The 57,281-nt window shown below is 65.6% G+C and carries 50 protein-coding genes (2 of these 50 only partly in view); 6 read left to right on the forward strand and 44 right to left on the reverse strand.

Annotation, left to right across the window (positions count from 1 at the left end):
* Together PSEWESI4_RS02090 and PSEWESI4_RS02095 are read right to left on the reverse strand one after the other, a co-directional pair.
* On the reverse strand, positions 1–894 hold the beginning of the coding sequence (locus PSEWESI4_RS02090; protein ID WP_058142532.1) for a ParB/RepB/Spo0J family partition protein. It extends 1,152 nt beyond the left edge of the window; only the first 894 of its 2,046 coding nucleotides appear in the window; its start codon is at positions 892–894; its stop codon lies beyond the left edge, outside the window.
* Positions 895–973: 79 nt separating this feature from the next.
* A complete protein-coding gene (locus PSEWESI4_RS02095) occupies positions 974–1,804 on the reverse strand; it encodes a DUF932 domain-containing protein (RefSeq protein ID WP_047337395.1) in 831 nt (276 codons plus the stop codon).
* 592 nt (positions 1,805–2,396) lie between these two features.
* Between PSEWESI4_RS02095 and PSEWESI4_RS02100 the strand changes: the two genes are divergently transcribed.
* Positions 2,397–3,206, forward strand: a complete 810-nt coding sequence (locus tag PSEWESI4_RS02100; RefSeq protein WP_047337394.1) for a hypothetical protein — start codon at positions 2,397–2,399, stop codon at positions 3,204–3,206.
* A 70-nt stretch (positions 3,207–3,276) separates the two neighbouring features.
* Here PSEWESI4_RS02100 and radC read toward each other — a convergent pair whose 3' ends face one another.
* Positions 3,277–3,783, reverse strand: coding sequence for a RadC family protein (radC, locus tag PSEWESI4_RS02105; protein ID WP_047337393.1), 507 nt, complete (start codon positions 3,781–3,783; stop codon positions 3,277–3,279).
* Between the two features lie 358 nt (positions 3,784–4,141).
* Between radC and PSEWESI4_RS02110 the strand changes: the two genes are divergently transcribed.
* A complete protein-coding gene (locus PSEWESI4_RS02110) occupies positions 4,142–6,790 on the forward strand; it encodes an AAA family ATPase (RefSeq protein WP_047337392.1) in 2,649 nt (882 codons plus the stop codon).
* Here PSEWESI4_RS02110 and PSEWESI4_RS02115 read toward each other — a convergent pair.
* The 34 genes from PSEWESI4_RS02115 to PSEWESI4_RS02280 form a co-directional block, all read right to left on the reverse strand.
* Positions 6,753–7,463 (reverse strand): hypothetical protein, encoded by a 711-nt coding sequence (locus PSEWESI4_RS02115; protein WP_047337391.1) that lies wholly within the window; start codon positions 7,461–7,463, stop codon positions 6,753–6,755. The two genes, PSEWESI4_RS02110 and PSEWESI4_RS02115, sit on opposite strands and share 38 nt — an antisense overlap.
* A 7-nt stretch (positions 7,464–7,470) precedes the next feature.
* Positions 7,471–8,754 carry a hypothetical protein gene (locus tag PSEWESI4_RS02120; protein WP_058142533.1) on the reverse strand — a complete coding sequence of 428 codons (1,284 nt, stop codon included), beginning with the start codon at positions 8,752–8,754 and terminating at the stop codon, positions 7,471–7,473.
* Between the two features lie 13 nt (positions 8,755–8,767).
* A complete protein-coding gene (locus PSEWESI4_RS02125; protein ID WP_058142534.1) occupies positions 8,768–9,586 on the reverse strand; it encodes a TIGR02391 family protein in 819 nt (272 codons plus the stop codon).
* A 22-nt stretch (positions 9,587–9,608) separates the two neighbouring features.
* A complete protein-coding gene (locus PSEWESI4_RS02130; RefSeq protein WP_047337388.1) occupies positions 9,609–9,911 on the reverse strand; it encodes a helix-turn-helix domain-containing protein in 303 nt (100 codons plus the stop codon).
* The gene (locus tag PSEWESI4_RS02135; RefSeq protein WP_047337387.1) at positions 9,895–10,278 is read right to left on the reverse strand and encodes a type II toxin-antitoxin system RelE/ParE family toxin; all 384 of its coding nucleotides are present in this window, start codon (positions 10,276–10,278) and stop codon (positions 9,895–9,897) included. The genes PSEWESI4_RS02130 and PSEWESI4_RS02135 overlap by 17 nt, the downstream gene beginning before the upstream one ends.
* 139 nt (positions 10,279–10,417) lie before the next feature.
* Positions 10,418–11,617: a tyrosine-type recombinase/integrase gene (locus PSEWESI4_RS02140; RefSeq protein WP_047337386.1), complete on the reverse strand. Its 1,200-nt coding sequence runs from the start codon at positions 11,615–11,617 to the stop codon at positions 10,418–10,420.
* A gap of 221 nt (positions 11,618–11,838) precedes the next feature.
* On the reverse strand, positions 11,839–13,242 hold the full coding sequence (locus PSEWESI4_RS02145; RefSeq protein ID WP_187669529.1) for an amidase: 1,404 nt from the start codon (positions 13,240–13,242) through the stop codon (positions 11,839–11,841).
* The gene (locus PSEWESI4_RS02150) at positions 13,239–14,102 is read right to left on the reverse strand and encodes an alpha/beta fold hydrolase (protein WP_187669530.1); all 864 of its coding nucleotides are present in this window, start codon (positions 14,100–14,102) and stop codon (positions 13,239–13,241) included. Before PSEWESI4_RS02150 ends, PSEWESI4_RS02145 begins: the two co-directional genes overlap by 4 nt.
* A 53-nt stretch (positions 14,103–14,155) precedes the next feature.
* Complete coding sequence (locus PSEWESI4_RS02155) at positions 14,156–15,493, reverse strand: Rieske 2Fe-2S domain-containing protein (protein ID WP_187669531.1); 1,338 nt, start codon at positions 15,491–15,493, stop codon at positions 14,156–14,158.
* 159 nt (positions 15,494–15,652) lie between these two features.
* Positions 15,653–16,654, reverse strand: coding sequence for an AraC family transcriptional regulator (locus PSEWESI4_RS02160; RefSeq protein ID WP_187669532.1), 1,002 nt, complete (start codon positions 16,652–16,654; stop codon positions 15,653–15,655).
* Positions 16,655–17,034: 380 nt separating this feature from the next.
* Entirely contained in the window at positions 17,035–17,583 is a 549-nt protein-coding gene (locus tag PSEWESI4_RS02165; RefSeq protein ID WP_187669533.1) for a cupin domain-containing protein, read from the reverse strand.
* A 59-nt stretch (positions 17,584–17,642) separates the two neighbouring features.
* Positions 17,643–18,749, reverse strand: a complete 1,107-nt coding sequence (locus tag PSEWESI4_RS02170) for an alcohol dehydrogenase catalytic domain-containing protein (protein WP_187669534.1) — start codon at positions 18,747–18,749, stop codon at positions 17,643–17,645.
* A 131-nt stretch (positions 18,750–18,880) separates the two neighbouring features.
* A complete protein-coding gene (locus PSEWESI4_RS02175; RefSeq protein ID WP_187669535.1) occupies positions 18,881–20,149 on the reverse strand; it encodes a DUF1329 domain-containing protein in 1,269 nt (422 codons plus the stop codon).
* 20 nt (positions 20,150–20,169) lie between these two features.
* A complete protein-coding gene (locus tag PSEWESI4_RS02180) occupies positions 20,170–21,777 on the reverse strand; it encodes a DUF1302 family protein (RefSeq protein WP_187669536.1) in 1,608 nt (535 codons plus the stop codon).
* A 63-nt stretch (positions 21,778–21,840) separates the two neighbouring features.
* Positions 21,841–24,213 (reverse strand): efflux RND transporter permease subunit, encoded by a 2,373-nt coding sequence (locus PSEWESI4_RS02185; RefSeq protein ID WP_187669537.1) that lies wholly within the window; start codon positions 24,211–24,213, stop codon positions 21,841–21,843.
* A 35-nt stretch (positions 24,214–24,248) separates the two neighbouring features.
* Positions 24,249–25,298 (reverse strand): WD40/YVTN/BNR-like repeat-containing protein, encoded by a 1,050-nt coding sequence (locus PSEWESI4_RS02190; RefSeq protein WP_187669538.1) that lies wholly within the window; start codon positions 25,296–25,298, stop codon positions 24,249–24,251.
* A 162-nt stretch (positions 25,299–25,460) separates the two neighbouring features.
* The gene (locus PSEWESI4_RS25530) at positions 25,461–27,437 is read right to left on the reverse strand and encodes a methyl-accepting chemotaxis protein (protein ID WP_187669539.1); all 1,977 of its coding nucleotides are present in this window, start codon (positions 27,435–27,437) and stop codon (positions 25,461–25,463) included.
* An 86-nt stretch (positions 27,438–27,523) separates the two neighbouring features.
* Complete coding sequence (dmpG, locus tag PSEWESI4_RS02200) at positions 27,524–28,543, reverse strand: 4-hydroxy-2-oxovalerate aldolase (RefSeq protein ID WP_187669540.1); 1,020 nt, start codon at positions 28,541–28,543, stop codon at positions 27,524–27,526.
* Positions 28,540–29,472, reverse strand: coding sequence for an acetaldehyde dehydrogenase (acetylating) (locus tag PSEWESI4_RS02205; RefSeq protein WP_187669541.1), 933 nt, complete (start codon positions 29,470–29,472; stop codon positions 28,540–28,542). Before PSEWESI4_RS02205 ends, dmpG begins: the two co-directional genes overlap by 4 nt.
* Before the next feature lie 118 nt (positions 29,473–29,590).
* Positions 29,591–30,385, reverse strand: coding sequence for a 2-keto-4-pentenoate hydratase (gene mhpD, locus PSEWESI4_RS02210; RefSeq protein ID WP_187669542.1), 795 nt, complete (start codon positions 30,383–30,385; stop codon positions 29,591–29,593).
* Between the two features lie 8 nt (positions 30,386–30,393).
* Entirely contained in the window at positions 30,394–31,257 is an 864-nt protein-coding gene (locus PSEWESI4_RS02215) for an alpha/beta fold hydrolase (RefSeq protein ID WP_187669543.1), read from the reverse strand.
* A gap of 20 nt (positions 31,258–31,277) precedes the next feature.
* On the reverse strand, positions 31,278–32,222 hold the full coding sequence (locus tag PSEWESI4_RS02220; RefSeq protein WP_187669544.1) for a 3-carboxyethylcatechol 2,3-dioxygenase: 945 nt from the start codon (positions 32,220–32,222) through the stop codon (positions 31,278–31,280).
* Positions 32,223–32,499: 277 nt separating this feature from the next.
* Positions 32,500–33,303, reverse strand: coding sequence for an enoyl-CoA hydratase-related protein (locus tag PSEWESI4_RS02225; RefSeq protein ID WP_187669545.1), 804 nt, complete (start codon positions 33,301–33,303; stop codon positions 32,500–32,502).
* Positions 33,300–34,184 (reverse strand): enoyl-CoA hydratase, encoded by an 885-nt coding sequence (locus PSEWESI4_RS02230; protein ID WP_187669546.1) that lies wholly within the window; start codon positions 34,182–34,184, stop codon positions 33,300–33,302. The genes PSEWESI4_RS02225 and PSEWESI4_RS02230 overlap by 4 nt, the downstream gene beginning before the upstream one ends.
* Before the next feature lie 70 nt (positions 34,185–34,254).
* Positions 34,255–35,082, reverse strand: coding sequence for an SDR family NAD(P)-dependent oxidoreductase (locus PSEWESI4_RS02235; protein ID WP_187669547.1), 828 nt, complete (start codon positions 35,080–35,082; stop codon positions 34,255–34,257).
* A gap of 35 nt (positions 35,083–35,117) precedes the next feature.
* Positions 35,118–36,485 carry a DUF1329 domain-containing protein gene (locus tag PSEWESI4_RS02240; RefSeq protein WP_187669548.1) on the reverse strand — a complete coding sequence of 456 codons (1,368 nt, stop codon included), beginning with the start codon at positions 36,483–36,485 and terminating at the stop codon, positions 35,118–35,120.
* 26 nt (positions 36,486–36,511) lie between these two features.
* The gene (locus PSEWESI4_RS02245) at positions 36,512–38,431 is read right to left on the reverse strand and encodes a DUF1302 domain-containing protein (protein WP_187669549.1); all 1,920 of its coding nucleotides are present in this window, start codon (positions 38,429–38,431) and stop codon (positions 36,512–36,514) included.
* A gap of 129 nt (positions 38,432–38,560) precedes the next feature.
* Entirely contained in the window at positions 38,561–40,129 is a 1,569-nt protein-coding gene (locus PSEWESI4_RS02250; RefSeq protein ID WP_187669550.1) for a long-chain-fatty-acid--CoA ligase, read from the reverse strand.
* A gap of 109 nt (positions 40,130–40,238) precedes the next feature.
* A complete protein-coding gene (locus PSEWESI4_RS02255; protein WP_187669551.1) occupies positions 40,239–41,381 on the reverse strand; it encodes an acyl-CoA dehydrogenase family protein in 1,143 nt (380 codons plus the stop codon).
* A gap of 22 nt (positions 41,382–41,403) precedes the next feature.
* Positions 41,404–42,234 carry an SDR family NAD(P)-dependent oxidoreductase gene (locus PSEWESI4_RS02260; RefSeq protein WP_187669552.1) on the reverse strand — a complete coding sequence of 277 codons (831 nt, stop codon included), beginning with the start codon at positions 42,232–42,234 and terminating at the stop codon, positions 41,404–41,406.
* Positions 42,235–42,260: 26 nt separating this feature from the next.
* Entirely contained in the window at positions 42,261–42,677 is a 417-nt protein-coding gene (locus PSEWESI4_RS02265) for a MaoC family dehydratase (RefSeq protein ID WP_187669553.1), read from the reverse strand.
* Between the two features lie 10 nt (positions 42,678–42,687).
* Positions 42,688–43,125, reverse strand: a complete 438-nt coding sequence (locus PSEWESI4_RS02270) for a MaoC family dehydratase N-terminal domain-containing protein (protein ID WP_187669554.1) — start codon at positions 43,123–43,125, stop codon at positions 42,688–42,690.
* Positions 43,126–43,184: 59 nt separating this feature from the next.
* Complete coding sequence (locus tag PSEWESI4_RS02275; protein ID WP_187669555.1) at positions 43,185–44,369, reverse strand: lipid-transfer protein; 1,185 nt, start codon at positions 44,367–44,369, stop codon at positions 43,185–43,187.
* A gap of 254 nt (positions 44,370–44,623) precedes the next feature.
* The gene (locus tag PSEWESI4_RS02280) at positions 44,624–45,754 is read right to left on the reverse strand and encodes a CaiB/BaiF CoA transferase family protein (protein WP_187669556.1); all 1,131 of its coding nucleotides are present in this window, start codon (positions 45,752–45,754) and stop codon (positions 44,624–44,626) included.
* 212 nt (positions 45,755–45,966) lie between these two features.
* On the opposite strand from PSEWESI4_RS02280, the gene PSEWESI4_RS02285 reads away from it, so the two are divergent.
* Entirely contained in the window at positions 45,967–48,639 is a 2,673-nt protein-coding gene (locus PSEWESI4_RS02285) for a LuxR C-terminal-related transcriptional regulator (RefSeq protein WP_187669557.1), read from the forward strand.
* A gap of 112 nt (positions 48,640–48,751) precedes the next feature.
* Here the strand turns inward: PSEWESI4_RS02285 and PSEWESI4_RS02290 are convergent, their stop codons facing one another.
* The gene (locus PSEWESI4_RS02290; RefSeq protein ID WP_187669558.1) at positions 48,752–49,312 is read right to left on the reverse strand and encodes a TetR/AcrR family transcriptional regulator; all 561 of its coding nucleotides are present in this window, start codon (positions 49,310–49,312) and stop codon (positions 48,752–48,754) included.
* Between the two features lie 172 nt (positions 49,313–49,484).
* On the opposite strand from PSEWESI4_RS02290, the gene PSEWESI4_RS02295 reads away from it, so the two are divergent.
* From PSEWESI4_RS02295 to PSEWESI4_RS02305, 3 genes are read left to right on the forward strand one after another with little or no spacing between them, the layout of a single operon-like run.
* A complete protein-coding gene (locus PSEWESI4_RS02295) occupies positions 49,485–50,282 on the forward strand; it encodes a crotonase/enoyl-CoA hydratase family protein (RefSeq protein ID WP_187669559.1) in 798 nt (265 codons plus the stop codon).
* Between the two features lie 6 nt (positions 50,283–50,288).
* Complete coding sequence (locus PSEWESI4_RS02300) at positions 50,289–51,188, forward strand: alpha/beta hydrolase family protein (protein WP_187669560.1); 900 nt, start codon at positions 50,289–50,291, stop codon at positions 51,186–51,188.
* A 37-nt stretch (positions 51,189–51,225) separates the two neighbouring features.
* Entirely contained in the window at positions 51,226–52,056 is an 831-nt protein-coding gene (locus tag PSEWESI4_RS02305; RefSeq protein ID WP_187669561.1) for an enoyl-CoA hydratase/isomerase family protein, read from the forward strand.
* Positions 52,057–52,083: 27 nt separating this feature from the next.
* On the opposite strand, the gene PSEWESI4_RS02310 is transcribed toward PSEWESI4_RS02305, so the two are convergent.
* The 6 genes from PSEWESI4_RS02310 to PSEWESI4_RS02335 form a co-directional block, all read right to left on the reverse strand.
* The gene (locus tag PSEWESI4_RS02310) at positions 52,084–52,758 is read right to left on the reverse strand and encodes a type 1 glutamine amidotransferase domain-containing protein (protein WP_187669562.1); all 675 of its coding nucleotides are present in this window, start codon (positions 52,756–52,758) and stop codon (positions 52,084–52,086) included.
* Positions 52,759–52,782: 24 nt separating this feature from the next.
* On the reverse strand, positions 52,783–53,820 hold the full coding sequence (locus PSEWESI4_RS02315) for an NADP-dependent oxidoreductase (RefSeq protein ID WP_187669563.1): 1,038 nt from the start codon (positions 53,818–53,820) through the stop codon (positions 52,783–52,785).
* A gap of 301 nt (positions 53,821–54,121) precedes the next feature.
* Positions 54,122–54,706 (reverse strand): TetR/AcrR family transcriptional regulator, encoded by a 585-nt coding sequence (locus PSEWESI4_RS02320; protein WP_187669618.1) that lies wholly within the window; start codon positions 54,704–54,706, stop codon positions 54,122–54,124.
* Between the two features lie 149 nt (positions 54,707–54,855).
* Entirely contained in the window at positions 54,856–55,206 is a 351-nt protein-coding gene (locus PSEWESI4_RS02325; RefSeq protein WP_187669564.1) for a hypothetical protein, read from the reverse strand.
* A gap of 74 nt (positions 55,207–55,280) precedes the next feature.
* Positions 55,281–56,840 (reverse strand): GMC family oxidoreductase, encoded by a 1,560-nt coding sequence (locus tag PSEWESI4_RS02330; protein WP_187669565.1) that lies wholly within the window; start codon positions 56,838–56,840, stop codon positions 55,281–55,283.
* A 66-nt stretch (positions 56,841–56,906) separates the two neighbouring features.
* Positions 56,907–57,281: the 3' portion of an alpha/beta hydrolase gene (locus PSEWESI4_RS02335; protein WP_187669566.1), read on the reverse strand. The gene runs 399 nt beyond the window's last position; 375 of the gene's 774 nt are visible here — the last part of the coding sequence; its start codon lies beyond the right edge, outside the window; it ends in the stop codon at positions 56,907–56,909.

Raw genomic sequence — 57,281 nt, forward strand, 5'->3', positions numbered from 1 at the left:
GCTCGGCGTGGCATCCACCCATGCCCAGCCTTCGGCCTTCACCTCGGCGGCAATACCGGCCAGCTTGTCTTGCGCCAGCTTCTCCAGTAGCGCGGCATCGGTCAGATACACACCTGCATCATCATCCGCGAACAGGTCGCGGCGGATGCCGCCGCCTGCAGCTTCGTAGGCATCCAGCCCTACAAAGCGAACCAGTGGATGCCGATAGGCGTCAATCTCACGCTCGGTAAGGCGGTCGCGCAATTGGGACGGGTGCCGCTGCCACGTCGGCGCATCGTAGAAGGCGGTTTCCTGCGCGGCGTGATCGTCGGTGATGGCAAGGGCCATCAACTGGTCGAGCGTGACGGCATCGGCGCGATAGTCGGCCATCAGACGCGGCGATACGTTCGCCAGCTTCAAGCGGCGCTGCACCACCAACGGCGTAACGCTGAAATCCGCTGCAATGTCCTCGATGGGCCGGCCTTCGGCCACCAGCGCGGCAAAGGCTTCAAACTGGTCTGCCGGGTGCATGGCTTCGCGCTGCACGTTCTCGGTGAGGCTGGCCGTGCGGGCGGTGCCATCGGCCACCAGCAAGCAAGGCACTTCCCATTCTTTGCTGATGCGGTGCTTCTTCGCCAGCAGCTTCAACGCGGCAAGACGACGGCCACCGGCGACGACTTCATAAGGTTCGTCGTCAGCGGTCGCGGTGACGATGAGGTTTTGCAGCAGGCCGACACGTTGGATGCTCGCGGCCAGCTCGGGGATGGACATGCGCGGGGTCTTGCGCACGTTGCGACCAGTCGGGCGCGACACCAGCCGCGACAGCGGAACCAGAATCAGGTTCTTGGTCGGGTCGACAGTTTCCAGCGCGGGGACTTGGATGGCGCGGGCTTCGCTTTGGGGGATGGCGTTCATGGTGATAACTCCTTGCGGTGAGGAATGCAGCAGCGAAAGAAGCGGCAAGGGCTGCTGCCTGCCCCTGCCGCGTGGGGATTCAGACTTTCAACTGGCGCAGGCCATCGGCCAGCATCCAGAGGGCGCGGTTCAGGCGCACATCGGAGTCAATGCCCTGCACCGGGCGGGTTTTCTGGCGGCGACCATTGGCGCTGCGGCCATGCAATCCGCCTTTGGTCAGGTTTTCTTGGGTGCGATTGAACACGCTCCACAAGTCCGGGCGGCGGTCGTCGAACCGGCGCGGCATCAGGATTTGCGATTCGGTGATGGGCGCGGGCTTGTTGCCGGTGGGGTCGTACTTGAGGGCCAGCGCGGCGCGGGCGAACACTTCGGCTTCGCCTTCATCCAGCGTGATCGCGCGCATGGCATCGCGGGATTCCTTCACCCGCTCGAAGCCCTGCAAGACTTCGTAAGCGCCTTCGATGACGGAACCGGCCACGTCGCCTTTGTGCGGCACGCGCACATCCGCCACGGTGTCGCCGCACACAAGGCCATTGCTGCACACGAACCGGAACATCCCGGCCAGCATCTGATAGCTGCTGGTGCCGTCGTGCGAGTTCAGCAGGATGATTTCATTGGCTTCCGCGCCGTTGATCTGGCTGGCGTGGCGCAAGCGCAGCATGTGCTTGGTGTGTTCGCGCTTGCCTTCGTCGCGCACGCGGGTTTGGCACGCCATGAACGGCTGAAAACCCTCTTTGCGCAGTTCGGCCAGCACGGCGGCGGTGGGAATATAGGCGTACCGCTGCGAACGGCTTTCGTGCGGGGCCTCCGCGAAGATGGACGGGGCCACGCGGTGAATCTGGTCATCGGTCAGCGGGTAGTCGCTGCGCAGCGACGGCGAACGGGAAGCAAAACGGGATGCGAGTTGCATGGTCTTTCTCCTGACGAAAAGGGTTTGCTGTTCAAACCGCACACCGGATTCCTAGATTCGGAGCCCAGCCTTTCGGCTGTTCTGTGCGGTCGGCACGAGGAACCCGGTTGGCCCTGTTGCCACCGTCTTTCCTGAGTTCATCGCCCGCGACGGTCAGGAGCACGCGGACGGGAGCCGTCAAGGAAACAAGCGCAGGGTTGGTGCGGCCCGCAGGCGCAGCCGAGGACACGGCCCTGCGCGCCTTGACGGCACACGGACGCGGGCTACAGTCGCGGACAAGGTGATGAGGTCAGGGAAGACGGCTGTACATGGCAACGGCCCCCCTCGTGTGCTGAACCGCACGCAAGCGAAGCGCGCAGGCCCGGATCGAGGAATCCGGGCCGGAGGCGTCAGCGATGGAAGCCCGAAGGGGGCGAGACTCGTGCAGCGAGGCTCGATGCGCAGCACGACAGCGCGACCGGCCGTTTCCTGGCCGGGGACGCCCGGATCGCATGAGGTACCTGAAAGTCAGCCGATAGACGAAGACTCGGGTACCGACAAGCCCGCCTTGGTTAAATACGCTGCAAAGCGTCTTCAACATCAGGAACGGAACATGAGTTCACCGCAGACGACAAGCCCGCAGCAAGCCTGCGAAGCCATCCTCATCGAAGGAAAGCGCTACAACATCGAGCACGGCATCCTGCCCAGCGAGAATGCCGTCGCCGACCGTCTGCTCGCCCGCGGCGTCGAGCTGAGGGAGGCCTACGGCGAGTTGTACGAAAAACTGCAGCCGCGTCCGCCGGCACTCAAGGTTTTCCTGGACCTTCTGCTGAGCACGGCAGCGTTCTGGAGCCCGGAGAAGATCGCCGAGGCGCGCGTCGCCCGCGACGAACTGGCCGGCGTCAACCGGCAGATCGCACGGAAGGCCGAGGAACTGGCGGAGCTGCTGGAGCGCCGCACCGAGTTGAACAACACCTCCGGCTTCAGCAGCGAAACGCACTATCACGTCTGCGACGTGATCGAAGCGGCATCCGAGCACAACTACTTGTTCAACTCCTGGGTCAAGGATCGCCTGGATGCCCTTCGCGGCCAGTTCGATCTGAAATACTGGCCATCGCTGGATCAGTTCCTGCGAGAACTGGCTGCCGATGCGGAGAACGCCGGCATGGAAGCCACAGATCCTTTGACTGCGGCGGCCACCGTGGCGTCGCGCCCGTCACGGGCCGACTTCTTCAAGGCCCTGTTCGCCGCCATCGAGGAAAACAGCGCACGAAACTACGGGCTGCTACCCACGGGCTTCAAGCTTACCGACGGCACCCTGGCCTCGTTGGCGAACTGCGCATTGGATCTTGGGCCAGACGAGCTGGCGGACAGCACCTATGTGAAGCGGCTTCGCCAGCGCGAACGCAACGGCGGCAAGTGACGACGTGCCGTCGCCAGCAAAACGCAATCTCCCCTGATGCGCAGCAAAAAGGGGGCCGAAGCCCCCTTCGTCACAGCCAGCCGAGTTCGGCGAATGCCGTCGTCTGGTCGCCTGCAACGATGATGTGATCCAGCGTGCGCACCTCAACCAGTGTCAGCGCCTCCTTGAGCCGCTGGGTCAGTGCCCGATCGGCCGCGCTCGGCTCGGGATTCCCGCTCGGGTGGTTGTGCGCCAAGATCACCGCCGCCGCATTGTGCTGCAGCGCTTCCTTGACCACCTCGCGCGGATACACCGATGCCTGGTCTATGGTGCCGCGGAACATCTCGACGTACTCGATCAGCCGATGGCGCGTGTCGAGGAACAGGATTGCGAAGACCTCGTGCTCGAAGCCTGCGAGCTTGGTGCGCAGGTACTCCTTGACCGTCGCCGGCGAACTAAACTCGGTACCGCGCTGCATCTTCTGGTCGATGACCCGACGCGCGGCATCCAGGATCTGGTCGGCCGACGCCGGCCGATAGCGGCCACGGCCGTCACGCACCAGCAGCGAGGCATCGGAAGAGAGGGAAAACTGCGACATGATCGTGCTCCGGTTGCTCGGGCGGAATTGCCCGGAACCGGCGCCAGCACGGCGCAGCGCAAGCAGTCAGGGGGCGAAGCCGGCCGCCAGGACGCCAGCGCGCAACGCGCGCGCCGCCCTTGACGGCGAGAACGCCGTGGTACGGTGAAGGGAAACAGCAAGACCGCTCCATGCCATACACGCCCCCCGGCAAGTGGAGCGCGCAGGCCCACCAGGGCCGGAGGCGTTAGGGATCAAAGCCGGATGGCCACAACTCGATACGAGGCGCGGGGCGTGACCCCCAAGCCCAACGGCGAAACGCAGAGACGCACAAAATGAAAAAATCGGGTAAAACTTGCAACAAAGACTGGAGGGGGCTATGTCGATACTGCAAGAAATTCTGGCTTGGACTCAGGGATTGCCAGCTTGGCAAAGCGATGCCGTCGCACGCCTGCTGGCGAAGCAGACATTGACGATGGATGACAACGAAGATCTATTCGCGCTGCTTAAGCTGGCACATGGAATTCCCGATCCGAAGGGCCGTCAGCCTAAACCCCTAACGGCCGACCAGATTCCTGCGCCCGTTGCGGTGGCGACGCACATCGAGCTGGTCGCAATGAAGAACATGAGAAACGTCAATGCGATTGCAGAGAATCAGCGCTTGCCTTTCAATGCAACAGGTATGACCGTCATCTACGGAGATAACGGTTCTGGCAAATCAGGATATTCGAGGGTGCTCAAGCGCGCCTGCCGCGCTCGCGACCGAACTGAAGCGATCCATCCCAATGCCCACCTCCCCGCTGGTCAAGCCGGCGTCCCAGAGGCGACCTTTGAAATCTTGGTGGACGGTGTTGCGAAGGACGTGCAATGGACGCATGGCAAGGTAGCTCCCCCTGAATTGTCGTCATTGGCAGTCTTCGACACGCGCTGTGCACGCGCCTATCTGGACAGTGAAGACGATTTCTCTTACGTACCTTACGGGCTCGATGTATTTGAGGCGTTGGCGAAAGTCTGCAAGCAGTTGAAGGCTATGGTCGAAGCTGAGCAGATGCAGTCCGCTGCCGACCTTACTGCATTTTCCCCGTTGCAGGGCGATACTCTGGTCGGCAAGCTGATTTCCTCACTGTCCGCAAAGACAACTCAGGCCCAGATCGACGCGCTAGCCAACTTGACCGCAGAAGAATTGGCGCAGCACGCCGAATTGGAAAAGAGCCTGCAAGAGAACAATCCGAAGGATAAGGCAGCTCAACTGCGCTTGCAGGCTCGCCGTGTCACAACCATCGCGACAAGCGCGACCAGCAAAGGCGCGCTGGTAGACCATCCCGTCGTCGAAAAGCTGCGCAGTTTGGCGGACAGCTATCGCACAGCGCAGGCAGCAGCCGCGCTTGCTGCCAAAGAATTCAAGGAAGGCGAAGATCTTCTGCCGGGCACCGGGGGAGAGGTTTGGCGCGAGCTGTTCGACGCCGCTCGCAAGTTTTCCGTCGAGTCACATCCGGACAAGGCGTTTCCCGACCTAGGCACAGATGCACCTTGTCCGCTATGCCAGCAGCCCTTGGCCGAAGGCGCTACTCGCTTGCTGCGTTTTGAGGCATTCATCCAGCAAGAAGCCGAGAAGACTTCACAGACACGTCGGGCCGCACTGTATGCAGAGTACAAGCCTTTCATCGCGCAGAACCTGACGTTGAATCTCGACGATGTGACCTATGGAGAGATTGAAGCGTTGGACCCGAAGTTGGCAGCGGACGTCAAGGCATTCGAGCCGCTGCTGGCAGCCCGCCAAGAGGCTATCAAGGCGGCTGTGCTCTCACACCAGTGGGAAGGCGTTGCTCAAGCCCTAGAAAATCCCGCGCCGCGACTTCAAGCGCTGGCCGACAAGCTGAACACTGCGGCAGAAACATTGGAAAAGGCCTCAGACGAGAAGGCCCGCGCTACCCTCCAGAAGCAGTTCATGGAGCTGAATGCACGGGTCAAGCTGCGAGAGGTCAGAGACGCGGTGGTCACGGCCGTGGGCAAGCTCAGCCATCAAGCGAAACTTGCGCAGTGCCTATCCGCTGTTAAGACCAATGCCATCTCGCTGAAGGCATCGGACATGGCCGAGAAGGTTGTTTCCAAGGAACTCGCCGAAGCGCTGAATCGCGAGTTCAAGGCATTGGGGGTTGGTGCGTTGAGCGTATCACTGCAGAGCCGCGCCGACAGAGGCAAGGCGTTGCACAAGCTGAAATTGGAACTTCCTCAAAGTCGAAGCCCCGGTGACATTCTGAGCGAGGGCGAACAGCGCGCCGTGGCGATCGGCTCCTTCTTGGCTGAAGTCGGGTTGAGCGGTGGCAAAGGCGGCATCGTCTTTGACGATCCTGTGTCATCGCTCGACCATCGCAGGCGAGAGCGCGTAGCAAAGCGCCTGGCCACCGAAGCCGCGTATCGTCAAGTTGTAGTGTTCACCCATGACATCTACTTCTTATGTCTCTTGGTGGAGGAGGCCAAAACTGCCGGCGTGGCGATTTCGACTCAAAGCCTGATTCGCCGCGCTGAGGGGTTTGGCGTCGCCGATCCAGAACTCCCGTTTGAAGGGAAGAATGCAAGTAAGCGGATCGGCGCGCTAAAGGCCCAACAGCAGTCCATCGCCAAGCTGCACAAGGATGGTGAGGAGCAAGAACACCGAAAGCAAACAATCGATGCCTATTTTCGTTTACGCATGGCGTGGGAGCGTGCTGTCGAAGAAGTCTTGCTGCGTGAAGTGATCCTCCGATTCCGTAAGGGCGTGGAAACGCAAAGGCTCGCTGGCGTCGTGGTCGATGACGACGACTATGCCCAAGTCAATGCAGGCATGACGAAATGCTCGAACTATGCACATGACAAGGCGCTGATGGGTGGAATCGCAGTCCCCGATCCCGATGAGCTTCTCGCCGACATCACAGCGCTGGAAATGTGGCGGGCGCAGATTGAGAAGCGCGGTGTGGAGACGGCTAAGAAGCGCAAGGCTGCTCCAACCGTTAGTGGGGCGCCCGCAGTGGCCGCAACACCTGGGTGAGTGGAGTTTCACGAAATTCCCACATGTGCGAATCGTCATGGATAAAGATGGTATCGAACACTGAAAAAGCGCCCATTTCAGCAAGAAGCGGGGCCAAATACGATGCCGCTTTGGAGCAGTTGATGGCTGGCAGCGGCCAGTTGTCATACACGATCAACCAGTTGGCGGGGTATCGAACGAAGCCGTCGGCCGTCGCCTTCGGCATCTTTTCTTTGACGTAGTGGGCCATCGCGGCGGCCCATTCGCGCTCCGGCGAATCGCCACACCACCCTGGGCCTGACTCGTCGGCCTCGATCTCACGGCGGAGTTCACCGGCCGTCTTTCTGGGTTCCCCAGGCAACACATGGGGAGTGAAGTAGACGTCCGGCCCCAAGCCCTCCTTTTCACGGAGAAAGTCAGCGCGGGCGATGTTCTCCGGCACAGCTTCAGTGTGCTCGATTCCCACATCGGCCCGGAACATCGCCAAAAGGAAATCCGGCTTGTCAGAATGGGTCAAGGTCAGCGGGAACGAGAGCTGTTCAACCGGTAGCGTCGCAAGCAGATGCGCGATGCAATAGCGCTCTGCATGGTGGTTCCGGCGCCCCTCCGACCGCGGGGGAACATCGATGTCCAACTCGGCTAGCCTGTCCTTTAGCTCCGCTGGAGTATTTGCCCGCAGGATGATTTCCGACATGGGATGGTCATGCCTCCTGGTTGGTTGCTGCGTGATTGCGATGCAGGTCCGACACCACTGCGATCAACCTGTTGATCGGTTCGGCCAGCCGCTTCGGCAATACGCGGTGCTGGGTATGAGTTTTCAGGTCGGCGATCCAGCGATGCGCAACCCACACATCTTCTTCGGGGTGGTTGTTGTTCACGCCATTGCAATACTTGTAGCCAACGAGCGCATCTGTGTGCGACAGCAGGATGCGCGCCATCGTCATGTGGAAGCGATGGGCCTGGATATCCGCTGGACCTTTGGGGCGCGGCACGGTCAACCGTAGGCATCGCTGGCTGTTGAACTCACTCCAGTCGGGGCCAACGACCTGTCCCGCGCGTTCCAGCATTTTGCGCGACTGTTCGTTCTTGCCATTGACCAGAGCAACGGCGACCGTACCTTTCGGGTACTCCAGCTTTTCGGCGAGCAAGTTCATCCAGCGCACCAGCTTATTCAGTGTCTCATCGTCGGCAAACACAAGGAACTGATGGCGTTGCTCGTCGTCCAGAAACGCCGGCAATTGCGCGTAGAGGGGGTACAGCAGGTCGTGGATATAGATGTAGGTCTGCCGGCGTCCTTGCTCGTGGCTCCGCGTGGTTGCGGTCAGTACCCGCTGTGCCCACTCAGGCGTAAGTTCGTCCAGCGTCATCTCGGTGATGTCGATGGAAATCAGCGGAAATCCGAGCGACTTCCCGATCAGCGCCTTGCGCCCGTCGAAGGCGTGGCCGAGTTCGATTTCAACGCCGCCCAGCACCATCGGCTCGACCTGGACCGGCGGCCCGAGCACAGCCACGTCGAGCCGGAATTTGCTGCCAAACGGCGTCTCCAGGGGATGCTCGGTTGCCACCCGGTCGGCGCCGAGCAACAAGTTGCCTTCCAGCGGATAATCCGACGCATCCGCATCCTTGAACGCCCACGGCATCGCAAGCCCGGCATTCAAGCGTCGGGAGAGTTCGGCCGCGACACGTTCTTTCGCCCGCCGGTGTTCGGGGCTTTCCTGCACGGCGCGCCACCGACTGGCTTCTTCATCGTCGAAGTGTGCTTTGGGGTTGAAGGTGTGCTGGGCAGGAAGCACCCGAAAATGGGATCGCCGACGCAGCTTTCCGCTTTCAAAGGAGGGGCTGACCCATGTCACCATCTGTCGTGATGCGTCTGGAGATACCAGGGGCCACAGTTTGCGCGCATGCTCCCGGCTGCGAACGTCGCGGGCGGCGATCGTGGTCTGAAAAATCCCTTTTCGAGAGAAGACAACGATCGCCTCGTCCATTCTTGGCCTTCCCTTATGGCGATACGGTCGCTAATTTCGTGGTGTCATCCAACTTGCGGTGAATCAGCGATACCAGCGTCAGGATGTCCAGTGCATCCTGTTCGGACATGGGCCAATTCGTCTTGGGTGCATGGGCCAGCGGATTGCGCACGGCGCCAAACAGGCCGATCAGAAGATTGGCAAAGCCTTTCTGCTCGCTCTTCTCGGACTCTGTGGTGAGCGGCCCCAAGGCCAGAACGGGCTGCTGGCCTGAGAATGCCTTGTTCACCAGCTCAGCGCCATCGCCGCTCAGGCCCGAAAGCAGGCGAATCCGCTCCGCAACGCCTTTCGTTGCCTCGAACACGGCATGGAAATAGTTTTCGTCCAGCAACTCCGCGCGGCAGTAGTTCAGCACTTCCGCGTGGACGACACGGCTTTCCAGAGCAGCCCTGAGTCGCCCCGCTCGGGCCCGCGCGGCATCGAGCGTCGTGGTCTTATCGGCGTGCGCGACCTTGCCATCTTCGCGCACGTAGAAACCGGAGAAGGCAAGCACGACGTTGAGTTCGTCGCGCCGCCAAGCGAACGTCGCAGGTTCGCGGGCGTAGTTCACAGGGTTCATCGCGCGATTGATGAACATGATGAGATGGTTACCGACCTGGTGCTGATTCTGTACGCCGGCCAGCGCATTGAACAATCGCTTCCACTTGGTCATGCCAGGCGACGTGTCGGCAACCTCGATTTCGTGCAGCAGGCGTTCTATCTGTGTGCCACTCAGGCCGCGCTCGGTATCGGCGAGCACGCGGCAAGCGGCTTCAAGATGCTGTGAGCTGAAAGGAGGAATTCGCGTCGCCACTGCCTGTCTCCGTTGTCAGGCATCAGATGATGGCCTGCAAGCCCTTATCGGCAATGATGTTCAGCAGTTTGAGTGCAGGTCCTGTGGGATGGGTCTCGCCTTGCTCCCACTTTCGCACGGTCGAAGCCGTGGTGTGCAAGTGAAGCGCGAACACCGGCTGGCTGAACTTCAAGGTTTCGCGCAGGCGTTTGATGTCGGCCGCGCCGAACTCCCGCACGGGAGGCGGGCAAATCGCGTCGAACTCGCGCATCGTCACCTTGCTGATCGCTCCCGCTTCATGAAGCGCAGCCAGGTCACCTCGCAGGGATTCAATGATCTTGCTCACAATGCACCTCCAATAACAGACCGGACTGCAACGCCATCGACAAGGCTTCGGCAGACAGTTCCATGAACACCTTGCCGGCGAATTGCAGTGCCTTCTTCTCGTCCTGTGTGACGTTCGCCTTATCGCTCTTGGAAAACCCGTGCAGGAACACATAGCGGCTACCTATCCTGGCTGACAGCAGCGTGCGGTAGCCGCCGCTCTTACCGCCACCGGGGCGAGCCACCCGCTTCTTGTAGAGGGAGCCGCCCAAGTCCGCATCGATCAGACCGTTTTCCATCTCCTGAACCGCTTTGCACAAGGCAGCATCGGGCAGCTTCTCACTCGCCTGCCACCGCGCGAAGTCCCTGCGCTTGAGGATGCTCGTCATGTCGACCTCCAAACTATACCCGTAACGGGCATGTTTTTCAAACCTTCGCCGTGAAGCCGCCCTGGAAGGGGGGGCCTGCCCGATTCTCGTGACACCAACACGACAATCGGAACAGGCAAGGCGGGGTGCTGGCCGCTGCTCATGCAGTGGCTTCCGCCGGGCGCGAGGCACCCGTGATCGCCAGCCGCCGGCTTGCCACCAGCTCGGCCGCGTCGCGCACCGGCTTGTCCTCGGTGTGGACGTAGTGCATGAACATCGCCACGGTCTTGTGACCCGTCAGCCTCATCCCCACCTTGGTCGGCACGCCCGAATTGGCAATGTCCGTCGTGGCGCGGTGGCGGATGCCGTGCGTGCCGACATGCGGCACGCCGGTAGCCTTGAGCACGCGCTTCCAACCTCCATAGTGCTCGCCAAAGGTCAGGTGTCGGGTCGGATCATTGGGTGACGGCAGGACATAGGGGCAACCCTCCCGGCGCGGCGCAGTCGAAAGCAGCCGATAGGCTTCCTCGCTCATAGGCTTGGAAACGCCTCCGGTCTTGCTGTCGGGCCAGACGACGCGGCGCTTCTCCAAATCTACCCAATCCCATTCCAACGGGCAGATTTCGGAGCGGCGAGCAGCGAATTCGAATTGCAGGCGGATCGCCAGCGGGATGACGTAATTCTCCAGCCCTTCCGCCTCCAAATGCTCCAAGTGACGGAAGATCCGTACCAGCTCATCGTCCACGATGAGCCGGGTTTCCTTGCCCGGCGGGTACATCGGGACGTGACGGCATGGATTCGTGCCGTCCGGGCGCAGGCCCCATACTTCGGCCAGATTGAACATCTTGCGCAGCACGCCGAAGGTGCGGTTGGCCTCGGCCGGCTTGTAGGCCAGCTTCTTCATCAACGCGGCCACGTCCGGGCGCTTCACGTCCTGCACCTTCATCCGGCCCATGATGGGGATGATGCAGCGGTCGATGACCCCCTGGTAGCCTCGCTGCGTGCTGGGCTTATTGCGCTGCCTGGAGTAGTCCTCCATGAAGGTGTGGCAAAACTCCTTCATGGTCGGAGCCTTACGGGCAGCGTTCTTGGCCGCGCTGGGGTCGCCGCCCTTGCGCACCTCGGCCAGCCACTCCTGAGCCATCGTGCGTGCCTGATCGACTGTCAGCTCGCCGTACTGCCCCAGGGCGGGTTTGCGGCGTTCGCCGGCGTTCGTGCGGTACTGGAGCATGAATACCTTGCGGCCAGCAGGGGTGATCTTGCATAGGAAGCCGGGCACCACGGTATCCCGGAGCTCGATGGCCTTGGATTGAGGTTGTGCCGAGTCGACTACGGACTTGGTGAGCTTGATTTTCGCCATGATGACTCCTCGGAAAGCCCGGTTTCCAAGAGCCGCATGGGAGCCACGCGAGGGGAAGCCGGGTCAAATTTCGGAAAGCACCGGCATATGTTGAACTCGCCTAAGTGGTTGATAAACCTGCTGTATCTAGCCCTGGCGTAGTCCAGCGAATTGCGATGCTGGAGTCATCGTGAAACAAAAAAAAACCCGTGCCAGAACGGCACGGGCCAACAAAGGAGTCGTTACAGACCCGGGGGATGCACGCGGTGCCAGGTGCTGACCTTTTGCAGCGCCATGCCGGCGCGGCACAGCAGCGCCTCGGCCCCTTTGCCGGCGATGAACTGGCAGCCGAGTGGCAGGCCGTCGCCGGTGAAGCCGCAGGGCAGGCTCAGGCAGGGATGGCCGCTGACATTGAACGGCGCGGTGAACTGGATCAGCCGGCGGTTGGCTTCCGGGTCCTGGGCCAGGTTCGCCAGTTGCGCGTGGGTCGGCGCGGCGTAGGGCTGAACCGGTGCGAGCAGCAGGTCGACCTCGTTGAGCACGCAGTCCAGTTCGCCGCTGAAACGCTGCGCGTCGAGCAGGATGCGCTGGTAGTCCATGCCGCTCATCTCGCGCCCGCCGTCGATCAGCCGGCTGAGTGCCGGGCCGTATTCGGCGGCGCGCCGTGGATAGGTCTCGGCGTGCGCCACGGCGGTCTGCACGCCGCAGTGGCGTTCCCAGTTGCCGCTCACCGCGCGGGTATCCGGCATGCGCACTCGCAACAGGCTGCCGCCGCCATCGCGGATGATCGCCATGACCAGTTGCAGCGCTTCCTGGATCACCGGGTCGACGCCGTCGCTCAGCCAGGCCTCGTCGATGCCGACGCGCAGGCCACGGAACGAGTCGTCGATGCCGGGCACCTCCAGGCACACGCTGGGCAGCGAGGTCGGGTCCCTGGGGTCGTGGCCGGCAATGGTCGACAGCAGGAACAACGCATCGCGCGCGCTGCGGGTGATCGGTCCGACATGGTCGAGGCTGGCGGCCAGTTCGAACGTGCCATGGCGGCTGACCCGCCCCCAGGTCGGCTTGAGTCCGGTGAGCCCGTTGGCGGCACAGGGGAAGCGGATCGAGCCGCCGGTGTCGCTGCCCAGCGAGGCGTAGCAGAGGCCGGCCGCGGTGGCCACGCCACAGCCACTGGACGAAGCACCGGCCCAGTGGTCGGCGCCCCAGGGGTTTACCGGGGCGACGATATCCGGGTGGTGGATCGCGAACGCGCCCTCGGTCATCTGCAACTTGCCGAGCAACACGCTGCCGGCTTCGCGCAGGCGGGCGACCACGGTGGCATCTTCCCGTGGGATGAAGTCGCGGTGGATCGGCATGCCTGCCGCGGTGGGCACTCCGGCGGTATGGAACAGGTCCTTCACCGCCAGCGGGATGCCGTGCAGCGGACTGCGGCATTCGCCGCGCGCCAGCTCGCGCTCGGCCTGGCGCGCCTGCTCCAGGGCCAGTTCCGGGGTGATCCGGGCGTAGCTGTGCAGCCTGCCGTCAAGCTGGTCGATGCGCGCCAACTGCGCCTCGGTGACCTCCACTGGCGAGAGCCTGCCGGTACGGATCAGCCGCGACAGCTCGTACATCTCCAGGTAGTGCAGATCGCTGCTGGTACTCATGGGTAGCCCTCGAGAAAATTGATGGCGAGCGTGTTGAATTCGCCCGGGCATTCACTCTGCAGATGGTGCGCGGCGTTGCCGATCACGTGCAGGCGCGCGTCGGCGAACTGGTTGACCATCAACATCGGCACATCGATGCCGCCGAACCAGTCGTGCAGGCCCCAGAGGATCAGGCTCGGCGCCTTCACCTCGGCGAACAGCGGCACCAGGCTCTCCCACTCGCCGAACGCGCCGGGCCGTTCGAGCAAGGCACGGAAGCCGGGATTGCAGCTCGCCTCGTAGCGCAGGCGCAGGGACTCTTCGTCGATAGCGCGGTCGTCGTGCAGCTCGTAGCGGCAGATCAGCGCGCGCATCTTGTCCAGGCTCGGCCCGCCGTCGGCGAGGAAGTAGTCGCTCATCAGCGTGGCGGCATGCTTGCTGAACAGCGGCAGCGGCTGCATCACGCCACGCGCCACCGGCTGCGAGCCGATCAGCACCATCCGCCCTACCCGCTCGGGATGCGCGGCGGCGAAGCGGATCGCCACGCAGCCGCCGAACGACTGGTTGACCAGGTGCGCGCGGGCGATGCCCAGCGCATCGAGGAAGCCGAGCAGCTTGCGCGCGTGCCAACTGAACACCGGGCCGTCGACCGCCACCATGTCGGAGCCGCCGAACTGCGGGAAGTCGAGGAAATAGCAGCGCTGCCGCGCGGCGAAGACGGCGGCGCTGCGGTGGAAGTTGCTCCAGGCGCTGCTGCCGGGACCACCGCCGTGGGTGAAGATCACCGGCGGGCGATCATCCGGGCCGTCGACCTCGCGGTAATGCAGGCGCACCCCGTCGACCGTGACGAAACGGCCATGGGAAACGAGTGACTCACTCATCGGGAAATATCCTCGCCGAGGGCGGTCCGGCGTGCGCCGGACCGCTGCCGGGATCAGTCTTCTTCGATCTGGCGGACCTTGTAGCCCGGACGATGACCGTCGGCGGTGTCCTTGAAGATCAGGCTGGTGTGCTTGACCGCGCCGGCCACGCCACGGCCGGGCTTGGCGATGCCGCGATTCCAGCGCGAAGCCATCTTGCGCCAGGTGATCGGCGAGATGTCGGTGGCCACCAACTGCTCGTCGTCCCAGCCGGTGCCGTCGTAGTAGAAGTTCTGCATGGCCTCGCGGGCATACAGGTCGCAGTCGTTGAAGCCGTGCAGGCACAGCGGCTTGTACACACGGTCGTAGCGATACTGATGCTTCTCGCGCTCTTCCGGGGTGTCGCAGACACGCACGATGATTTCCCAGTACTCGTGGGTATCGTCGGTGATCGGCACATACCATTCGTACTGGGCCATGTGCTCGCCCGGCCAGTTCTCGACCATCAGTACCCCGGGCAGGACCACCGAGGTGCGGTAATAGCGCCCCTTGAGGCCTTCCACCTTGAGGTCGAGTTCCTTGTTCTCCATGATCGGCGCCCACTTGTCGGTGAACAGCCACTGCACCAGGCCCTTCGGGCCACCCTCGTCCTCGACCACGGCAATGCAGTCGTCGCTGGTCGGCAGCAGGCCGAGTGGCAATACCCACTCCATGGCATGGACGATGGTGTTGTCCTTGTGCACCAGGATGTGCGCGTTGTCGAAACCGTTCTCGCAGGCGATCCGCCAGTTGCCATAGCCGGTGCGGTGCATGCCCAGGGGCATGGCGTTGTCATCCAGCACGCTCGGCGAGGCGGGCCACAGCGGATGGGGGAATTCCTCGCTGCGCTCGGGGAAGCGGAACGGCAGGTCGTGGGCCAGCGGGGGCACGTCCTCGTCGGGGAAATCGTCTTCGCGGACGAAGACGAAGATCATGCCGTTGACCTCATGCACCGGGTAGGTGGTGATGCCGGTGGTGCCGATCAGCTTGTCTTCCGGGTTGGCGACGATGGTCACCAGCTTGCCGCTCTCCAGGTCGAAGGTGAAGCCGTGGTACCAGCAGGAAATGGTGCTCTTGGTGAAGCACATCGGCTTCTCCGAGAGCCGCACGCCACGGTGCAGGCACTGGTCCTTGAGGGCGAACACCTTGCCGTTGACACGCCGCAGCACGATCGGCACGCCGCAGATCTGGATACCCTCGACCTGGTCCTCGGCCAGCTCGTTACTGAACAGCGCCGGGTACCAGTGGTTGATGAAGCCCCAGGCGGCATCCTTGTACGGTTGGTACTGGCTCTGGGTCTTGGCGTTGTTGGCACGGGCATCGCTGATGCCGGTTTTCACCACACGACGGCGGATGATGGGTTGCTCGGACATGAGAAGGCTCCCGGTAGGCTGACAGGACAATGGCACCGTGGGGCGGTGCGCTTGAGGGTCATCCTAGGAAGCTGGAGCGGGGCTGACGCTCCCCTGACTGAGCGGCTTATCCCACTAGCGCAGAAAGTGCGCGGCAGGGACATCCATGTCCGCGAGCCCTCAGCGGGCAAGGGTCTCCGACGGGCTTTCGCCGAACCGGCGCTTGTAGTCGGTGGTGAAATGGCCGAGGTGGCTGAAGCCCCAGCGGAAGGCCACGGCAGTCACCGTGGTGCTGCCCGGACTCTGCCGTTGCAGTTCTTCCTGCACATGACGCAGGCGGATTTCCTTGAGGTAGAGCATCGGCGAAGTGTTGCGGAAACGGCGGAAGCCGGTGAACAGCGAGCGGCTGCTGACCCCGGCGTGCTCGGCCATCTCGACGATGGAGATCGGCTCGTGGGCGTGTTCCTCGATGAAGCGCTCCACGCGCTTGACGAAGGACGGCGCGATGGACGAGCGCTGGTCGCTGCACAGTTCCTCGCTATAGGTGTTCGGCTGGCAGGACAGCAGCATGTTGACCAGCGTGCTTTCGAACTGCGCGGCGAGCAGCGGCGGCAGCTCGTCGTCGACCGACAGGCTGTCGTAGAGCCAGCCGACCATGCGCATCCAGCGATGGCCTTCCGGAGTGTCCAGCGGCATCGCCGCCTGGAACTCGATGTCCTTGCGCAGGGTACGGCCGAGATGCTGCTGGCAGTGCCGTTCGAGCAGGCTGCGATCGACACGGATGATCAGTTTCTCCGTGCTGTCGCAATGATGGATGGTGATCGGCGACTGGGGACTGAGCACCGTGCCCAGGCTGGGCGTGGAGTGCACCTGCTGGTTGCCGCAGGTGACCATCTCCTGGCCACGGATCGGCATCTGGATCAGGGCGAAGGAATCGAGCACGCCGGGATCGATGGTGACGTCGCCGCCATAGCTCATCCGTCCGATACCGACCCCGCCGATGCGCCGGTAATAGATGCGCGTGTTCACCGCGCCCTTGGTGTCCAGGCTGCGCAGGCGGTTTGCGCAGAAGATGCGTTCGCCCCATTGGCGCGCTTCTTCCAGATCATGGGTACGACACAGTTCGAAGCGGGACAGGACGACCTCGGGCGGCGTTGCCGCCGAAAAAACCAGATTTTCCATTGCGCTTATCCTCTGCCCTGAATGCCACGGGACAGACAGTCTTGTTGATGCAAGGCACGCGAACCCAGTTATGGTTATGTTGGCTAATCACGGTCTTCGCGCATGTGTTGCGAGTCATCGGGCCAAGGGTGGCATGGCCCGCCATTCGGGCCTGGCATGCGGATGACTCGCCGGTTGCGGGGCGATGGCCGGCTCTGCGAGTAACACTCTTGGCGGCCGCGGTCCCGCATCTGGAAAGAGGCAAGAAGCATGCCCTGTTGCGGTCCTCCCCGACCGGTGGCGCCAGCAGGATGCCATCACCCGGCCACGCCGCCACGCATCCCCGGAAATGACCGGGAATGGCCGGAATCTGCCGCTTTTCCAGCATGTTCGCCCGGGGTTCAGTCCCCTCGCGGCGGCCGCTGCGCCCCGATCAGCACGAACAACAGCCGCGCCGGGGTGTTACCGCGGTTGCGCCAGGCGTGGCGTGTTCCCATCTGCACCACGATGTCACCCTGGCGCAGCATGCTGGTGCGCCCGTCATCCAGTTCCAGGGTGATTTCGCCGTCGAGCACCACGCCGTAGTCGATGGTGTCGGTGCGATGGAAACCGGGGGCTTCGGCCTCGAAGCGCTCACCAAGGCCGGGCAGGCGCTGGCAGAGTTCCTCGGCGGCGGCGAGCGGGTCGAAATCCGCGCCGCCGGCCAGGTCGTCCGGTGGGAAGGTAACCAGCAGCGCGCTGCTGCCGCCCGGCGCCGGGATCACTGATTCCGCCTGGGCCGGGTCGCCGGGATGATCGACGATCCGCGCCTGCGGCGGGGTCCGCCAGACCAGGGCGGCGGAGAAGCCGGGTGAGTGGATGAACTCCTCGCAGCCGGGCAGCGGCCCGTGGCTGATGATGGTCGAGGCACCGGCACTGTCGTGGCCGGTCACGGTGCGTATTGTTGTCATTGTCAGTCGCATCCCGAAGGCAGGCCGGCCCGGCCGCACATGACGACCGGACCTGGCGATCAGCCGTGAACGATGTGGAAGTTGGTGAAACCGTTGGCCTGGGTCTGGATGTCGTCGAGCGCTTCGTTGAGTTGCTCCAGCGCATAGCGACGCTCTTCCAGCAGCGACAGGTCGACGGTACCGGCTTCGATCATGCTGGCCATCTCGTCACCCTCGGCGGTGGTGAACCACAGCGAGCCGATGTACTGCAATTGCGCGCACATGAACGGGTGCGGGTCGATGGGGATCGGCCCGGCCACGCCACCGATCTGGATGATCCGCCCGCCCCGGGCCACCGCTTGCATGGCCTCCACCGAAAGCGCCGCCGGGGCCTTCGCACCCAGGGTGTCGAGCATCACATCGACGCCGCCGGGAACCAGGTCGAGTACCTGCTGGCGAAGATCGCCGCCGCCGATGCGCACCGCCTCGATGCGTTCCGGCGCCAGTCGCTTGAGCCTGGCCAGCGCGCCCTCGTCGCGCGCGGCGACCAGGATGCGGGCGGCACCGAAGGCGAGGGCGAGCAGCGCGGCGCCAACGCCCAGGGTTCCCGAGGCACCAAGGATCAGGATGCTCTGGCCGGGCCGCAGCGCCGACTTGCGGATCGCCGAATAGGCGGTGCCGAGGTAACCGAAACGGGTCGCCTGGGCGAAGCTCAGGCGTTGCGGCAGGCGCACCAGGTTGGTCGCGGGCGCGGTCATGTACTGGCCGTAGCCGGCATAGGGGTACTGCCGGAACACCTGTTGCGAGCCCGGACCGAAGCCGAAGTAGCCCAGGAAGGTGTAGGCATCGCAACGCGGCGCCTCGCCCTGACGGCAGTAGCGGCACTCGCCGCAGCCGACGCCGGGATTGACGTAGACGCGGTCGCCAGGCTTGAACGAACGCACCTTGCCGCCCACCGCGACGACGGTGCCGGCACTGTCCAGGCCGAAGATCGCCGGCAGCGCCGGCAACGGCAGGAAGGGATACCACTCGGGGAAATGGGTGGTGACGTTCTTCAGGTTGGGGATGATCCCGCTGGCCTCGACCTTGACCAGCACATCGTGCTCGCCAGGGGTGGGCAGCGGGACGTCGTCAAAGGTGAAGCGACCGCCGATTTCATGCAGGCGCGCGGCTTTCATCATCGACATGGCAAGGCTCTCCTCCGGTTCGGCTGTCGCGGGGCGGCGCCGACCGTTGTGTTTGCTATCGTGTCCGCCGGGGCTGGCCACGGCGGATGGAGCGACGGCCCGGGCGACGCGAGCCGCCGGGCACGGCGAAACTAGCGACCGGCCTTCTGCAGGGCTTGCAGGGAGAAATCGCTGGCCTTGGCGGCGAAGTTGGTCTTCCAGGTCGCCATGTCGATCAGCGACAGGGTCGCGTGGTTGCGCTGGAAGTCGATCACCGCGCTACCCGCGGTGCGCATGTCGCCGTCCTGCGCGTTGTAGTGGGTGTGGAACTCCATGAACTTCCAGAACTCGCCCTTGCGGTTGTAGGCCTCGGCGTAGTGGATGCGCGGGAAGCGGGTCTCCACGTAGAGCACCTTCTTGCTGTAGGGGTGGGTCGACGGCGTGATCGCCTCGACCACGTAGACTTCGCGCGGCTCGAAGTTGTCGTTGTTGATGTTCCAGTACGGCGGCTGGTTCTCCAGGCCCGGGTACTTCTCCTCGAAGCTCTTGCCCTGGGTATTCCACAGGTCCGTGCGGGCGTTGGCCGCGGCCAGCACCCAGCGCTTGCCGAGCAACTTGTATTCGGGATACCAGCAGGGCCGCGCGTTGAAGCCCTCCAGGTCGTCCTGCAACTGGTCGGAAGAACCCACGGGGTCCATCCAGGCCCCGCCGGACAGGCGGCGCACGCGACGTACCGCCGGGATGTAGGCCCACACGTCGTTGACCTTCTCGGCGTCGTACATGACGGTGTAGGTGCCGAGCCCTTTCATGTCCGAGGGCGACTTGAAGTAGAGCAACTGCCGGCCACGCTCGCTGCCGTCACCCTCCACCGGGCTGTCGCCGGTCAGGCGGCCCTTCATGGTGTAGCGGGTGAACTCGGCGACCGGTTCGGCGTGCACGCCGCGCTGGCCGTCGATCAGCAACTGGGTGAAGTTCGGCACCTGGGAAACGTCGCCGACCAACTGGCCGAGATGGAAGTTCCAGACGATTTTCGCCCCCGCCTGCGGGTCCTTCTCGTCGATATCGGGGAACGGTGCGCCGGCGCCCCAGCCATCGATCCGGCAGGCTTCCTGGTTGATCGAGGTCTTGCCGGCGTTGGCCTGGGTGGCCTTGACCCAGCGCGGGTCGAGCTCGACGTTCTTCGACTTGGCCAGCGGCAGTTTCCAACCGCTGTTGCGGATGCGCCATTCCATCTTCTCGGTGAGCAGGCTGGCGATGGTGTGGCCTTCGAAGGTGTCGTTCTTGATCTGGTCGAGGTTGGCGGCGGAAATCACCGTGCCGGCCGGCAGCTCGGCGGCGAGTGCGAAAGTCGGCAGGCTGCCGGCCGCCGCGATGAGGCCAGCGGCCAGGGACTGGCGCAGGGCGAAACGGGATACGGTCATGGCGTGGTCTCCGGTGTGGCTCAGAACAGGTAGGTCAGGCTGGTGTACAACTGGTCGCGGTTGTGGAAGTAGCCGAACAGCGTGGTGCCGTCGCAGGTGGCGGCATTGCCGGGGGTGCACTTGTCGGCATCGCGCGAATCGTCGTCCCAGAAGGCGTCGTACTCGATCTTCCAGCGCCACTTGCTGGACAGCTCGAAAGTCACCGAGGGCACCGCGAAGCCGCCGCCGTTGCTCAGGTCGGCGCCGACCACCAGGTTCGGACGGATACGCCCGCTGTTGTAGCTGAGGTCGAAGATGGCGGTGGCCAGCACCGAGTGCTCCTTGACCTTGCCGCCCCAGCCGACGCTGTAGAGCAACTGGTCGTCCTCGTCGAAGTTCTGCACCCACTTGTCGAACAACTGCACCGAGAAGAACATCGGCTTTTCCGTGCCCAGCAAGCTCTGGGTGGCGGCGATGTTCTTGTCCATGCGCAGCATCATCGCCAGCACGTCCTTGCGGGTGAAACCGTCGAAACCGGGCGCGACGATCTGGCTGATCAGGGTCGGTGTCGACAGCTCGATCTGGTACGGCGCGTCCTTGATGTAGGCGAGCTCGGTGCTGAACACCGCGTCGGCCCATTCGGAGTAGCGGCTGGCGGTGAAGCCGAAGATATCGACGATCGGGTAGATCACCTCGCCGGCGACGCCACGGGTCTGGTCGGTGCCACGGGTCACCGCGCCGGACGGCGTATCCGGCTGGCCGACGATCGCCAGGTTGTCCGAGGCGTTGAGGATCGGCGAGTTGTAGAAGGTCTTCAGGTACGACAGCGAGTAGTTGGTGTCGCCGTACAGGCCGCTCCAGCGCAGGCCGCCGGTCACGTCGCGGTAGTCGCCTTCGTCGTTCTCGAAGTTGTACGGGTCGATGTTGCGGAAATCGACGCCGGCATAGGGCTGGCTCGACCAGCGGCCGCCGTAGATGTCGATCTCGGTGCCGATGTCCGCCTTGCGATCCAGCCCCGGACGCACGAAGACCTCCAGGCCGCCATCCAGCTCGGGCACGTCGACGTTCATCTTGATGATGTTGTTGGTCTTGCGCAGTTCCTCGTTGGCCGGTTCGAGGAAGCTGCGCCAGGTGTTGTCGAAGCCATGCACCAGGTCGTTGGCGGCGAAGAAGTCGGTCTCGCCCCAGGCGATCTGCTGCTTGCCGATGCGGAACGAGGTGCGCTCGCCGACCGGGAAGTCGATGTACAGCTCGCGGATCTCTTCCTTGTTGTAGAGATCCATGATGTCGCCCTTGCCGTCGGCCTCATGGTAGTTGTTCGCGCCCATGTCCTCGAGATGCTCGAGGAAGCCGGTCTTCACCTCGCGCGAGGCGCGCAGCTTGGCCACCACCGAGATGCTGTCGGTGGCCTGCCACTCCAGGTTGAGCCGCGCGGTGCTGCGCGCCATCGAGAGCTTGCCCTTGTCGTCGTAGCCTGGCGTGTCTTCCCAGTTCTTGGCGTTCCAGGACAGCTCTTCGCGCAGGTAGCCGTCGATCTTGAGGCTGTCGTCGGCCAGCAGCGGCGTGGCCAGGGTGCCGAGGGCGATGGCCAGGGCGAGCTTGTCGAACGGGGCGCGCTTGGACGCGCCCTGGATGCGGTGCTTGTACATGTTGTCTCCCCAGGAGGTGATGGCAGCGAGAAACCGTTTGCGTTGTTGTTGTAGGAACCCGTTTCAGGCCGGCTGGCAGGAGCCGGGGGGGGTCTCGGCGAGCGCTTCCGGGCGCTCGCCGAAGATGAAGCGCGGGCGGAACACGTAGACCAGCGATGGCATGACGAACAGCGCGGAGAACGCCGAGACGCTCAGCCAGATGGCCATCAGCAGCCCCATCTCGGCCTGGAAGCGCAACGACGACAGCCACCACAGCAGGGTGGCGAGGATCAGCACGCTGGCGGTGACGATCACCCCCATGCCGGCCGAATGCAGGGACTGGCGGATGGCATGCTCGGGCGTGCTGCCGGCGGCGATCTCTTCCTTGATGCGGTCGACGATGTAGAACGCGTAGTCCACGCCCAGGCCGATGCCGAGCGCCGCCACCGGCACGGTGTTGATGTTCATGCCGATGCCCTTCCAGGTCATGAAGGCGAAGGTCAGCATGTTGGAAATGATCACCGGCACCATGAACACCATGCCGGCCATCGAGGAGCGGTAGACCACCGTGCAGATCACCGCGAGCACCAGCAGGGCCAGGGCGATCGCCTCGATCTGGCTGGACAGGATGATCTCGTTGACCGCCGCCATCACCCCGATCACGCCCCCGGCGAGTTGCCAGTGGCCTTCGGCGAGCGGATGGCTGGCGATGAACTCCTTGATCCGCGCCACGGCGGTACGAATGGTCTCGCCCTGGCGGTCGCGGAACATCAGGGTCACCGAGCCGTTGGCGTACTGGTCGTCGGCGAAGCGCGAGATGTCGCCCGGCTCGGACACCGAGTCGAGCATCGCCACCAGGCTGCCGTTGATCGTGCTGCTGTCGCCCAGCTCCAGGTAGCGCGGGTTGCCTTCGCGCAGGCTGCTGTTCACGTGCGGCAGCACGTCGGCGATGGAGAGCGAGCCGCCGACTTCCGGCTGCGCCTCGATGAAGCGCTGGAAGGCGTTCATCGCGTGAAGCGCCTCGTTGCCCTTGACCAGGCCCGGCCGGCTGTCGTCGCCAAGCACCACGAACATCCTGTCGACCCCCTCGAAGCGCGCGTTGATCGCCGCCGAGTCGAGGTTGTACGGCGAGTTCGGCCAGAGGATCGGCGAGCCGGGGTTGGCGTCGCCGATCTTCAGGTTCAGCGAGTACAGGCCCGCGGCGATCACCACCAGCAGGCTGCCGCCAAGCACCGCGAAACGCGCCCGCGACAGGCTGATCCACACGCACAGGTCGAGCACCTTGCGCAGCGCCGGCAGGCAGTTGATCGGGTGCGCGGAGCCGTGCGGCTTGCGGATGAACGACAGCAGCACCGGGGTGAGGATCACCGCGCTGACGGTCAGCGTCGACACCCAGACCACCGCCAGCACGGTCAGCTTCTGCAACATCGGGATGGGACTGAGGGCGACCACCGCCATGCACGCGGCGTCGGCGATCACGCCGAGCATACCGGGACGGAACAGGTCGGCCAGGGCGACGCGCGCGGCGATCCTGGAAGTGTCGGCAGCGGGTGGCAGCAGTTCCAGTTCGTCGTCGAAACGGTTGACGATCTGCACCGAGTGCGACACCGCCCGCGAGGTGATCAGCATCGCCACCACGATCACCAGCGGCTCGAAGTTGATCCCCAGCAGACGGCAGATGCCCAGCGCCCAGAGCGCGCTGACCGCGCCGGCGAGCAGCGGCAGGCTGACGCCGCGCCAGGTGCGCAGCAGGACGAACAGCATGACCAGGGTCACCAGCAGCGCGGCGATCACCAGTTGCAGGGTTTCCGGCAGGTAGTGGCTGACCCAGCCATAGAGGATCGGGTCGCCGACCACGCGGATCTTCACGCTGCCGTCATCGACCGTGGCGATCAGCGCGCGCACTTCGCTGAACACCTTGGCGTAGTCGACCTGCTGGTCGATGAAATCGACGCTGATCAGGGTCGCCTGCAAGTCCTTGGACACGTACGGGCCATACACCAGCGGGTTGCGCAGCACCGCCTGCCGGAGCTCGCTCATCGCCTCGGCATCGGCCGGCAGGTCGGGCCACATCAACGGACGGCTTTCGATGCCGGCGGTGGATGCGCGCACCTCCTTGAGCTTCTTGGAGGCCAGCGAGGTGATCTGGTACGGGTTGACCGCCGAGACCTCGCGCAGGCCCAGGGTGACGCTACGCACCTTGTCGAGCACGGCGGCCTGGAAGATGTCGCCCTGCTCCACTTCGAACATGATGGTGACCATGTTCGAGCCGCCGAACGTGTCCTTGAACTTCTCGTGGGTCTGCACGTATTCGTGGCGCGACGGCAGCATGTCCTCGAAGACCGTACGCACCTCGATGTGCAGGGCGAACCAGCCCAGGACCAGGGTAAGGAGGAACAGGCTACCGGCTACCAGGCCGCGCCGACGGATACAGAGTTCGGCTATGCGTTCGATCATGTTGTCGTCTCGAATGAAAAGGGCCAGGACGGGGTTCAGGGTTGCAGCGGGGACCACTGCCGGCCGTTCCAGCGGCCGAGGTCGGCGCCGGCCAGCCAGAGGTCGTCGCCGACCGCCAGGGCGCGGGTGTGCCAGGACAGGTTGCGTTCATCCAGGGTGCCGCTCTGCCAGTCGCCGGCGGCGCGGCCGGCGCTCGCCCAGCGCCCCAGGGCGCCGCTGGCGAACCAACGGCCCTGGGCCGGATTCCACAGCACGTCGAACAGGTGATCGTGGATACCGAGGTCGATGCTCTCCCACTGCAGGCCGCCATCCCGGGTGACCAGCAGGGTGCCCTCCAGGCCTACGGCGACGCCGTGGTCGGCATCGCGGAAGCTCACCGACATCAGCGAGCCGGGAACCGGGGCCTCCAGCTCCTGCCAGTTAAGGCCGAAGTCGTCGCTGTGCAGCACGCGGCCGAACTCGCCGACCACCACCAGGCGGCCGCCGTCGAGGATCGCCACGTCGTTCCAGGCCACGTCTTCCTCGTCGCGCAGGCGCCGCCAGGTCTGGCCGTAGTCGCGGCTGAGCAGCAACGCGCCCATCTCACCGGTGGCGATGGCCACTCCGCCGGCGGCGACGCGCACGCGGTTGAGCTTGTTGGCGACTTCCGAGCGCGGTACCCCGCTCGCTGCGTGCCAGTGGCGACCGCCATCCCGGCTGGCAAGCACGATGCCGTCGTTGCCCACCGCCACGGCGTGGCTGGCGTCCCACACGGCGATATCCTGCAGGGTCAGCCTGGTCGGCGTGGCCAGGCGACGGATGTCGCCATCCGCGCCGATGGCGAGGATCTTGCCGTTCGAACCGCTGGCCCAGACCTCGCCGGACGGGGCCAGCGCCAGGCCGTAGAAGTGGTCGCGCCGTTCGAGCAGCGGCGGGGTCACCGTGCTGCCGACCGGCTGCGGCTTGATGAACAGGCCGGCCCACAGCAGGCCAGCGATGATCGACCACGGCAGGACCGTCATCAGGGTACGCAGGGCACGCTGGCCGAGCGCTGCGCGCGCTACCGGATGGGCCGTGGATTGATCGAATTGCATGAGTTTTGACATGGGTCGAATCCGCCAGGTTGGTGTCGTCGTTGGCTGACGACTGAGGCAGTTCGACTCTAGGATTCGCCCGCAGGCCGGACTATCCCGGCACTGCATGGCTTGTCCCCTGGGCGCAGATTTGATGCCGTGCACTGCAAGGCCGGGCATCGCGCCGGTCGGCGGTCACACCCGGAAGCGGCTCACCAGGCCACTCAGGCGCCCCGCCAGGGCCTGCAGGTCATGGCTGCGCCGCTGCACCTGGCCGCTGCTCTGCGAGGTACGCTCGGCACTGTCGGCGATGGTCACCAGGCTGCGCGACAACTGCTCGCTGGTCGCCGCCTGCTGTTCGGTGGCGGTGGCGATCATCTGGCTCATGTCGCGCACCTGGCCGATCATCCGGGTGATGCGGTCGAGCGCCATGCTGGCTTCCCGGGCCCTGGCGACATTCGCCTGGGAGGTATCGCGGCTCTGCTCGACCATGCCGACCACGGTGCGCGTGCGCTCCTGGATGGTGACGATGCTCTTGCGCACCTCCTCGGTCGAGCTGTGCGTACGCCGCGCCAGCGCGCGCACCTCGTCGGCGACCACCGCGAAACCGCGCCCCTGCTCGCCGGCCCGCGCCGACTCGATGGCCGCGTTGAGTGCCAGCAGGTTGGTCTGGTCGGCGATCTCGCGGATCACCGCCACCACCACGCCGATGGCCTGGCTGGCATCGTCCAGTTGCCCGGCCAACGCGGCGATCTCGCCGAGCAGTTGCGCATCCTCGGCAATCGCACCGCTCAGGCGCACCACGGTCGCCTGTCCCTGGGCGACGGCCAGATCGCCTTCGCGGGTCACCTGGGCGGCCTGGCCGGCATTGCCCGCCACCTCCTCGACGGTCGCCGCCATCTGCTGCATCGCCGCGGCCAGTTGGCCAACCTCGTCGCGCTGGGCGTCGACCCCGGCGCCAGAAGCCTGGCTTTCCTGCTGCAACTCCTCCGAGGTGCGCTGCAAGGTCTGGCTGGTGCCCTGGATCTCCAGCACCAGGTCGGCCAGGGTACTGAGGAAACGATTGAACTCGCTGGCCAGGGTCGCCAGTTCGTCGCGGCCGTTGACCGGCAGCCGTGAACACAGGTCGGCGTCGCCCGAGGCCAGTTGGCGTATCGCCTGGACCACCGCCTGGAGCGGTCGCGACATCGCCTGGCCGAGCAGGAGGATGGTGCCGGCGAGCAGCGACATCGCCACGCTGCCGAGCGCCAGCAGCTTGATCGCCAGGCTTTTCACCCCGCCGAGCACCGCCTCGCTGGGCACGGCGGCGCCGAACGACCAGGGCGTTCCGGTTTCGCCGATGACCACCGGCACGGCGAGCATGAAGACTTCCGCCTGCATCGCCGGCGAGAAGAAGCGGATCGTCAGGCTCTGGCCGTTGCGCACCGCATCGATCATCGGTTGCAGGTAGTCGCCGAGGAAATCCGCCTCGGTTTCCGCTTCCTTGCGGCCGATGCGGCTGGGATCCGGATGGGCGACCAGGGTGGTGTCGTGGGCGGTCAGCGCGGCCACGCCGACGTCCAGCGGGCGCAACCGCGCTACCCGCGCCTGGAGCTGGTCGGCATCCAGGGCCAGGCCCAGACTGCCGACCAGTCGACCGTTGTGGCGCACCGGCACCTGTATCGCGACGATCCGATGGGCCGTCGCGGCGCCCGGCAGGAACTGCGGCGGCGTCACGCTCTCGCGCTCGGCCGGCGTGCTGCCGAGCGCGCCACGCAACGCCTGGCTCTGCTCGGCAGGAGCCGCCTGTAGCGCACGCTCGCTGCGCAGCCACATCAGGGTCTGGCTGTCGGCGTTGCCGGGCAGCCACCAGGCCGCCGTGGCTTGCGGGCTGTTGTGCAACAGCGACTCGAGTTGCTGGTCGGCGATCCGGCTGTCCGCCAGCTCACCGTCGACCACCTCGCGGCCGAGCATGTCGGCGGTGATCCGCGCGGCATGCAGGGCACCATCGAAGTAGGCGGCGATTTCCGCGGCCTGCTGCTTGACGATGGCCTGCATCGCCACCTCCGCCAGCGCCTCGGTGGAAACCCGGCTCGACTGGTAGACCAGCAGAACCGTGGCCAGGTAGACCAGCAAGGTCAGTGGCAAGATGGTCAACAGCAGTTTGTTCTTCAGGGACAGCTTGGCCAGCATGGCGAACTCCTGTCGCGGCAGCCGGCGGCACATCCCTGCCCCGCGTGTGTGATGATTCGGCCGGCGCGCCGGCCGGACGAGTCAACTCACCGCGCCCGCGCCTTGAGCAGGTCGAGGGCGACGTCGACGATCATGTCTTCCTGGCCGCCGACCATCCGCCGCTGGCCCAGCTCGACGAGGATGTCCAGGGTCTTCAGGCCGTACTTGTCGGCGGCCACTTCGGCATGGCGCAGGAAGCTGGAGTAGACCCCGGCATAACCCAGGCCGAGGGTCTCGCGGTCCACGCGCACCGGACGGTCCTGCAACGGGCGGACAATGTCGTCGGCGGCATCCATCAGCGTGTAGAGGTCGGTGCCGTGGTTCCAGCCGAGGCGCTCGGCGGCGGCGATGAACACTTCCAGCGGCGCATTGCCGGCCCCGGCGCCCATCCCGGCGAGGCTGGCGTCGATGCGGTCGCAGCCTTCCTCCACCGCGACGATGGAGTTGGCCACACCGAGCGACAGGTTGTGGTGGGCGTGCATGCCGGTCTGGGTTTCCGGCTTGAGGGTGGCCTTGAACGCGCGCATGCGGTCGCGGATGTCGTGCATGTTCATGGCGCCGCCGGAGTCGGCCATGTAGATGCACTGGGCGCCGTAGCTTTCCATCAGCTTGCCCTGCCGAGCGAGCTCTTCCGCCGGGATCATATGGCTCATCATCAGGAAGCCGACGGTGTCCATGCCCAGCTCGCGGGCGTACTCGATGTGCTGCTTCGACACATCCGCCTCGGTGCAATGGGTGGCCACGCGAACCACGCGGGCGCCAGCGTCATAGGCGGCCTTGAGGTCATGCACGGTGCCGATGCCGGGCAGCAGCAAGGTGGCGATTTTCGCGTGGCTGATCACCTCGGCCACCGCCTCGATGTACTCGAGGTCGGAGTGGCGGCCGAAGCCGTAGTTGAAGCTCGAGCCCTGCAAGCCGTCGCCATGGGCGACCTCGATGGAATCGACCCTGGCCTTGTCCAGGGCGCGGGCGATGGCCTGGACGTCATCGAGGGTGTACTGGTGGCGGATGGCATGGCTGCCGTCGCGCAGGGTCACGTCGGAGATATAGAGTTGCTTGCCGTTCATGCCGAAGCTCCCATCGCCTGTGCCATGCGCTCGGCGGTGGCCAGCGCGGCGGAGGTCATGATGTCGAGGTTGCCGGCGTAGGCCGGCAGGTAGTGGGCGGCGCCTTCGACTTCGAGGAATACCGAGGTCTTCAGCCCGGAGAACTTGCCGTGGCCGGGGATGTTCAGGTCGCGGACCTCGTCGAACTGCACCTGCTGCTTCAGGCGGTAGCCCGGCACATAGGCCTGCACGGCGGCGGCCATCTCCTCGATGCTCGCCTCGACCTTGGCCTGGTCGGCGGCCTCGCTGAGCACGAACACCGTGTCGCGCATGATCAAGGGCGGCTCGGCCGGGTTCATGACGATGATCGCCTTGCCCTTGGCCGCCCCGCCGATCACTTCGATGGCCTTGCTGGTGGTCTCGGTGAACTCGTCGATATTGGCGCGGGTGCCGGGGCCGGCGGACTTGCTGGCGATGGAGGCGATGATCTCGGCGTAGTGGACTTTCGCCACCCGCGACACCGCCGCGACCATCGGGATGGTCGCCTGACCGCCGCAGGTCACCATGTTCACGTTGGTGGCAGCGAGGTGTTGCTCCAGGTTGACCACCGGCACGCAATACGGACCTATCGCGGCCGGGGTCAGGTCGATCACGCGAAGACCGGGCTTGTGGCCCCGCAGCAAGGCGTCGTTCTTCACGTGAGCGCCGGCACTGGTGGCATCGAAGACGAAGTCGATCTCGGAGAAGATCGGCAGGCGGGTCAGTCCCTCCACGCCTTCATGAGTAGTGGCCACGCCCAGTCGTGCTGCGCGGGCCAGACCGTCGGACGCCGGGTCGATACCGACCATGGCGCCCATTTCCAGATGCTGCGCATTGCGCAGGACCTTGATCATCAGGTCGGTGCCGATATTGCCGGAACCGACGATGGCGACTTTGCGTTTCTTGCTCATGGGAATCCCTCTGAAAAGCGTTCGATCAAGAGCGCTGGAGGCTGGAAGGCTGGACGAAAAAGCGTTGGCAGGGACTGCTCGTCGTTCAGCCTCCAGCCTCCAGCGCTTTTTTCGGCTTTTAGCCCTGTCCGAAGGTCACGCCGACGCGGCCGATGCCGTCGATCTCGGCGTCGAAGCGATCGCCGGCGGCGACCGCGACCATCGGCCCGAGGGCGCCGGTGAGGATGAGGTCGCCGGCCTTCAGCGGGTCGCCCAGGCGCGCCAGGGTGCGCGCCAGCCACACCGCCGCGTTGAGCGGGTGGCCCAGGCATTCGGCGCCGCTACCAGCGGAGGCTTCCTCGCCGTTGCGCGTCATGCGCATGGCCGCGCCGCGCAGGTCCAGGCCATCGAGGCGACGGGCCGGGCCGCCGAGGACGAAGCAGCCGCTGGAGGCGTTGTCGGCCACGGTGTCGACGAAGCGGATGTTCCAGTTGGCGACGCGGCTGCCGACGATCTCCAGGGCCGGCAGCACCCAGCCGGTGGCGCCGAGCACGTCGGCGAAGGTGGTATCGGCGCTGGGCAGGTCGCGTTCGAGGATCAGGGCGATTTCCGCCTCGATCTTCGGTTGCAGCACGCGGCCGAACGGCACCACTTCGTTGTCGCCGTAGGCCATGTCGGCGAACAGCGTACCGAAGTCCGGCTGGTCGACGCCGAGCTGGGCCTGCACCTTGGGGTTGGTCAGGCCGATCTTGCGGCCTACCACGCGACGCCCGGCGGCGATGCCGTGGGCGACGTTGAGGCGCTGGATGGCGTAGGCGGCTGCGCCGGCGTCTTCACCGATCTGCTCGCGCAGCGGGGCGATCGCCTCGCCATGGGCTTCGGCCTGGCGCAGCGCGGCGGCCAGTCGTTCGAGAGTTTCTTGGCTAACGCTCATGCTTCACCTCAGTGGCTCAGGAAATCCAGGACCAGACGGTTGAACGTGTCGGCGTGCTCCCACTGCGCCCAGTGACCGCAGTTGTTGAACACGTGCAGTTCGGAATTGGGGATGCCGGCGATCAGCCGCAGGCCGACGTCCATCGGCACGAAGCGGTCGTTGCGGCCCCAGATCACCAGGGTCCGGGCCTGGATCTCGCCGAGGCGCGGGCCGAAGTCGGGGAACTGCCTGGGGTTGGCGGCGAGGCTGGCGACGAAGTTGTCGAGGTGGTCGCGGCGGCTCAGCATGTTGTCCAGGCGCGCCTGGAACAGTGCCTCGGTGAGGTCGCTGGGGTCGAAGACGAAGACGTTCATCATCCTCTTCAGGTTGTCGATGGTCGGCTCGCGGTACAGGCCGTTGAGCAGCTTGATGCCCTCGGTGGGCATCGGCACGAAGGGACTGGCGCCGCCGGTGCCACCGCCCATCAGCACCAGCTTGCCGACCCGCTGCGGATGACCGAGGGCGAAGGCCACCGCGCTGTGGCCGCCCATGGAGTTGCCGAGGAGATGCACGCGGTCGAGGCCCAGTTGGTCCACCAGGCCCTTGAGGATCCGGGCGTTGAGGTCCGAGCGCGAACCGGTGCAGACGATCGAGTCGCTTTTGCTCCAGCCCGGACAGTCCAGCAGGATCACCCGGAAGCCCGCCTCCACCAGCGGCTCGATATTGCGGTTGAAGTTGGCCCAGCCGCTGGCGCCGGGACCGGAGCCGTGCAGCATCACCACGGTCTCGCTGGCGTTGCCCGGATCGCAGTCGTTGTAGTGGATGTTCAGCTCGCGGCCGTCCTCGGCGATACGCACGAAGCGACTGCTGGCGGATTCGGTGAAAGCGGTCATCGCGGATTCTCCAGGCAGGGTCAGGCCAGCGGCCGCGCGGCGAGCGCGCCGTAGCCGGCGATCCACTCGGGGATCGGTCGGTAGTAACGGTCGAAGGCATCAAAGGGGCCGAAGGCGGACAGCGCGGCGAAGGCCGCCACCCAGGTCTTCACCTCGTGGGTGGACTTGCCGGCAATGGCCGACAGCTCGGCGTTGCCGAGGCCGTCCAGATCGCTCAGGCGGGCGCTGGCGAGGGTGTCGAGGAACTGCTGGTCCCACTCGGGATTGAGCGGGTGCAGCGAGTTCGGGTCCTCGACGAAGCGCCGCGCGGCACTGATCACCCGCTGCTGGCGGGCCTCGCGCTCGTCGGCAGGCAGGTAGCGGCCGCTGCCCTTGAGACGGTCGGCCATCAGCCCCTCGACCCGCGCCAGTTCCGGCACCGGCGGCTGGTGCGAGAGGCCGCCGGAGCCGAGCAGCAGCACGCGCTTGCCGGTGGAACGGGCGAAGCGGCCGATGGCCTCGCCGAGCAGGCGGGCACGCTGGAAGCTCGGCAGCGGAGGGGCCACCGAGTTGATGAACACCGGGATCACCGGGTAGCGCTGCAGGCCGCCGAGCAGGTCCTCCAGCGGCTGGGCGAAGCCGTGGTCGACCTGCATGCGGTAGGACACCGCGGCATCGATGCCATCGGCCAGCACCGCCTCGGCACACTGCTCGGCGAGCGCCTGCGGCACGCTGAGCAAGCCGGCGGCGGTGCCGAAGTCACCGATGGCGTGGGCCGCCATGCCGATGCAGAACGACGGCATCACGTCGTAGAAAAAACCGTTGTAGTGATCCGGCGAGAACAGGATCACCAGCTCCGGGTCGAAGGTTGCGATCCGCTCGCGCGCCTTGGCGATCACCGTCTCGACCTCGTCCAGCACCGCCGGCGCCGGGTCGAAATGCCCCACCAACGGGGTGTGCGACAGGCATTGAAGAAGCGTAGTCATTTCAGGCCCGCCTGCCTGGCCAGCAGGGTCAGGCGCCCGAAATCAGGGCGGTTCATGTCGTTCATGGGTCACTGGTTCCCTGGCTGCGTCACAGTGACCGGCTGCGATGGCCCTGAGAGGGCCGGCGCCGGGCACGCGGCCTCTCGATACTGGAGGCCACCTCGACGCAGCATAGGGAGAGCACCCGGCCGGGGCGCTCCCATGAACTACGGCGCTATCCCAGAAGTGCAAGAACTTGAAGCGTGATCCTCCTCCTGCTCGCCTGGCCGCCCGGCGTTCAGCGACCGGGGAACCGCGGCTCGCGCTTCTCGAAAAAGGCCCGGGTTCCCTCTTCGAAGGTCGGCAGGTCGAGCAACTCGCTCTGCCGATGGGCCTCGTAGGCGAGTTGCGCGCGCAAGTCGTTGCGACTGGCCTCATCGAAGGCACGACGCGCCTCGATCACGCCGTGGGCCGGCAGGCGCGCCAGTTGCTGGGCCAGTTTCATTGCCGTGGCCGGCAGTTCCTCGTCGCCCACCACGGCATGCACCATCCCCCAGCTCTCGGCCTGCTCGGCCGACCAGCGCTCGCCGGTGAGCGTCAGGGCCAGCGCCCGAGCCCGGCCCAGCGCCCGCTGCAGGAACCAGGTGGCCCCCAGGTCGGGCACGAGGCCGAGTTTCGGCACGAACGGCAGGTAGAAGTAGGCCGAGCGTGCCGCCACCAGCACATCGCCGGCGAGGGCGGTGCCCACCGCGCCGCCCGCGACACCGCCATTCAGGGCGACCACCACCGGCGCGGGAAACTCGTGCAGCCCGGCGGTGACCTTGTTGAACAGCGTATGCATGATCCGCTCGACGTTCTCGCCACGGGTCTGGCCCGGGGCGTTGGTCTGCATCAGGCCGCCGAGGTTGGCGCCGGCGCTGAACAGCCGGCCCCTGGCGGTGAACAGCAGGGCACGCACGGAGCAGTCGCCACAGGCGACATCCAGTGCCTGGAGGATTTCCTTGTGCATGCATTCATGGAACGCGTTGAACTGGTCCGGCTGGTTCAGGGTGATGACGGCAACCGGACCGTCGCGGTCATAGCTGATGAACTGGTAGATCATGGCATGCGCGCCTGATCCGCCTGCGGCGGGGTCTTCAAGTGCGCCAGGCCGCTGGGGTCGACCAGCAGGCCGTACTTGATCAGGTTGTGGCTGTGGCAGACCTGGTGCAGGGCGAAGGCGGTCTGCATGGCGCTGACTCGGCCCTGGGCATCTTGCGCGGCATTCAGGGCCTCCTTGACCATCTTCAGGGCGAACATCGGCTTGCGCGCGATGTTCGCCGCCAGCTCCAGGGTGAACTCGGCCAGCCGCTCGTTCGCCACCACGTGGTTGACCATGCCGAGGCGGTGCGCTTCGCGGGCGTCGACCGCGCCGGAGGTGAAGAGGAATTCCTTGGCCTGGCGCAGGCCCATTTCCCAGGGATAGACGAAGTACTCATGGCCGCAGATGCCCATGTCCACGGTGTTGTCCACGAACAGGGCATTCTCGCCGGCGACGATCAGGTCGCACGGCCAGACCAGCATCAGGCCGCCGGAGATGCACAGGCCCTGGACCTGGGCGATGGTCGGCTTGGCGATGTTGCGCCAGCGCTCGGAGAAGCCGAGGTAGATCTCCTTCTCGCGCGTCATCTGCGCCTCGGCGGACGAGGAGCAGCAGCCGATTCCGGCCCAGGTGCCGACCAGCTTGTGGTCGGCCATGGCCGCGTAGGGCTCCGCTTCCTTGACGTCGTGCCCCGAGGAGAAGTGCTCGCCGTTCGCCGCCAGGATGATGACCTTCACCTCGTCATCGGCGTTGGCCAGGTCCATCGCCTCGTTCAGTTCATAGAGCAGCCGGGTGTCCTGCGCATTGCGCTTGTCCGGGCGGTCGAGGCTGATGCGCGCGATGTGCGGCCCCGGCTTTTCATAGGTGATGCTGTGGAATTCGGGAGAAGCGGCTTCGTTCATGGGATGTCCTGCCGGCACGATATTGTTTTCGATAAGAGCCTGTGCGGCGTTGCCGACAGGCTCCATGGGATCAGGCGGTCCAGGTGCCGCCGGCGCAAACCAGGGTCTGCCCCGAGACGTAGTCGGACTCGCTGATACACAGCAGGTACACCGCGCCAGCGGCTTCCTCCGGCGTGCCGGCGCGGCCCAGCGAGGTAACGGCCAGGCTCCGGCCCAGGGACTTGCGGTCGATGCCCATGTGGACGTCGTGTCCGCCCACCGAAGTAGTGCCCACGTCCTTTTCCACCACCTTGATCAGGCGGGTTTCGATGGCACCGAAAGCCACCGCGTTGACGTTGACCTTCAGTCGCCCCCATTCCTTGGCCAGCGTCTTGGTCAGGCCGAGGATGCCGGCCTTGCCCACCGAATAACCCGCCTGGCCGGGAATGCCGTCCGCGGCGATGGAAGAGATGTTGACCACTTTGCGGAAGACCTCGCGACCTTCGGCCGCTTCCTGCTTCGCCGCCGCGCTGATGACCGGCTGGGCCGCGCGGAGGATGCGGAACGGCGCGGTCAGGTGGCAATCGACCATGGCCTGCCACTGCTCGTCGCTGTGCGCCTCGATCCGGTCGCCCCAGGCGTAGCCGGCGTTGTTGACGATGATGTCGATCCCGCCGTAGCTGTCCACCGCCGTCTTCACCAGGCGCTCGGGAAACTCCTCGGCGGTGATGTTGCCCACGCAGGCGATGGCGTCCCCGCCGCCAGCGCGGATCTGCGCGACCACCTCGTCCGCCGGCGCCAAGTCCAGATCGTTGACCACCACGCGGGCGCCCTCCTCCGCCAGTTTCAGGGCCAGGGCGCGGCCGATGCCGCGACCGGAACCGGTGACCAGGGCTACTTTGCCTTCAAGCTTTTTCATCGTTATTCCTCGTCGAGTGGGACTGTGCACCCGCTTCAGCGGACGCCGGCGTTGCGCAGGGAGGACGGGGTGAAGTCGCTCACGCTGAGCGAGAAGCCGTACTTGATGCCGTGCCTGGCCTCGTTGGTCAGCGAGTCGACCATGTAGCGGCCCGCGGTCAGGTCGTACAGGGTCGTCGCGGCGTAGTTGCTGACGCCCTGTTCGTAGTGGTTGATCTGGTGCCCCTCGCCCACCCGCCACAGTTCCCCGCGGTTGTCGTAGTGCTCGGACTCGACGATGGTCCAGGTGTCCTCGTCGATGAAGAAACGGCGCTTGGCGTAGATGTTCCGCTCGCCCGGCTTGAGCGTGGCCACCACTTCCCATACGCGGTGCAACTCGTAGCGGGTCAGGTCCTGGTTGATGTGCCCGGCCTTGATGATGTCGGCGTACTTCAGCTTCGGCGACTGCAACCGGTAGCTGTTGTAGGGGATGTACAGCTCCCGCTTGCCGATCAGTTCCCAGTCGTAGCGGTCCGTCGCGCCGTTGAACATGTCGGCGTTGTCGGCGGTACGCATGCCGTCGGCGGCGGTGCCCGGTCCGTCGTAGGCGATCTGCGGCGCCCGGCGCACGCGACGCTGGCCGGCGTTGTAGGACCAGGCCAGGCGCGGCTCGCGGGTCTGATCGATGGTCTCGTGTACCAGCACCACGCTGCCCGACAGCCGCGCCGGCGCGATGACGCGCTGCTTGTAGTAGTAGAGGACGTTGGCCGTCTTGCCGGCATCGGCGTCAGGCAGGTACTGCGGGAGCGCCGCATAGTCGTCGAACTCGACCGGCGTGAAGGAGCCGTTGACCTGCGGCGTCGCCTGCACCGAGAGGCGGCTGAAGTTCTTGCCACGGTAGCGGGTCCGGTGGTTCCAGATCACCTCCACGCCGCTCTTCGGGATCGGGAAGGCATAGACGCGGGACTGCTCGAAATGCTTCAGGCCGTTGCCGCCGTTCACCGCCTCGGTGGTCAGCGCGCTCTTCCTCGCCGCCTCGTAGACCTCCTGGGGCGCGGCGGCGGTCCGGTGGCTCGGGTAGACCGGAATCCGGTAGCTGTCCGGGTAGCGCTTGAACATCGCCACCTGGCCGGTGGAGAGCTTGTCCTTGTACTGCTCGACGTTGGCCGGGGTGATGATGAAGAGCGGCTGTTCGCCTGCGAACGGATCGCCCAGGAAGCCGTTCTCCACCGGCGCCGCATCGGCCTTCAGCCCGCCAGTCCAGGCGGGAATGCTGCCATCGGCATTGCCTTCCTTCTGCGCGCCCAGCGGCGTGAGCACGCTGCCCAGTTGTGCCGCTTCCTGAGGGGAAACGGCGGCCATGGCCGCGCAGGACAGCAGCGACAGCGCCAGGGCGCCGGTTTTCATAACAGTGAGGGATTTCATGCTTGGTTTCCTCTGCCAGGAGTGCATCAGAAGTTCACGCCGAAGCTGAGCGCGATGAAGTCGCGATCGCCGTTGCTGTTGAAATGGCCGCCGAAGAAATCCGTGTAGCTGAGGCTGGCGGTGTAGGTGTTGCTGTAGTCGGCATCCAGGCCGACGCTCACGGACTTCAGCCCCTCCTCGAAGTTGGGCCCGTTGCCCTCGACGTCGTGCGACCAGGCCAGGCTCGGCGAGAGGTTGATGCCGGCGAACACGTTCGGGTAATCCAGCTTGCCGCGCACGCGGTAGCCCCAGGAGTGGGTGGTATGGAAGCCGTGGGAATTGCATTCCTGCTGCGGGTTGCTCGCCGTCGGCGTGCCCGCCCCGGTGCCGATGCAGACGGCGTTCGCCGCCGCCCCGGCGAACTGGCCGGAGCCGAACGCCGGGTTGCGGCCGAAACGCAGGTCGCTGCCGTCGGCCTCGCCCAGGCCGTTGATGCGGTTGTAGCCCGCCTCGCCGACCAGGGTCAGGCGGCTGGCGCCCCAGACCTGGTCGAAGAATCGCGTGGCGGTCATCTGCGCCTGGAACACCGGCATGCGCTTGTAGCCCTGCAACCTGCCGCCCAGCACAGGCTGCGCCTCGCCGCTGACGAACAGCGGCGACACCTGGTCGGCGAAGGTGGCCAGGTCGGTCTGCTGGAGCGCCGCCAGGATCAGGTCGGGGGTGTTGAGCGCCAGCGGCATGTTCGGCCGGTAGCTCAGTTCCCCGCCCAGGGCGGTGGCGCCCAGGCTGGTCTGCCAGCTCAGGCCGTAGAGGCGGATGTCCTCGGGATAGTCCCAGGCGTAGCGCGCGCTGCGGACCCGGTCGACCTGGTTCTGGCCGACGAGCAGAGGCGCGCCCGGTCCGGCGGCGATCACCTCGGCAACGCTGACCGGCGCCACCGTCGTCTGGGTGAAACCGAGGAGCGGCATGCGGCTGTGATAGTTCATCACGTAGGCCCCCAGCTCGCTGTCGTTCAGTTCCGGCAGGAACCAGCGCAGTGCCAGGCCCCACTGGCCGCCGTCGCGGGCTTCGTTGTCCTTGCCGCGCGGCACGTAGGCATTGGCATTGTTGAAGACGATGTCGAGGACGCCGCCGGCATTGGCGCGCGGGTCGTCCGGCGCGAAGTCCGGACCGGCCGCCACCAGTCGGTCGTTGCAGCCCTGTTGTACGGGGTCCGCGCCGAAGAAGGTGCCGCAGTTGTCGAGCACCGATTGTTCCCAGCCGATCTGGTAGAAGGCTTCAGCCGTGAGGTTGTCGCTCAGCCCCTGGGACAGGTAGAACATGTTGACCGGGATCAGGCCTTCCTTGATTTCCGAACCCGGGCGGCGCAGGGCGGCGACATCGATCGGGTTGATCGAGTTGATGCTGTTGCCGATGAAGGTGCTTTCGCCCCAACTCACCACCTGCTTGCCGAGGCGCACGTTGCCCGGCAGCTCGCCCAACCGGTAGTTGTGGTAGACGAAGGCGTCGAGCAGCATCGCTCCGGACGACTTGGCGGCGCGGTCGCGGCCGCTGTCGTCGATGTCGTGGAACGGCCGGTGCTCATCCTTCAGCTCGAAGTCATACCAGTACTTGCCGCGCACGAAGACGCCGCTGTCGCCGTACTTCAGTTCGAGGTCGTGGATGCCCTTGAAGATCTTCGAGAAGGTCTCGCCCTTCTTGAAGTTCAGGCGGCCATCGTCGCCGGTGCGGGACGAAGCGCCGCCACGCTTGCCCATGACGTTGAAATTGGAAATGAGGTCCGGATCGGCCGAGCGAACGGCCCAACTGGCGCCGATCGACAGCGACGAGTCGAACTGCCCTTCGATTTCGCCAAGGTTGAAATTGATGGCCTGGGCCTGGGCGGATATCCCGAGCGCGACAGCGGCTGCCAGCAGATTCGGCCGGAGCCGGGCAGCCCCGTCGAGGTTCTTGTGGGTGCTGTTCATTGTTTTTCTACACTCCCCATGGTGATTCGAGACAAGCCGGGGGCAGGCCCCGGGCTCGCCGTGACTGGAACGGTTCGGAAATCCGAGGGTCGAGGGGGCCGGCGCCTGCTTTCCGGCGCCGCCCCGCTGCTAGGCGACGCCGCGCTGGTGGCCTGCCCAGAACGGCGCGCGCAACTCGGCCTTGAGCACCTTGCCGACGCTCGACAGCGGCAGGCTGTCGCGGAACTCCACGCTGCGCGGCAGCTTGTAGCCGGCGATACGCTCGCGGCAGTGGGCGACGACCTCCTCCTCGGTCACGCTCGCGCCGGGCTTGAGCACCAGCACCGCGTGCACGGACTCGCCCCATTTGGCGCTGGGGATGCCGATCACCGCGCCCTGGGCCACCGCCGGGTGGCTGGCGATGGCGGCCTCCACCTCGGCGGAATAGACGTTCTCGCCGCCGCTGACGATCATGTCCTTGAGGCGGTCGCAGACGTGGACGAAACCGTCCTCGTCCATGTAGCCGCCATCGCCGGTGTGCATCCAGCCGCCGTGCAGCGCCTCGGCGGTGGCCTCGGGCTTGTTCCAGTAGCCGAGCATCACGTTCGGGCCCTTGACCACGATCTCGCCGACGCTGCCGCGCGGCACCTCGCGGTCCTCGGCGTCGACGATGCGGATCTCCACGCAACTGTAGGGGCGGCCGGCCGAATACATCCTGCCGCTGCGCTGGTGCTCCTCGGTGTGGAACTCGGCGCTGAGGAAGGTGGCGACCGGGCCCAGCTCGGTCATGCCGTAGCCCTGGCCGAAACCGGCCGATGCGAAGACTGCGCGGGCGCGCTCGAGCAGCGCCGGGGTGATCGGCGAGGCGCCGTAGTCCAGCTTGCGCAGGCAGCCGAGGTCGAGATCGCACAGCGCCGGGTCGGCCGCACGGGCGTCCAGCAGCATCTGGATCATGGTCGGCGCCAGCAGAATCTCGCTGACGTTTTCCGCGGCGATGGTCCGCAGCACGGCGCTCGACACGAAGGCCGGCAGCACGACATGGGTGCCCCCGGAGACGAGGAGCGCGACCATCGCCGAGTAGTCCGCCATGTGGAACATCGGCATCGCGTGCAGGTAGCGCTCCTCGGCGCTGCAGTTGCCGCCGTTGATGATCGCCAGGGCGGAGAAACCGAGGTTGTTGTGGCTGAGCATCACGCCCTTGGGAAAGCCGGTGGTGCCGCCGGTGTAGAAGATGCCGAGCAGCGCGTCGCCGCCACGGCGGGCATCTTCCACCGGCGCGTTCTCGGCGATCAGCCGTTCGTAGGAAAGCATGCCCGCCGGGGCCTCGCCGTCGCCGGCATAGACCAGGGTGCGCAGGGTCTTCGCCTCGGCGGCGACCTTCTGGCCCAGGGCGAGGAAGGTGTCGTCGACGATCAGCACGCTGGTTTCCGAGTCGTCCAGCGAGTAGACGATCTCCGCCGCGCTCCAGCGGATGTTCACCGGATTGAGCACGGCATCGGCCCAGGGCACCGCCAGGTAGTACTCGATGTAGCGCTGCGAGTTGAGCGAGAGCATGGCGACCCGCTCGCCACTGGCGACGCCCAGTTGCTTCAGGGCACCGGCCAGGCGGGCGACGCGCTCGCCGAGCTGGGCGAAGCTCACGTCGCGCCCCTGGTAGCGGATGGCGGTCGCCTGGGGACGTTGCTGCAGGTGGCGGTGCAACCCTTGGGTGATGTACATCGGAACCTCCGGTTTTGTTCTTGTATGGAGGCCAGCGGGCCGGCGCCCGGCCCCTGGCTTGCCCCTTCCGTGGGGGATGGGAGCAGCGAATGTCTCCCGCTCCCTGGCGTTACAGCGAACGGCCGACCAGCTCGCGCATGATCTCGTTGGCGCCGCCATAGATGCGCTGCACCCGGGCATCGGCATACAAGCGGGCGATCGGGTACTCGTTCATGTAGCCGTAGCCGCCGAACAGTTGCAGGCAACGGTCGATCACCTCGCACTGGCGCTCGGTGAGCCAGAACTTGTTCATCGAGGCCAGGACCGGGTCCAGCGTGCCGTTCTCCCACTGCTGGATCATGTGGTCGCACATGGTCCGCGAGGCCAGCACGGTGGCCTTGACGTCGGCCAGCACGAAACGGGTGTTCTGGAAGTCCAGGATCGCCTGGCCGAACGCCTTGCGCTCGCGGGTGTACTCGACGGTCAGTTCCAGCGCACGCTCCATGGCGCCCACCGCACCGACGGCGATGCCGGCACGCTCGTAGGGCAACTGCTTCATCAGGGTATAGAAGCCCTTGCCTTCCACGCCGCCGAGCAGGCAGTCGGCACCGACCTCGACGTCATCGAAGAACATCTCCGAGGTGTCCTGGGCGTGCATGCCGAGCTTGTCCAGGCACCTGCCGCGGCGGAAGCCCGGCAGCCTGGTGTCGACCAGGAAGATCGAGATGCCCTTGGCGCCGGCGGCCGGGTCGGTCTTGGCCACCACGGCCACCATGTCGCTCAACTGGCCGTTGGAGATGAAGGTCTTGGAACCGTTGATCACGTACTTGTCGCCGCGTTTCTCGGCGCGGGTGCGCACGCCCTGCAGGTCGGAGCCGGCGCCCGGCTCGGTCATGGCCACCGAGCAGATCACCTCGCCGGAGGCGATCTTCGGCAGCCAGTGCAGCTTCTGCTCCTCGGTGCCGTCGACCAGGATGTAGTGGCCGACGATATGGCTGATCGTCACGGCCAGGCCGGTGAAGCCGACCCGTGCCAGCTCCAGGATGGCCGCTGCCGCGTAGGCCGGCGTGCCGCCCGCGCCGCCGTACTCGGCCGGCACGTCGGGCAGGATCATGCCCAACTCGCCGGCCTGCAACCAGGCCTCGCGATCGACGTGGTGCTGGTGCCGCCATTTCTCTTCGTTGGGCACCAGTTGCTCGTTGCAGAAGCGGCGCACGCTATCGGAGAAGGCCTCGACATCGGCATTCATCCAGGGGGAGCGGTAGGTGTTCATGATGGAGTCGTCCTCGCGGAAATCAGATGGAGCCGGCGCCGCCGCCACAGACCAGGGTCTGCCCGGAGACGTAGTCGGATTCGGGCAGGCAGAGCATGACCACCGAGCCGGCGGCTTCCTTCGGGGTGCCCGGGCGGCCGAGGGGGATCATCATGCTGGCGCTGTCGATCAGCGCCTGCTGCACGCCGACCTTGATCTCGCGGCCCTCGATGTTGACGGTCTTGCTGGCGTCGCCGGCCAGCGCCTCGGTCAGGCGGGTCTGGATGAAGCCGAAGGCGACGGCGTTGACGTTCACCTTCAGGCGCCCCCACTCCTTGGACAGGGTCTTGGTCATGCCGAGGATGCCGGCCTTGGCCGACGAGTAGTTGACCTGGCCGGGGTTGCCGTTGGCGGCGACGGAGGAGATGTTGACCACCTTGCGGAACACCTCGCGGCCGTCGGCGGCCTCCTGCTTGGCGGCCGCGCCGATCACCGGCTGGGCGGCGCGGAGGATGCGGAAGGGTGCGGTCAGGTGGCAGTCGAGCATGGCGTACCACTGCTCGTCGGTCATCTTCTGGATCACGTTGTCCCAGGTGTAGCCGGCGTTGTTGACGATGATGTCGATGGCGCCGTAGTGGTCGACAGCGGTCTTGACGAAGCGCTCGGCGAAGTCGACGGCGGTCACGCTGCCGACGCAGGCCACGGCCTGGCCGCCGGCGGCGACGATTTCCGCGACCACTTCCTCGGCGGGGGCGGCGTCGAGGTCGTTGACCACCACCTTGGCGCCATAGGCGGCCAGTTGCAGGGCCACTTCACGGCCGATGCCACGGCCGGAGCCGGTGACCAGGGCGACTTTGTTTTCGAGCTTTTTCATTGTTGTTGTTCCTGTGGATTTGAATGTCAGGCCAGGGCGACCACGGCTTCGCCGGCGAGCTTTTCCTCGCCATGCTGGTTGCCGCAGCGGATTTGCAGACGGACGCGCTGCTCGCCGTCCGCTTCGAATTTCTCGGTGATGGTTCCGGTGCAGGTCGGGATGTGGCCGAGCTGGGTGATGCCGGTGAAGCGCAGTGCCAGGCTGCGGATCTGCGCCTGCGGCACCCACTGGGTCAGCAGGCGGCCAAGGTAGGCGGCCGACAACATGCCGTGGGCGAACACGTCGGGCATGCGCGCCTTGCGGGCGAAGTCGATATCGACGTGGATCGGGTTATGGTCGCCCGAGGCGCCGCAGTACAGGGCCAGGGTGGTGCGGTCGATCGGCCGCGGTTCGAGCAGCGGGATCTGGTCGCCGACCTGGACGTCGGAGTATTGAACGGTCATGGCGGGCTCCTTAGCGCTGCACGAGCGAGCAACGCAGGTCGGCGACATGTTCACCGTCCTGGTTGCTGACGCGGGTTTCGTTGACCACGAACTGCAAGCGGCCGCCGGCCTTCTCGTAGACATCGACGACCTTGCTGTCGAAGGTCAGGGTGTCGCCGGCCACGGCGGGCTTGTGGTAGGTGAACGACTGCTCGGCGTGGAGGATGCGGCCCAGGTCGAAGCCGTAGACGCGCATCTGCTCGACGATGTCGAGACCTTCGCCGGCCAGGCAGAACAGGAAGGTCGGCGGCACCGGCAGGGACTTGTGGCCGGCGGCCCTGGCGGCGGCTTCGTCGGTGTAGACCGGGTCGGTCTCGCCGATCGCCTTGGCGAAGAAGCGCAGGCGGCCCTTCTCGACCTCGACATGGGTCACTCCGAGCGAGCGACCGATCAGACTCTTGTCTGCCATTTTTCTTGTCTCTCTTGTGGTCTTGCGGGAAGGCGCGCCCGTAGCGGGCGTGCTGTGGATCAGCCGCGGCCGTACAGGGTGACGACGCAGGCGCCGCCCAGGCCCAGGTTGTGCTGCAGGGCGAGCTCCACGCCTTCGACCTGGCGTGCCTCGGCAGTACCGCGCAGTTGGTGGGTCAGCTCGTAGCACTGGGCCAGGCCGGTGGCGCCCAGCGGGTGCCCCTTGGAGAGCAGGCCGCCGGACGGGTTGGTCACCACGCGGCCGCCATAGGTGTTGTCGCCGTCGAGGACGAACTTCTCCGCGCCACCCTCCGGGCACAGGCCGAGGGCCTCGTAGGTGAGCAGCTCGTTGTGGGCGAAGCAGTCGTGCAGCTCGACGACGCGGATGTCCAGCGGGTCGACGCCGGCCTTTTCGTAGACCTCGCGGGCGGCACGCTGGGCCATGTCGAAGCCGACCATCTGGATCATCGACTCGGTTTCATAGGCGACCGGGCGGTCGGTGGTCAGCGACTGGGCGAGGATCGCCACGTCGGTGCGCAGGCCGTGCTTCCTGGCGAAGGCTTCCGAGCAGATGATCGCGGCGGCGGCGCCGCAGGTCGGCGGACAGGCCATCAGGCGGGTCATCACGCCGGGCCAGATCACCTGGTCGTTCATCACGTCCTCGGTGGTGACCACCTTGCGGAACACCGCCAGCGGGTTGTTGGCGGCATGCCGGCTGGCCTTGGCGCGGATCGCCGCGAAGGTCTCCAGGCGGGTGCCGTACTTCTGCATGTGCTCGCGGCCGGCGCCGCCGAACATCTTCAGCGCCATCGGCACCTCGACATCGCCGCACAGTTGCTCGGTGAGGGCCACGCCCTTGCCCATGACCGGCGGACGGTCCTCCCACTGGGCCTTCAGCGCGCCCGGCTGCATCTGCTCGAAGCCCAGGGCCAGGGCGCATTCCACCGCGCCGCTCTCCACCGCCTGGCGCGCCAGCCACAGCGCGCTGGAGCCAGTGGAGCAGTTGTTGTTGACGTTGACCACCGGTACGCCGGAAAGCCCCACTTCATAGAGGGCCGACTGGCCGGAGGTGGAGTCGCCGTAGACGTAGCCGACGTAGGCCTGCTGCACCAGGTTGTAGTCCAGGCCGGCATCCTTCAGCGCCAGGCGAGCGGCTTCGGCGCCCATCTCGATATAGCTGGCACTGGCCCCCGGCTTGGTGAAGGGAATCATGCCGACACCGGCGACGTATGGTTTCTGCGACATCACATTCTCCAATGAAATAAAACACTCGGGCCGCTCTGGATCGGCAATCGATGACCCCGCGAACGCCCGTCCATCCTTGCCAAACAGCGTCCGGCTGTACCCGCTCGGGATGAGGGGATGGGGGGTGGGGTGGGGCCGCCCGGGTGGCAGCCTCGCCGGCAAGAAAGGGGGAACCTTGGCCGGGTCCAGTGACCCAAGCGTTCGGCCCGTGAGACATCGGCCTCCTACGGAAAGCGCACGCTCCCGTAACGGGCTCAGTCGATGGCGCCGCCGTCGCGCAACGTCGCGATGTCGTCCTCGCCCAGCCCCAGCTCGCGCAGCACCTCCAGGGTGTGCGCGCCGTTGCGCACCAGCTCCCCGGCCTGCAGCGGCGTGCGGCTCAGGCGCGGCGCCGGTGCCGGATGCAGCACGCCGGCGGTCTCGACGAACAGTTGGCGGGCCCGGTTGTGCGGGTGGCCCGGCGCCTCGGCGAAATCGAGCACCGGCGCGAAGCACACGTCGGTGCCCTCCAGCAGCCGCGTCCACTCGTCGCGGCTGCGGCGCCGGAACAGCACCGCCAGTTTCTCGCGCAGGGCGGGCCACTCCCCGGCGTCCCACTGGTTCCGGAAGGCCGGGTCGTCGATCTCGCACAGCTCCAGGAGCAGCGCATAGAACTGCGGCTCGATCGAGCCGAGGGAGACGAACTTGCCGTCCGCGCAGGCATAGCAGCCGTAGAAGGGCGCCCCGCCATCGAGCATGTTGCTCTGCCGGGAATCGCTCCAGCGCCCCTGCTGGCGCAGTTCGTGGTACAGGCTGGTCAGCAGCGTCGTGCCGTCGCAGATCGCCGCATCCACCACCTGCCCCCGTCCCGACTGCCGCGCCTCGAGCAGCGCGGCCAGCACCCCGGCGACCAGGAACATGGCGCCACCGCCCATGTCGCCCAGCAGATGGAGCGGCGGGGTCGGCTCGCGGCCCGCATGGCCCATGGCGTGCAGCGCGCCGCTGAGCGCGATGTAGTTCAGGTCGTGGCCGGCGGCAGGGGCCAACGGGCCACTCTGACCCCAGCCGGTCATGCGTCCGTAGACGAGCGCGGGATTGCGGGCCAGGCACTGTTCCGGCCCGAGCCCGAAGCGCTCCATGACTCCGGGGCGAAAGCCTTCGATGAGCACGTCCGCGCCCTCGACCAGCTTGAGCAGCACCTCGGTGGCGCCCGGCTGGCGCGGATCGATGGCGATGCTGCGCCGGCCACGGCCGATCACGCTGCCGTCGGTATCGAGGAAACCGGCGACCCGCCTGTCGACCCGGATCACCTCCGCGCCCATGTCTGCCAACATCATGGTGGCGAAGGGCGCCGGACCGATGGCACTCATTTCGATGACTTTCACGCCTGCCAGGGGACCGGCCATGTGCTTTCTCGCTCTGTTGGAGGGCTGTCGAACCATGCCCCCGGCACAGGCCTGGGCGGCGGCTCGTCGATAGCGCTTGAACTCTTCCTGCCGGGGCAGTTATTGGTAAAAAACGCCCGGGCACGTTAGCCGGCCGGTCCTGGCCCGCCCCCACCCGGGTGGAGGTGAAATCCCCACCCCACCCTTCATCGAACAACGACAAGAGCCAACCGATGAGTCCGACGTCCCCGCTGATCACCACCAAGTTCGCGCCACCGCGCATCGCCAGCCAGGCCGTGCCGCGCGAGCACCTGCTCGAACGCCTGAACGGGGCGCAGGGCAGCCGCCTGGTGTTGCTGACCGGTGGTGCCGGCTATGGCAAGACCACCCTGCTGGCGCAGTGGCGCCAGGGCCTGGTGCGCGAGGGGGCGAGCGTGGCCTGGCTGTCGCTGGCGCCGGAAGATGGCACGCTCGCCGCGTTCGGCGCCCATCTGCTCGGTACGCTGCGACAGGCCGGCCTGCCTCTGGGGGACGAGCTCCTGGCGCTGCTCGCGGACGACCGGGAAGACGGCGCGCGCGCATTCGCGTCGGTACTGATCAACACCATCGCCCGCGCCAGCGGACGGCTGTTCCTGATCGTCGACGACTTCCACCACGCCGTGGCGCCGCGCATCGCCACGATGCTGCAGTTGCTGATCGACCGGGCCCCGACCAACCTGCACCTGGTCCTCGCGTCGCGCACCCAGCCGTCGCTCCTGCTGGGCAGGCTGCGCGGCATGGGCGACGTGTGCGAGATCGGCTGCGGCGAACTGGGCTTCAGCCACCGCGAGTCGCTGGCCTTTCTCAAGAGCGTCCTGGGCGACGACCTCGAAGCGGATACCGCCCACGCGGCCCACGACCTGACTGTCGGCTGGCCGCTTGGCCTGCAGATGCTGGCGAACGCCCTGAAAGGCCACCCGGACAGGAAAGCGATCAGCCCGTCGCTGCCCGACCCGTCGGGGCTGGGCGACTATTTCGCCGAGGAAGTGCTCGCCCCTCTGCCGGCGCCGCTGATCGGCTTCCTGCGGAAGATTGCGATACTACCGCGCTTCAACGCGGCCATCGCGGCCCATGTGACAGGCTCGCCCGACGCGGACGACCTGCTGGCGGAACTCCGGACGCGAAACCTGTTCGTGCTGCCGGATCAGGAAGAGCCCCAGTGGTACCGCCTGCATCCCCTGTTCGGCGCATTCCTCACCCGCTCGGACGCCTTGGCCGTCGAGCGCCCCGCCCTGCATCGCAGGGCCTCGCAATGGTTCGAGGAGGCAGGACGGATCACCGAGGCGGTGCACCAGGCCATCCTCAGCGAAGACCTGGACGTGCTCATCGGGTTGCTGGAACGCTCCCAGGGCGAGTACCACAGCATCAGCCATCTCAAGCAGTACCTCGACTGGCTGGAGAGCGTGCCGATGGAGCGCCTGGCCCGGCATCCCAGTGCCCTGCTCACGGGCGCCTGGACCTGCCTGCTGCTGGTCCAGACCGGCAAGGCGGAGACCTGGCTCGCTACGCTCGAGGCCAGCGAGACCGGCACGACCTGGACCCCGCACATCAGCCTGACCAAGGCCGTGATCGCCTTGCAGCGTGACGACCTGGCCCGCTGCTTCGCCCTGCTCGGCGCGCTGGAAGGCCGGCAGTTCACCCATCAGCCATACGAACAGGCCCGCAGCGCCATGTACCTCATATGCCTGGCGTACATGGGGCTGCACGACAAGGCCCGGCAATACTTCAATGCGCCCCGGACCAGCCCGCTGCACGCCAGCAGCGACGAGACGGCGCTGCTGTTCCAGTCCACGGGCGCCTACGCGGCGTTTCTCGAAGGCGACATCCCGGAGGCCGGAAGGCTGGCCAGCGAGGTGTTGCGCCGCGCCGAGCGGATTCATGGGCCGGGCTCCGTCAGCGCCTGCAACAGCGCCGTGGTCATGGCCACGGTGTTCTACGAGAGCGACCGCCTCGACGACGCGCGCGACGCGATCGGCAACCGCCTCGGCATGCTGCGCTTCTCCACCCCCTCCTACATGATTGGTGCGGCGCTCTGTTACGCACGCCTGCGCTGCCAGCAGGACGGTCCGCAAGGCGCGCTGAAATACCTGGCGAGGAAGATCGCCGGCTTCCGCGCCCTTGGTGTCCCCCGAGGGCTGGCGAACATGCTCACCGAGCAGGTGCGCATCCTGCTCGGCTGCGGCGACTGGCGACAGGCCGAGGGACCGCAGAAGACGCTCGACGGGCTGGCACAGGAGCATCGCAACCAGCAGACGCCCACCGATGCCGAGATCGTCGTGCTCGCCACGCTGTCCCGGGCGCGCCTGTCGCTGGCACGACAGGAGCCCGAACTGGCGCTACGACTGGTCGATAGCGTCCAGGCGATTGCCGACCGCTACCTGCGCGGCCAGTGGCAGGCACAGGTGGCGATGCTGCGTGCCCTGGCCCTGGACGCGCTCGGCCGACGGGACGAAGCCATGCGCCTGCTGCGCGAACTCCTCGACCTGGCCTGCCGCAAGGGACTGATACGCACCTTGCTGGATGAAGGGAAACCGCTGCGCGAACTGCTGCTGCACCTGGATTGCCAGGACGACGCCGTGCTGGAGAGTTTCCGTCTGCGCCTGGCCAACGCGCCCTTGCAGGCCAGCCCCGGCGCCGCGCCGAGCGCCCAGTCGCCCGGCATGACGGACAGCGGCCTGCTCACCAGGCGGGAACAGGAAATCATCGGGCTGCTGGAACAGTCGATGTCCAACAAGCGAATCGCCCAGGCGCTCAACCTGAGCCTGGAGACGGTCAAGTGGAACCTGAAGAACATCTACGCCAAGCTGGGTGTCGCCGGACGCTACGAGGCGATCATCGCCGCCCGCCAGCAGATGGAGGACCACTGAACGTGACCGGGTGCTTCCGGCGCCGCTTTTTGTAGGAGCGAGTGCCCGCCATGGCCGAGAGGACCGGGCTCCGGCATGGCATCGGGATACTGGTCGCAAGCACAGGAGCGGCTCAGGGCTTGAGCTGATTCAGTGCACGCTGGGTAACCGCATCGATGTAGGTGGAATCGCCATAGATGCGGGCAAGCAGGATGGCTCCCTCGAAATCCGCCACCAACTGGCGTCCCAGTTCACGTGCCTCCTCCTCTCCGAACTTGCCGAGGTAGAGGTGTGTGAACGCCCGCGCCCAGTCATCGAGGAAATGGCGGATCGGCGTCATGAGCTCGCTCTTTCCATAGGTCGCGTCGACGGCGACCACCCCCATCAGGCAACCGATGGCGTCATCCTGGAACAGCTTGCCGGCCTTCTTTCCCATCTTCGAGAGCCGCTCCCGGGGGGCAAGGCTTTCGTCGAACGCGATGGAGAACAGCGTCTGGCCGATACGCTGGTGCGTCCATTCCAGGACGTCCCGGAGCAGCGATTCCTTGTTCGGATAGTGGTGATAGAAGGACGCCTTCGTCAGCCCGCACGCCTCGGACAGCGCATCCATGGTGGTGCCGTGATAGCCGAAGCGCTTGAACGTACTGGCACAGCGCTGGAGAAGCTCATCGCGGGAAATTTTCAACGGGCGCACGGGGAGTTCCTGCTCTCGATCAAGGCCGTTGATTCTATGTCATAAGCCTATATGCCTCAATTTGACGGTTACCGAATGTTTGTTTAGTTTCTGCAAACCGAATGATCGGTAAGTAACTGAAAAGCCCCCGTGGAACTGCCATTCCACCATCCGCAACCAGGAGAACAGGTCAATGAGTGAAGCCAACAGCGGGCCGGGCCGCGTCACCCGCGAACAACGTGGTCATCTGTTTCTGATCGGCCTGGACAGGGCTGGCAAACGCAATGCCTTCGACAGCGCGATGCTGACGGACCTCTCCCTGGCCATCGGCGAGTACGAACGCGACGACGAGCTGCGCTGCGCCGTGCTGTTCGCCCATGGAGAACACTTCACCGCGGGCCTCGACCTGATGGAACTGACCCCGAAGCTCGCCTCCGGTGGCTTCAAGTATCCCGAAGAAGGCATCGACCCCTGGGGCGTATCCAAGCCGCGCCGGACCAAGCCCGTGGTGGTTGCCGTTCAAGGCACCTGCTGGACCGCCGGCATCGAGCTGGTGCTGAACGCCGACATCGCCATCGCCGCCAGCAATGCGCGCTTCGCCCACCTTGAAGTGCTGCGCGGCATCCCGCCGTCGGGCGGCTCCACCGTGCGCTTCACCCAGGCCGCCGGCTGGACCGACGCCATGCGCTACATGCTCACCGGAGAGGAGTTCGATGCGGAGGATGCGCTGCGCATGCGCCTGCTCACCGAAGTGGTCGAACCCGGCCAGGAGCTGGCTCGCGCCCTCGAATACGCCGAACGCATCGCCAAGGCGGCGCCACTGGCGATCAAGGCCACCCTGCAGTCGGCCTTCCAGGCCCGCGATGAAGGCGACGATGCCGCACTGTCGAAGCTCAATGAACTGCTCTTCACGATCATCCGCAGCGAAGACGTCCGCGAGGGAGTGATGGCGATGATGCAGAAGCGCGCCCCCGTGTTCAGAGGCCGTTGACGCTCGATGAAATCGATACCGAACCACACCGAACAGGACAACAGGGCGGAAAACATCGTCCTGACCGCCCGCGACGGGTACCAACTATCCGCCTACCGCTATGCGGCCCATGGAGAGATCAAGGGTAATCTCATCATGGCCGGCGCAACGGGCGTTCGACAGCTCTTCTACCGCCGCTTCGCCGAGCACGCCGCACGGCGGGGCTTCAACGTCCTCACGCTGGATTACCGGGGGATCGGAGAGTCCAGGCCGGCTACGTTGAAGGGCTTCCACATGTCCTACCTGGACTGGGCCTACCAGGACCTGGCCGCCGCCGTGGACCTGCTGGGCCAGGAGAGCCTGCCGCTCTACTGGGTCGGCCATTCGTTCGGCGGCCACGCGCTCGGCCTGCTGCCCAACCACGACCGGATCGCCGCGTGCTACAGCCTGGGCAGCGGCGCTGGCTGGAGTGGCTGGATGCCGAAGACCGAAGCCATCAAGGTACGCCTGCTCTGGACCTTCATCCTCCCGGTGATCGTGTCCTGGAAGGGCTACATGGCCTGGAGCCTGCTGGGCATGGGCGACGACCTGCCCCTGGGGGTCTACCGGGACTGGAAGCGCTGGTGCACCTTCCCCCACTACTATTTCGACGATCCCGACATGGCGCATGTGTCCGAGCGCTATGCCGAGGTGCGCACGCCATGCGTCTTCGCGACATCGGTGGATGACCCCTGGGCCCCTCCCCGCTCGCGGGACGCCTTCGCCAAGGGTTACCGCAACGCGCCGCTGGTCACCCGGGACCTTCAGCCTCGACACGGTGACGAACCGATCGGGCACATGGGCTACTTCCGCGCGAACGCCCAACCGCTCTGGGATGAGATCCTGCAATGGCTTCTGAGGCATTCTCCGAAAGCGGCCCAATCATGAGCACGCACCCGACAACAAGAACAAGAGGAACCCGAGCATGGCATTCACCGAAATCACCTACGAGGAACACGACCAGGTCCGCATCATCCGCTTCAACCGCCCCGAAAAGCGCAACTGCATCGGCCCCACCACGCACCGGGAACTGATCGAAGCCTGGACGCGCTTCAAGGATGACGACCAGGCCCTCGTGGCCATCATCACCGGCGCCGGAGACAAGGCTTTCTGCGCTGGCGGCGACCTCGAAGCGGGCCTCGACCTGGTGCCCTCGACAGCGGAAGAAATCGCCGCGCACGACCGGGGCGAGCGCCCGGGCATCCTCGGCCCCAGCCGCTGGACCGACCTCTACAAGCCGGTGATCGCCGCCGTGAACGGCGCGGCCTATGCCGGCGGCCTGGAATGGGCCTGCTTCGCCGACATGCGGATCGCCGAGGAGCACGCCTCCTTCGGCGTGACCTGCCGGCGCTGGAACATCGGCCTGGCGGACGGCGGCAGCCAGCGCCTGCCGCGCATCGTGGGGCTGGGACGGGCGATGGAATTGATCCTCACCGGGCGCGTCATCTCCGCCACGGAAGCCCTGAACATCGGCCTGGCCAACGAAGTGGTCCCGAAAGGGCAATCCCTGGAGCGTGCCCTGCAACTGGCACGCTACCTCTGCACCCTCCCCCAGCCAGCCTTGCGCACGGACAAGGAAGCCGCCATCCGGGGCTTCGGCCAGCCGCTGGCGGAAGGCCTGCGCATCGAAGCCGAATGCTTCAACCGCTCCATCCACCACCCTGAAACCCTCGAGGGCCTGCGGCGCTTCCGCGAGCGCGACCACCCCGACCGTGTTCCCGGCCAGGCCAGCACGCCCGGCCTGGTCAGGGATTGAGGAGAGGAGAACGGCGGGGCCGGCTCGTCAGATCAGCTTGAGCAGCGCCTCGGCGGTCCCGTCCGAGGAGGCGGGGTTCTGCCCTGTCACCAGGTGTCCGTCGACAACCACGTGGCTCTGCCAGTCGGCCGCTTTCGAATACTGCCCGCCATTCGCGACCAGCATGTCCTCGACCAGGAAGGGCACCACGTCGGTGAGTTGCACCGCAGCCTCCTCCGCATTGCTGAAGCCGGTCACCCGCTTGCCTTCGACCAGCGGCCGACCGCCGGCGGCCCTGGCATGGCGGAACACCGCCGGGGCGTGGCACACCGCGGCCACGGGCTTGCCGCTGTCGTAGAAGGCCTCGACCAGGGCGATCGACCGGGGATCCTCGGCCAGGTCCCACAATGGGCCATGACCGCCCGGATAGAACACGGCGTCATAGTCGCCCGCCTCGACGCTGGCCAGCGTCAGCGTGTTGGCCAGCTCCGCCTGGGCCTCGGGGTCCTTGCGGAAGCGTTCGGTGGCGGCGGTCTGCGCGCCCGGGTCGTCACTCTTCGGGTCCAGCGGTGGCTGCCCGCCCTTGGGCGAGGCCAGGGTGATCCGCGCCCCGGCGTCCTTGAACACGTAGTAAGGCGCGGCGAATTCTTCCAGCCAGAAGCCGGTTTTCTTCCCGGTATCGCCGAGCTGGTCGTGGGAGGTCAGTACCATCAGGATCTTCATGAATTCACTCCTGTCTGCCTGGGGTCAATCGTCGGCGCCGACACGGATCACCAGCTTCCCGAAGTTGTGTCCCTCGAGCAGGCCGATGAACGCCTGGGGCGCGTTCTCGAGTCCGTCCACCACCTCTTCCCGGTACTTGATGCGGCCTTCCGCGAACCAGGCCGACATGTCCTTGTAGAACTCGTCGTAGCGATGGCCGTAGTCGTCGAAGATGATGAAGCCCTGGATCCTGATGCGTTTGCGCAGCACGGTACCCATGAGCAACGGGAGACGATCCGGGCCAGCCGGCAACTCGGTGTCATTGTAGTGGGCGATGATTCCGCAGACCGGTACGCGGGCCGAGGTGTTGAGCAGCGGGAAAACGGCGTCGAAGACCTTGCCGCCGACGTTCTCGTAGTAGATGTCGATGCCGTCGGGACAGGCCTTGGCCAGTTGCTCGGCGAAGTCCGTCGCGTGGTGATCCAGGCAGGCATCGAAACCCAGCACCTCGACCGCGTGCCGGCATTTCTCCGCGCCGCCGGCCACGCCGACCACGCGGCAGCCCTTGAGTTTGCCGATCTGTCCCACGGTGGCGCCGACCGGCCCGGTGGCGGCGGCCACCACCAGGGTCTCCCCGGCCTTGGGCTGGCCGATGTCCAGCAGGCCCATGTAGGCGGTGAAGCCCGGCATGCCGAGCAGCCCCAGGGAATAGGACGGATGCTCGGGCGCCGCGCCCAGGCGGGTCAGGCCACGGCCATCGGACAACGCATAGTCCTGCCAGCCGTTGGCGGACAGCACCCAGTCGCCCACGGCGTAGTCCGGATGGTTGGAGGCAACCACACGGCTCACGGTGCCCCCGACCATCACCCCGCCCACTTCCACCGGCGGGGCATAGGAAGGTGCATCGCTCATGCGACCGCGCATGTAGGGATCAAGGGACAGGTAGACGGTGCGCAGCAGCACCTGCCCGGCGCCCGGCTCGGGAACCGGGCCCTGCTCGATACGGAAGTTGGCCCCGGTGGGCGCGCCATGGGGACGCGAGGCCAATACGATGCTCCGGTTGATCTGCTTCGATTGGGACATCTTCATGCTCCTGACTAGGGAAGGTTTGGAGAATCCGCCGACTGACATGCAGATGAACGAGCTTGCGCTCATCCAGCACCGTCATGCCGTGCGCCTCGAGTTGCGCCACCAATGGCGCGATGGCCTCCTGGCCAAGCTGGTAGCCGAGCAAGCGAGTACGGGTGGGATTGTCGAACTCGAAACCGGGCAATCACTCCTTCGCTTGCAAAGCCCACTTCATCGTCGAATTTATTAGACCAGTCGACTAGGAAAAGCTTCAAAAATACCCGCCGGTGATAGGCGGGTATAGGAATATCGGTCGTCAGGCGCCAAGCATGGTCCGGGTGGTCGCCATCGCCTCTTCCATTGGCCGGCCGTTGCGGTGCAGCTTGCTCAGCAGGCTCGCTCCCAACCAGAGCTGGTAGAGCGCGCTGGCCATCTGGCGGGCGTCGCCCTGCGGCAGGGAGCCGTCAAGCTGCCCTTGCTCGATGCAGGCGGCGATGCGCTCGATGATCCGCTCGGTCCCGTCGCGCAGGGTGATGCGCATGGCCTCGGACAGGTCGGCAACCTCGGCGCTCAGTTTGACCACCAGGCACTTCTGCTCGTCGCCGGGCTCGCAGTAGACGTCCAGCCATTTCTGCCAGTACCCCATGAGCCGCTCGCGGGCGCTCTGTCCCGGCGCGGCGAAACGCTCGTCCATCTCCGCCAGGTAGCCCCGGAAGTAATCCTCCAGCAAGGACTGGCCGTACTGCTCCTTGGACTTGAAGTAGTGGTAGAACGAGCCTTTCGGCACGCCGGCCGTCTGCAGGATCTCGTTAAGGCCAACGCAGGTGAAGCCCTTGCCGACCATCATCCGGTGGCCGGTATCGAGCAGGTGCTGGCGAGTATCGTCGTAAGTGGCTTTCATGGCGTGGAGGATAGCCATGAATTAGACCAGTCGTCTAGAAGATATTTGCAGGCACCTCGTCATAAGCACGCCAGAGAGAGGGGCAGGCCGGAAGGGTCGTGGGACTGCCGACAGCGAGCGAAGATCAGGAACCGCCTGGGCTCGCGCCGTCAGAGCTCGGCAGAGACCGACACCGACTGGCCGCTTATGACAGCCGACACCGTCATGGCCGTCGTGAAATACATGGGCAAGCTTTCCAACTGCGAACCGTCGGAATAAGTCACGATGAACCTTATCGCGGACTCGCCACGGACGTTGAATGTGCGCTTGCTTCCTGGCTGAAGATCCCCCAGCTCCCGGTGATGATCGCCCCATCGCGCAGTGACCTGCACGGTGGCGCCCGAGTTGTTTCTGACGATCATGGTCGGCGTCGCCCAGTACACAGCCGCGGCAGCCAAGGTGAATATGCTCAGCAGCGCGGCCAGTAGGGCGAACGCGATGTGTTCAAGTCCAAATTTCATATCGTTCCATCGATGAAGCGTTCCGCAGTGGTGCCCGCACCAACCACTGCGCCAATCTGGTACGGGCCAAGAACTCAATCCGGGAAGCCATGGGCGGTGAGAATGAGATCTGCGGCGCGCTCGCCGATGACGACACATGGAGCCATCGTATTGCCGACGGTAATCCGCGGCATGATCGACGCATCCGCGACCCGCAGCCTCTCGATGCCATACACCCTGAGCTGGTGATCGACCACCGACCTTGCATCCCGGCCCATTTTCGCGGTGCAGGACTGATGCCAGTAGGTCACTGCCGAATTCCGGATGAACTGCTCCATCGCGCGGCGTTCCCGCTGCCCGGGAACGACCTCTCGCTTTACAAGCCTGCCGAAGGCCCCGTGGTTGCCAAGCTCCCTGCACAACTCGATCGAAGCGAACGCGGCGGCCATATCCTCAGGGGCGCCAAGCGAATTCGGCTCGATGAGCATGTTGTCCAACGGACCGGGGCCCGAGAGGCGCAAGCGCCCTCGACTGATTGGCCTGGCCAGGCCTGCGAACATCGTCCAGCCATGCTCCGGCGGCTGAATGCCGACCTCGGGCGGTGAAGGTACCGGAAATTCAAGCTGGCACTGCAGCAGGTCAGGGGCGTCCAGGCGGGCATCGCTTTTCCAGTACAACGTGGCTTCACATCCACCGCCACCTACTGGCTGAGGTTGCAGATACTCCCAGGTACAGCCGAAGGCCACATGGTCCTGATGATTCTGCCCCACGCCAGGCAGATGATTGATCAGTTCGATCCCGTGGGCGCGTAATTCTTCTTCCGGTCCGATCCCTGACTGCATGAGTACCTTCGGCGTATTCACGGCACCCAGCGACAGGACGACTTCGTTTCCAGCGTAGAAACATTGCCGCTGGCCTTCGATAACCACCTCGACGCCAATTGCCCTTGTCCCCCTGAGCAGTACACGGGCCACCAATGCACCGGTCAGGATCGTCAGGTTCGGGTAGTGCAGGCGCGGCCCGATATAGGAGTCATACACGGACTCCCGCTTGCCCTGGTTGATGCGCAGATCCGTGATCGCGACGCCGCCCGGGCCTTCCATCATCTCGCCATTGGGACTGTCGAATCTGGGGATGCCCAGCCGGCTGGCCGCCTCCAGCGTTGCACGGGCGAGCGGCTGGGGCATGGCTGGCTGCGCGACGTATACAGGTCCTCCCGAACCACGACGCACCGCATCGGGGCTGCCTTGCCAATTCTCGATCCGGCCGTAGTAGCCCAGCACCGAATCGTAGCCCCATGCGGGATCGCCGGACTCGGCAGCGAAGTGGTCCCAGTCCGATCGGTGCCCGCGTGCCCAAACCATCACATTGATGCTTGATCCGCCACCGAGTCCCTTGCCCATGTTCAAGGACAGGCGACGGCCGTTCAGGTGGGGATTGGGTTGCCCCACGAACGCCCAGTCGCGCTCCGAGCCCAAGTTCGAGGGCCACTGCGCAGGATCAGCCACCTCGGGGCCGGTGCAGTCACTGCCTGCCTCGATCAGCAAGACCCGGGCGTCCTGCTGGTCGGCAAGACGGGCTGCGACCACGCAACCCGCCGTGCCTGCTCCACACACGATGAAATCGTAGTTCCGATCACACAGAGGATGATTCATGGGGCAAATCCGTATCGATGCAGAGAGTGGAACCGGCCATGTCAGTGAGCAGACCAGGCTTACCCATCACTGCTCGCCGACGCTGCGTACCGCCTCGAGAATCACCTCGGCCACCTCGGAAGGCTGCGACTGCTGTGGAACATGGCTCGTGCGCAGCTCGGTCAACTTGGCGCCGATACGCTTCGCGGTGGCCCGCTGCACCTCGGGGTGGATCATGCGATCGTCGGTGGCGAGTACGTACCGGGAAGGCTTGGTCTTCCACGCCGCGACCGTTGTCCTGTCATCGAAGGCCGAAGCCTTGATGGGGCCTTGCGTCGCGGCCATGACGGCTGTCTGTTCAGACGGAAGGTCCTGGGCGAAGTCCTTGGCCATGCCTTCCGGCGTCAAGTAGATGAAACCACTGCCGTCTGTGATGAGCTGGCTCAGGCCCGGAGGAGTGGG

It is taken from the genome of Zestomonas carbonaria, assembly GCF_904061905.1.
GTDB lineage: Bacteria > Pseudomonadota > Gammaproteobacteria > Pseudomonadales > Pseudomonadaceae > Aquipseudomonas > Aquipseudomonas carbonaria.

Bases quoted from the DNA above. Each gene is read 5' to 3' on its own strand.
- PSEWESI4_RS02165 (WP_187669533.1), bottom strand. From the start codon at position 17,583: ATGACAACAATACGCACCGTGACCGGCCACGACAGTGCCGGTGCCTCG.
- PSEWESI4_RS02120 (WP_058142533.1), bottom strand. From the start codon at position 8,754: ATGGACGAGGCGATCGTTGTCTTCTCTCGAAAAGGGATTTTTCAGACC.
- PSEWESI4_RS02235 (WP_187669547.1), bottom strand. From the start codon at position 35,082: ATGAAAAAGCTTGAAGGCAAAGTAGCCCTGGTCACCGGTTCCGGTCGC.
- dmpG (WP_187669540.1), bottom strand. From the start codon at position 28,543: ATGAACGGCAAGCAACTCTATATCTCCGACGTGACCCTGCGCGACGGC.
- PSEWESI4_RS02265 (WP_187669553.1), bottom strand. From the start codon at position 42,677: ATGACCGTTCAATACTCCGACGTCCAGGTCGGCGACCAGATCCCGCTG.
- PSEWESI4_RS02250 (WP_187669550.1), bottom strand. From the start codon at position 40,129: ATGTACATCACCCAAGGGTTGCACCGCCACCTGCAGCAACGTCCCCAG.
- PSEWESI4_RS02095 (WP_047337395.1), bottom strand. From the start codon at position 1,804: ATGCAACTCGCATCCCGTTTTGCTTCCCGTTCGCCGTCGCTGCGCAGC.
- PSEWESI4_RS02275 (WP_187669555.1), bottom strand. From the start codon at position 44,369: ATGTCGCAGAAACCATACGTCGCCGGTGTCGGCATGATTCCCTTCACC.
- PSEWESI4_RS02245 (WP_187669549.1), bottom strand. From the start codon at position 38,431: ATGAACAGCACCCACAAGAACCTCGACGGGGCTGCCCGGCTCCGGCCG.
- PSEWESI4_RS02270 (WP_187669554.1), bottom strand. From the start codon at position 43,125: ATGGCAGACAAGAGTCTGATCGGTCGCTCGCTCGGAGTGACCCATGTC.
- PSEWESI4_RS02300 (WP_187669560.1), top strand. From the start codon at position 50,289: ATGAAATCGATACCGAACCACACCGAACAGGACAACAGGGCGGAAAAC.
- PSEWESI4_RS02285 (WP_187669557.1), top strand. From the start codon at position 45,967: ATGAGTCCGACGTCCCCGCTGATCACCACCAAGTTCGCGCCACCGCGC.
- radC (WP_047337393.1), bottom strand. From the start codon at position 3,783: ATGTCGCAGTTTTCCCTCTCTTCCGATGCCTCGCTGCTGGTGCGTGAC.
- PSEWESI4_RS02225 (WP_187669545.1), bottom strand. From the start codon at position 33,303: ATGATCTACCAGTTCATCAGCTATGACCGCGACGGTCCGGTTGCCGTC.
- PSEWESI4_RS02320 (WP_187669618.1), bottom strand. From the start codon at position 54,706: ATGAAAGCCACTTACGACGATACTCGCCAGCACCTGCTCGATACCGGC.
- PSEWESI4_RS02215 (WP_187669543.1), bottom strand. From the start codon at position 31,257: ATGACCGCTTTCACCGAATCCGCCAGCAGTCGCTTCGTGCGTATCGCC.
- PSEWESI4_RS02115 (WP_047337391.1), bottom strand. From the start codon at position 7,463: ATGTCGGAAATCATCCTGCGGGCAAATACTCCAGCGGAGCTAAAGGAC.
- PSEWESI4_RS02220 (WP_187669544.1), bottom strand. From the start codon at position 32,222: ATGACTACGCTTCTTCAATGCCTGTCGCACACCCCGTTGGTGGGGCAT.
- PSEWESI4_RS02190 (WP_187669538.1), bottom strand. From the start codon at position 25,298: ATGTCAAAACTCATGCAATTCGATCAATCCACGGCCCATCCGGTAGCG.
- PSEWESI4_RS25530 (WP_187669539.1), bottom strand. From the start codon at position 27,437: ATGCTGGCCAAGCTGTCCCTGAAGAACAAACTGCTGTTGACCATCTTG.
- PSEWESI4_RS02170 (WP_187669534.1), bottom strand. From the start codon at position 18,749: ATGTCGATGATGAAAGCCGCGCGCCTGCATGAAATCGGCGGTCGCTTC.
- PSEWESI4_RS02240 (WP_187669548.1), bottom strand. From the start codon at position 36,485: ATGAAATCCCTCACTGTTATGAAAACCGGCGCCCTGGCGCTGTCGCTG.
- PSEWESI4_RS02295 (WP_187669559.1), top strand. From the start codon at position 49,485: ATGAGTGAAGCCAACAGCGGGCCGGGCCGCGTCACCCGCGAACAACGT.
- mhpD (WP_187669542.1), bottom strand. From the start codon at position 30,385: ATGAGCGTTAGCCAAGAAACTCTCGAACGACTGGCCGCCGCGCTGCGC.
- PSEWESI4_RS02180 (WP_187669536.1), bottom strand. From the start codon at position 21,777: ATGTACAAGCACCGCATCCAGGGCGCGTCCAAGCGCGCCCCGTTCGAC.
- PSEWESI4_RS02140 (WP_047337386.1), bottom strand. From the start codon at position 11,617: ATGGCGAAAATCAAGCTCACCAAGTCCGTAGTCGACTCGGCACAACCT.
- PSEWESI4_RS02160 (WP_187669532.1), bottom strand. From the start codon at position 16,654: ATGGAAAATCTGGTTTTTTCGGCGGCAACGCCGCCCGAGGTCGTCCTG.
- PSEWESI4_RS02280 (WP_187669556.1), bottom strand. From the start codon at position 45,754: ATGGCCGGTCCCCTGGCAGGCGTGAAAGTCATCGAAATGAGTGCCATC.
- PSEWESI4_RS02310 (WP_187669562.1), bottom strand. From the start codon at position 52,758: ATGAAGATCCTGATGGTACTGACCTCCCACGACCAGCTCGGCGATACC.
- PSEWESI4_RS02155 (WP_187669531.1), bottom strand. From the start codon at position 15,493: ATGTCCGAGCAACCCATCATCCGCCGTCGTGTGGTGAAAACCGGCATC.
- PSEWESI4_RS02230 (WP_187669546.1), bottom strand. From the start codon at position 34,184: ATGAACGAAGCCGCTTCTCCCGAATTCCACAGCATCACCTATGAAAAG.
- PSEWESI4_RS02260 (WP_187669552.1), bottom strand. From the start codon at position 42,234: ATGAAAAAGCTCGAAAACAAAGTCGCCCTGGTCACCGGCTCCGGCCGT.
- PSEWESI4_RS02135 (WP_047337387.1), bottom strand. From the start codon at position 10,278: ATGACGAGCATCCTCAAGCGCAGGGACTTCGCGCGGTGGCAGGCGAGT.
- PSEWESI4_RS02330 (WP_187669565.1), bottom strand. From the start codon at position 56,840: ATGAATCATCCTCTGTGTGATCGGAACTACGATTTCATCGTGTGTGGA.
- PSEWESI4_RS02185 (WP_187669537.1), bottom strand. From the start codon at position 24,213: ATGATCGAACGCATAGCCGAACTCTGTATCCGTCGGCGCGGCCTGGTA.
- PSEWESI4_RS02150 (WP_187669530.1), bottom strand. From the start codon at position 14,102: ATGAGTGAGTCACTCGTTTCCCATGGCCGTTTCGTCACGGTCGACGGG.
- PSEWESI4_RS02255 (WP_187669551.1), bottom strand. From the start codon at position 41,381: ATGAACACCTACCGCTCCCCCTGGATGAATGCCGATGTCGAGGCCTTC.
- PSEWESI4_RS02100 (WP_047337394.1), top strand. From the start codon at position 2,397: ATGAGTTCACCGCAGACGACAAGCCCGCAGCAAGCCTGCGAAGCCATC.
- PSEWESI4_RS02305 (WP_187669561.1), top strand. From the start codon at position 51,226: ATGGCATTCACCGAAATCACCTACGAGGAACACGACCAGGTCCGCATC.
- PSEWESI4_RS02205 (WP_187669541.1), bottom strand. From the start codon at position 29,472: ATGAGCAAGAAACGCAAAGTCGCCATCGTCGGTTCCGGCAATATCGGC.
- PSEWESI4_RS02110 (WP_047337392.1), top strand. From the start codon at position 4,142: ATGTCGATACTGCAAGAAATTCTGGCTTGGACTCAGGGATTGCCAGCT.
- PSEWESI4_RS02145 (WP_187669529.1), bottom strand. From the start codon at position 13,242: ATGAGTACCAGCAGCGATCTGCACTACCTGGAGATGTACGAGCTGTCG.
- PSEWESI4_RS02325 (WP_187669564.1), bottom strand. From the start codon at position 55,206: ATGAAATTTGGACTTGAACACATCGCGTTCGCCCTACTGGCCGCGCTG.
- PSEWESI4_RS02315 (WP_187669563.1), bottom strand. From the start codon at position 53,820: ATGTCCCAATCGAAGCAGATCAACCGGAGCATCGTATTGGCCTCGCGT.
- PSEWESI4_RS02175 (WP_187669535.1), bottom strand. From the start codon at position 20,149: ATGACCGTATCCCGTTTCGCCCTGCGCCAGTCCCTGGCCGCTGGCCTC.